At 42.9% G+C, this 57,671-nt stretch carries 46 protein-coding genes and 3 pseudogenes (1 of these 49 running past the window's edge); 13 read left to right on the top strand and 36 right to left on the bottom strand.

Annotation, left to right across the window (positions count from 1 at the left end; all coding sequences use genetic code 11):
• Positions 1 to 109: the 5' end (the start) of an isochorismate synthase MenF gene (gene menF / locus CKY02_RS02130; RefSeq protein WP_112894221.1), read on the bottom strand. It extends 1,211 nt beyond the left edge of the window; 109 of the gene's 1,320 nt are visible here — the first part of the coding sequence; the start codon lies at positions 107 to 109; the stop codon falls past the left edge of the window.
• Positions 110 to 1,125: 1,016 nt separating this feature from the next.
• Between menF and CKY02_RS02125 the strand changes: the two genes are divergently transcribed.
• On the top strand, positions 1,126 to 2,352 hold the full coding sequence (locus CKY02_RS02125; RefSeq protein ID WP_112894052.1) for an alpha-xenorhabdolysin family binary toxin subunit A: 1,227 nt from the start codon (positions 1,126 to 1,128) through the stop codon (positions 2,350 to 2,352).
• 45 nt (positions 2,353 to 2,397) lie between these two features.
• Positions 2,398 to 3,459 (top strand): alpha-xenorhabdolysin family binary toxin subunit B, encoded by a 1,062-nt coding sequence (locus CKY02_RS02120; RefSeq protein WP_112894051.1) that lies wholly within the window; start codon positions 2,398 to 2,400, stop codon positions 3,457 to 3,459.
• A 182-nt stretch (positions 3,460 to 3,641) separates the two neighbouring features.
• Here the strand turns inward: CKY02_RS02120 and nuoN are convergent, their stop codons facing one another.
• The 14 genes from nuoN to hexA form a co-directional block, all read right to left on the bottom strand.
• Complete coding sequence (gene nuoN, locus CKY02_RS02115) at positions 3,642 to 5,099, bottom strand: NADH-quinone oxidoreductase subunit NuoN (RefSeq protein ID WP_112894050.1); 1,458 nt, start codon at positions 5,097 to 5,099, stop codon at positions 3,642 to 3,644.
• Positions 5,100 to 5,105: 6 nt separating this feature from the next.
• Positions 5,106 to 6,626 (bottom strand): NADH-quinone oxidoreductase subunit M, encoded by a 1,521-nt coding sequence (nuoM, locus tag CKY02_RS02110; protein ID WP_112894049.1) that lies wholly within the window; start codon positions 6,624 to 6,626, stop codon positions 5,106 to 5,108.
• Positions 6,627 to 6,646: 20 nt separating this feature from the next.
• Entirely contained in the window at positions 6,647 to 8,494 is a 1,848-nt protein-coding gene (nuoL, locus tag CKY02_RS02105) for an NADH-quinone oxidoreductase subunit L (protein WP_112894048.1), read from the bottom strand.
• Positions 8,491 to 8,793, bottom strand: a complete 303-nt coding sequence (nuoK, locus tag CKY02_RS02100) for an NADH-quinone oxidoreductase subunit NuoK (RefSeq protein WP_011147297.1) — start codon at positions 8,791 to 8,793, stop codon at positions 8,491 to 8,493. The genes nuoL and nuoK overlap by 4 nt, the downstream gene beginning before the upstream one ends.
• On the bottom strand, positions 8,790 to 9,335 hold the full coding sequence (gene nuoJ, locus CKY02_RS02095) for an NADH-quinone oxidoreductase subunit J (RefSeq protein ID WP_112894047.1): 546 nt from the start codon (positions 9,333 to 9,335) through the stop codon (positions 8,790 to 8,792). Before nuoJ ends, nuoK begins: the two co-directional genes overlap by 4 nt.
• Positions 9,336 to 9,347: 12 nt before the next feature.
• Positions 9,348 to 9,890, bottom strand: coding sequence for an NADH-quinone oxidoreductase subunit NuoI (gene nuoI / locus CKY02_RS02090; protein WP_112894046.1), 543 nt, complete (start codon positions 9,888 to 9,890; stop codon positions 9,348 to 9,350).
• Between the two features lie 14 nt (positions 9,891 to 9,904).
• Positions 9,905 to 10,882 (bottom strand): NADH-quinone oxidoreductase subunit NuoH, encoded by a 978-nt coding sequence (gene nuoH / locus CKY02_RS02085; protein ID WP_011147300.1) that lies wholly within the window; start codon positions 10,880 to 10,882, stop codon positions 9,905 to 9,907.
• Entirely contained in the window at positions 10,879 to 13,605 is a 2,727-nt protein-coding gene (nuoG, locus tag CKY02_RS02080) for an NADH-quinone oxidoreductase subunit NuoG (RefSeq protein ID WP_112894045.1), read from the bottom strand. Before nuoG ends, nuoH begins: the two co-directional genes overlap by 4 nt.
• A 75-nt stretch (positions 13,606 to 13,680) precedes the next feature.
• Positions 13,681 to 15,045: an NADH-quinone oxidoreductase subunit NuoF gene (gene nuoF, locus CKY02_RS02075; protein ID WP_112877598.1), complete on the bottom strand. Its 1,365-nt coding sequence runs from the start codon at positions 15,043 to 15,045 to the stop codon at positions 13,681 to 13,683.
• The gene (gene nuoE / locus CKY02_RS02070) at positions 15,042 to 15,590 is read right to left on the bottom strand and encodes an NADH-quinone oxidoreductase subunit NuoE (protein ID WP_112877600.1); all 549 of its coding nucleotides are present in this window, start codon (positions 15,588 to 15,590) and stop codon (positions 15,042 to 15,044) included. Before nuoE ends, nuoF begins: the two co-directional genes overlap by 4 nt.
• A gap of 2 nt (positions 15,591 to 15,592) precedes the next feature.
• Entirely contained in the window at positions 15,593 to 17,392 is a 1,800-nt protein-coding gene (gene nuoC / locus CKY02_RS02065) for an NADH-quinone oxidoreductase subunit C/D (RefSeq protein ID WP_112894044.1), read from the bottom strand.
• A 117-nt stretch (positions 17,393 to 17,509) separates the two neighbouring features.
• Positions 17,510 to 18,184, bottom strand: coding sequence for a NuoB/complex I 20 kDa subunit family protein (locus CKY02_RS02060; protein ID WP_011147305.1), 675 nt, complete (start codon positions 18,182 to 18,184; stop codon positions 17,510 to 17,512).
• A 17-nt stretch (positions 18,185 to 18,201) separates the two neighbouring features.
• A complete protein-coding gene (locus tag CKY02_RS02055) occupies positions 18,202 to 18,651 on the bottom strand; it encodes an NADH-quinone oxidoreductase subunit A (RefSeq protein ID WP_011147306.1) in 450 nt (149 codons plus the stop codon).
• Positions 18,652 to 19,356: 705 nt separating this feature from the next.
• Positions 19,357 to 20,286, bottom strand: coding sequence for a transcriptional regulator HexA (gene hexA, locus CKY02_RS02050; RefSeq protein WP_112877606.1), 930 nt, complete (start codon positions 20,284 to 20,286; stop codon positions 19,357 to 19,359).
• A gap of 811 nt (positions 20,287 to 21,097) precedes the next feature.
• Between hexA and CKY02_RS02045 the strand changes: the two genes are divergently transcribed.
• The gene (locus tag CKY02_RS02045; RefSeq protein ID WP_011147308.1) at positions 21,098 to 22,312 is read left to right on the top strand and encodes a pyridoxal phosphate-dependent aminotransferase; all 1,215 of its coding nucleotides are present in this window, start codon (positions 21,098 to 21,100) and stop codon (positions 22,310 to 22,312) included.
• Positions 22,313 to 23,114: 802 nt separating this feature from the next.
• A complete protein-coding gene (gene yfbR / locus CKY02_RS02040) occupies positions 23,115 to 23,708 on the top strand; it encodes a 5'-deoxynucleotidase (RefSeq protein ID WP_112894043.1) in 594 nt (197 codons plus the stop codon).
• Here yfbR and CKY02_RS02035 read toward each other — a convergent pair.
• Positions 23,705 to 25,537: an SLC13 family permease gene (locus CKY02_RS02035; RefSeq protein ID WP_112894042.1), complete on the bottom strand. Its 1,833-nt coding sequence runs from the start codon at positions 25,535 to 25,537 to the stop codon at positions 23,705 to 23,707. The two genes, yfbR and CKY02_RS02035, sit on opposite strands and share 4 nt — an antisense overlap.
• A 177-nt stretch (positions 25,538 to 25,714) precedes the next feature.
• On the bottom strand, positions 25,715 to 26,170 hold the full coding sequence (gene yfbV, locus CKY02_RS02030; protein ID WP_112877610.1) for a terminus macrodomain insulation protein YfbV: 456 nt from the start codon (positions 26,168 to 26,170) through the stop codon (positions 25,715 to 25,717).
• Between the two features lie 391 nt (positions 26,171 to 26,561).
• Between yfbV and ackA the strand changes: the two genes are divergently transcribed.
• Both ackA and pta read left to right on the top strand, forming a co-directional pair.
• A complete protein-coding gene (gene ackA / locus CKY02_RS02025; protein ID WP_112894041.1) occupies positions 26,562 to 27,764 on the top strand; it encodes an acetate kinase in 1,203 nt (400 codons plus the stop codon).
• A gap of 71 nt (positions 27,765 to 27,835) precedes the next feature.
• Positions 27,836 to 29,977 carry a phosphate acetyltransferase gene (gene pta, locus CKY02_RS02020; protein ID WP_112894040.1) on the top strand — a complete coding sequence of 714 codons (2,142 nt, stop codon included), beginning with the start codon at positions 27,836 to 27,838 and terminating at the stop codon, positions 29,975 to 29,977.
• A gap of 290 nt (positions 29,978 to 30,267) precedes the next feature.
• On the opposite strand, the gene CKY02_RS02015 is transcribed toward pta, so the two are convergent.
• Complete coding sequence (locus CKY02_RS02015) at positions 30,268 to 31,050, bottom strand: TSUP family transporter (protein WP_112894039.1); 783 nt, start codon at positions 31,048 to 31,050, stop codon at positions 30,268 to 30,270.
• A gap of 259 nt (positions 31,051 to 31,309) precedes the next feature.
• Positions 31,310 to 32,233, bottom strand: a complete 924-nt coding sequence (locus tag CKY02_RS02010; protein ID WP_202924581.1) for a Fe(II)-2OG oxygenase family protein — start codon at positions 32,231 to 32,233, stop codon at positions 31,310 to 31,312.
• Between the two features lie 477 nt (positions 32,234 to 32,710).
• Between CKY02_RS02010 and CKY02_RS02005 the strand changes: the two are divergent.
• A pseudogene (locus tag CKY02_RS02005) lies at positions 32,711 to 32,827 on the top strand (phosphate acyltransferase); the annotation flags it as partial.
• Positions 32,828 to 32,957: 130 nt separating this feature from the next.
• Here CKY02_RS02005 and CKY02_RS02000 read toward each other — a convergent pair.
• The 3 genes from CKY02_RS02000 to CKY02_RS01990 all read right to left on the bottom strand — a co-directional run bounded on the left by CKY02_RS02000 (position 32,958) and on the right by CKY02_RS01990 (position 36,056).
• Positions 32,958 to 33,605, bottom strand: coding sequence for a hypothetical protein (locus CKY02_RS02000; RefSeq protein ID WP_112894037.1), 648 nt, complete (start codon positions 33,603 to 33,605; stop codon positions 32,958 to 32,960).
• Positions 33,606 to 34,215: 610 nt separating this feature from the next.
• Positions 34,216 to 34,866 carry a hypothetical protein gene (locus CKY02_RS01995; RefSeq protein WP_112894036.1) on the bottom strand — a complete coding sequence of 217 codons (651 nt, stop codon included), beginning with the start codon at positions 34,864 to 34,866 and terminating at the stop codon, positions 34,216 to 34,218.
• A 494-nt stretch (positions 34,867 to 35,360) separates the two neighbouring features.
• Positions 35,361 to 36,056 carry a hypothetical protein gene (locus CKY02_RS01990; protein WP_112894035.1) on the bottom strand — a complete coding sequence of 232 codons (696 nt, stop codon included), beginning with the start codon at positions 36,054 to 36,056 and terminating at the stop codon, positions 35,361 to 35,363.
• Positions 36,057 to 36,414: 358 nt separating this feature from the next.
• Between CKY02_RS01990 and CKY02_RS26130 the strand changes: the two genes are divergently transcribed.
• Positions 36,415 to 36,546, top strand: a complete 132-nt coding sequence (locus CKY02_RS26130; RefSeq protein WP_275658193.1) for a hypothetical protein — start codon at positions 36,415 to 36,417, stop codon at positions 36,544 to 36,546.
• A 261-nt stretch (positions 36,547 to 36,807) separates the two neighbouring features.
• Here the strand turns inward: CKY02_RS26130 and CKY02_RS01985 are convergent, their stop codons facing one another.
• The 9 genes from CKY02_RS01985 to astC all read right to left on the bottom strand — a co-directional run bounded on the left by CKY02_RS01985 (position 36,808) and on the right by astC (position 48,275).
• Entirely contained in the window at positions 36,808 to 37,632 is an 825-nt protein-coding gene (locus tag CKY02_RS01985; RefSeq protein ID WP_112894034.1) for a class I SAM-dependent methyltransferase, read from the bottom strand.
• Positions 37,633 to 37,643: 11 nt separating this feature from the next.
• Entirely contained in the window at positions 37,644 to 38,798 is a 1,155-nt protein-coding gene (locus tag CKY02_RS01980; RefSeq protein ID WP_112894033.1) for a cysteine desulfurase family protein, read from the bottom strand.
• Positions 38,799 to 38,810: 12 nt separating this feature from the next.
• Complete coding sequence (locus CKY02_RS01975; RefSeq protein ID WP_112894032.1) at positions 38,811 to 39,695, bottom strand: LPD16 domain-containing protein; 885 nt, start codon at positions 39,693 to 39,695, stop codon at positions 38,811 to 38,813.
• 895 nt (positions 39,696 to 40,590) lie between these two features.
• Positions 40,591 to 42,045 (bottom strand): amino acid permease, encoded by a 1,455-nt coding sequence (locus CKY02_RS01965; RefSeq protein ID WP_112894030.1) that lies wholly within the window; start codon positions 42,043 to 42,045, stop codon positions 40,591 to 40,593.
• A gap of 98 nt (positions 42,046 to 42,143) precedes the next feature.
• Positions 42,144 to 43,130, bottom strand: a complete 987-nt coding sequence (astE, locus tag CKY02_RS01960) for a succinylglutamate desuccinylase (protein WP_112894029.1) — start codon at positions 43,128 to 43,130, stop codon at positions 42,144 to 42,146.
• Positions 43,131 to 43,142: 12 nt separating this feature from the next.
• Complete coding sequence (gene astB, locus CKY02_RS01955) at positions 43,143 to 44,486, bottom strand: N-succinylarginine dihydrolase (protein ID WP_112894028.1); 1,344 nt, start codon at positions 44,484 to 44,486, stop codon at positions 43,143 to 43,145.
• A gap of 49 nt (positions 44,487 to 44,535) precedes the next feature.
• A complete protein-coding gene (astD, locus tag CKY02_RS01950; RefSeq protein ID WP_112894027.1) occupies positions 44,536 to 46,011 on the bottom strand; it encodes a succinylglutamate-semialdehyde dehydrogenase in 1,476 nt (491 codons plus the stop codon).
• 2 nt (positions 46,012 to 46,013) lie between these two features.
• A complete protein-coding gene (gene astA, locus CKY02_RS01945) occupies positions 46,014 to 47,045 on the bottom strand; it encodes an arginine N-succinyltransferase (RefSeq protein ID WP_112894026.1) in 1,032 nt (343 codons plus the stop codon).
• A gap of 21 nt (positions 47,046 to 47,066) precedes the next feature.
• A complete protein-coding gene (gene astC / locus CKY02_RS01940) occupies positions 47,067 to 48,275 on the bottom strand; it encodes an aspartate aminotransferase family protein (RefSeq protein WP_112894025.1) in 1,209 nt (402 codons plus the stop codon).
• A 1,510-nt stretch (positions 48,276 to 49,785) separates the two neighbouring features.
• Here astC and CKY02_RS01935 point away from each other — a divergent pair.
• Positions 49,786 to 50,523, top strand: a complete 738-nt coding sequence (locus CKY02_RS01935) for an SDR family NAD(P)-dependent oxidoreductase (protein ID WP_112894024.1) — start codon at positions 49,786 to 49,788, stop codon at positions 50,521 to 50,523.
• A gap of 147 nt (positions 50,524 to 50,670) precedes the next feature.
• Here the strand turns inward: CKY02_RS01935 and CKY02_RS01930 are convergent, their stop codons facing one another.
• A complete protein-coding gene (locus tag CKY02_RS01930; RefSeq protein ID WP_112894220.1) occupies positions 50,671 to 51,690 on the bottom strand; it encodes an alpha/beta hydrolase in 1,020 nt (339 codons plus the stop codon).
• Between the two features lie 64 nt (positions 51,691 to 51,754).
• On the bottom strand, positions 51,755 to 52,966 hold the full coding sequence (locus CKY02_RS01925; protein ID WP_112894023.1) for an MFS transporter: 1,212 nt from the start codon (positions 52,964 to 52,966) through the stop codon (positions 51,755 to 51,757).
• Positions 52,967 to 53,135: 169 nt separating this feature from the next.
• Here CKY02_RS01925 and CKY02_RS01920 point away from each other — a divergent pair, with 169 nt between their 5' ends.
• Entirely contained in the window at positions 53,136 to 54,014 is an 879-nt protein-coding gene (locus CKY02_RS01920; RefSeq protein ID WP_112894022.1) for a LysR family transcriptional regulator, read from the top strand.
• Between the two features lie 72 nt (positions 54,015 to 54,086).
• Here CKY02_RS01920 and CKY02_RS01915 read toward each other — a convergent pair.
• Positions 54,087 to 54,401: pseudogene (locus tag CKY02_RS01915) on the bottom strand (transposase domain-containing protein); the annotation flags it as partial.
• 219 nt (positions 54,402 to 54,620) lie between these two features.
• Positions 54,621 to 55,001, bottom strand: a complete 381-nt coding sequence (locus tag CKY02_RS01905) for a hypothetical protein (RefSeq protein WP_112894021.1) — start codon at positions 54,999 to 55,001, stop codon at positions 54,621 to 54,623.
• Between the two features lie 622 nt (positions 55,002 to 55,623).
• On the opposite strand from CKY02_RS01905, the gene CKY02_RS23440 reads away from it, so the two are divergent.
• From CKY02_RS23440 to CKY02_RS01895, 3 genes and pseudogenes are all read left to right on the top strand, one after another.
• Positions 55,624 to 55,854, top strand: a complete 231-nt coding sequence (locus CKY02_RS23440) for a hypothetical protein (RefSeq protein WP_146747379.1) — start codon at positions 55,624 to 55,626, stop codon at positions 55,852 to 55,854.
• 50 nt (positions 55,855 to 55,904) lie between these two features.
• Positions 55,905 to 56,471, top strand: coding sequence for a reverse transcriptase domain-containing protein (locus CKY02_RS01900; protein ID WP_240001974.1), 567 nt, complete (start codon positions 55,905 to 55,907; stop codon positions 56,469 to 56,471).
• Between the two features lie 247 nt (positions 56,472 to 56,718).
• A pseudogene (locus CKY02_RS01895) lies at positions 56,719 to 56,853 on the top strand (IS982 family transposase); the annotation flags it as partial.
• A 266-nt stretch (positions 56,854 to 57,119) separates the two neighbouring features.
• Here the strand turns inward: CKY02_RS01895 and CKY02_RS01890 are convergent.
• Positions 57,120 to 57,413, bottom strand: a complete 294-nt coding sequence (locus CKY02_RS01890) for a type II toxin-antitoxin system RelE/ParE family toxin (RefSeq protein ID WP_275658197.1) — start codon at positions 57,411 to 57,413, stop codon at positions 57,120 to 57,122.
• Positions 57,414 to 57,671 lie beyond the last annotated feature (258 nt).

Genomic DNA, 57,671 nt, shown 5'->3' with positions numbered 1-57,671 from the left:
TGCAACCTGCTGGCAGAGGAAATGAAATCTGTTGGATACCAACTTCGCTAACTTGTTCATTATTCAGTGTTTTACATACATCAGCGACAACATTAGCAATTTGATTCACCACTTCTGCCCCAAAAGACATGATAAAAAGTAGGATTATACGGGGCATTAATAATAATTAAAGCCCTGATTATTTATGTCGTTATGCTTGTTCGATTCCGTTAGCAACATGCTCTTATCCCAACACTGAAACAGGCTAAATCAGAGACTCAGCCATTCCGATAACAAATATTAAGTTCATTAGCATAATCAATTTTCACGATGCAATTTATAAAAAAACGACTCTTTTACTTACTACGGAAAATTTACTAAATAAATACCGTCATTATAAACAACGGAATAAATATTTATTCTTCTAAAAAATCGCCCTATAAAAAACAAATGTTACTTCCATAATAACTAAATATAATTATAAAAAAATCCTTCTTATTTGTTAATTTAAACCATCATATAAACAATTAAGACTTTAATTAAAATATAGATATAAAAATAACAAAAAATTTATTCAATGACATAAGGAGAATAGGATGCTATTCCATCTATTTTTTAAACATACCATAAATAACAAAACAAAAAACATCCAACTTATTCTTGATAAAAAAATCACATTACCTATCCTTTAAATTAACAATATAGAAATTATATAATCCTCACATCATGCAACCAACATAACTGATTGTTTTAAAATATATTTTATAAAAATAACATTAAAATACTTTATATTTATCATCTTAACATAAATTAAAAAATGAAATTTCAAACTATATGAACAAGAAAGACAAAAGATTTATTTTACATTTAATTATTAAAATAATAAAAATTCATACTATTTAATTTCATATATTAGATATACAAAAATCATAAATAATTTCATTTAAGACTGATAAAAATGTAGACAATTATTTAATAAAACTCATGAATTAAACTATTTTCACAACAATCAATCATGCAAATATATGTATTTTTAATTCAGATTATTCAATAAAAAACACAACGTTAATTTAACAACATGAGTATTATAACGTTCGGTTATGCCTTGATGTATTTAATGATTTTTCAATAAAGCAAGAACCATTAATGGAGAAATATATGTTATTAGCTCAACTTCCAGCGGAAAAAACACTGAACGAAACAGATATTCCCTCGGCTACCTTGCAATTACTGACTGGTAAACAAGAAGGTGTTGCACGCCCCGGAGGAATATTTACCAAAGAAGACCTGATTAATATCAAACTGTATGTTAAAAAAGGTCTATCACTCCCTTTTAATCTTGAGGAAATAAAGAGCTATCTCGGCTACCAAAGAGTCAATATCGCTGGACTGGAACCAGAAGATATTCATATCTTGTTTGAAGAAATCCGCACTCACTCGTTTAGCTGGAGCGATGTGGAAAACGATATTCTGCAACAGAGCATAGACCTAGAAATTATTGGCAAACAAATCACCGAAACAGGTGAAAATATCATTAGCATTATTAATGAAATGCCAATTATCACACGCATAAAAAGGAGACTAGGAGAAATATCGGAGAGACAACTCGCCCAGATCACCTACACCCATGAAGACAGAGAAGTATCATCTGCTCTAGAGGAAATCCTTGACACCATGAAAAATGATATTAAAAAACAGCGTGATAAAACTGAAAAGGTCAAAACCGAAGTATCCGATTTCAAGCTAAAGCTGATTGGCGGTAGATTGTCAAACGGCAGCATTGCTCTAGGTTTACAACCACAAGTCGAAAATAAGCGAAAGATGATGAAAGACAATAAGATGTCAGTCAGCATCGGAGATCTGGACGATAAGATCATTGAGAAAAAAGAGGAAATTGTCCAACTCAAGAAAGACTACGATAGATTCGTAGGCTTGGCTTTCTCCGGTATCGCAGGGGGACTGATCGGCCTCGCTATTACTGGCGGCATTTTTGGTTCCAAGGCAGAAGAAGTACGAAAACGTAAAAACATGCTGATCGAAGAAGTACGCAGCCTAGAAGAGAGCATCAAAGGTAAACGCGCATTACAAAAATCTATTACTAGTTTATCCCTTGATTTTAGCGACATTGATACCCGCTTATTGGATGCAGAAGTGGCTCTGAACCATTTAGATTACATGTGGCAATCCATGCTGACCCAGATCAATGCTTCTAAAGATAAATTCACCCAAATTAACGATGCACTGAACCTGACCTCTTTTATAACTAAATTCCAGCAAGTCATAAACCCTTGGAAAGAGGTGGAAGGTTCCGCTAAACAATTAGTCAAGGTTTTCGATGAAGCATTGAAAGAATACAAACATCGCTATAACTAATCGTTCCCTGTATTACATAGGATTATAGAAAAAAGGAGTCTTAAAATGACTGAAGTCATTACTTTCCCTCAGGAAACTATCACTTATCCAGAAATTAGTGTAAAAACTTTGAGTCAGGCGGTGAAAAATATCTGGCGTTTAACGCACCAACAAAAATCAGGCATTGAAATCATCCAGGACAAAACTCTGCGCATAAGCTTATACAGTCGTGATATCGACGAAGCCGCTCGCGCCTCTGTACCACAACTACAAACTGTCCTGAGACAACTCCCGCCTCAAGACTATTTCCAGACCATCATCGAAATTGATACTGCTCTGGAAAATTCAGAATTGGATGACGAGACACGAAATACCCTGTTGGATGCACGTTCAGAACAAGTACGCAATTTGAACAAAGATGTTAAAAACGTCATTTCCAGCTTACACGAAGAAGCTAACATAATGACCAGCAAAATTGCTGATGTTCGGAATGTCGTTATTTTAGAACGTCTGGAAGAGCGCCTGAAAGAAGAGCAGGAAAGAAAAGAAGAACTGCAAGCTGATATCACGCAGAAAGAGCAAGATAAGGCCAAATTAATCCCAGATCGCGATAAGCTCATCGAAAGTCAAAACATTATCCGTCAATATAATCTGGCCGATATGTTTAAGGACTATATTCCCAATGTCAGTGAACTGGACAAACTGAATCTGGATAGCCCTAAAAAAGAACTTATCAAACAGGCAATCAAACAAGGAATTGAAATCACCAAAAAGATTCTGAGCAATATCTCCACTGGACTAAAATATGTTGAGCTAGCTGATGCCAGGATCAAATTGGATCAACAAATCGCTCAATTAACCAAAGATGGCGACGACTTAAATACCCAGTTAAAAGGCGTAGAACAACGGATTGCCGGTATAGCTGATGTGCATCAAATCGACAAAGAACGCACTACCCTATTACTCCAGGCAACTAAACTGGAGCAAGTATGGAGCATCTTTGCCAATCAATTACAGGAGACCATAGATGATCAAACCCGCCAGCAAAACCTGACTAAACTCATACACGATCAGCTAAACTACCTTGACAATCTGGAATCGCAATACAGAGGGATTCTGCTGAAATAAATACGGCTTGCTCCCAGCTCTTCATCAAGCAATACAAGATATTTAGTACCATAAGCGAATAAAACAGGTATGAAGTACAGTTCAGAGAAAAGAAATCGTTATCAATAACTTGCAATAACCCGGTAAGGATAATCTTACCGGGTTTTTATATTCCAAATAATGGGTAACAACCAACTGGCTATTTAGAGAATAATTTTCGCTTGCTGTATCACATCAATCAACGGTTGAGGCCAGATACCTAGCGCTAATACCAATAATGCGGAAATCAGAACAACCATCCCGCCGGCAGTCGATGCCCAGTTCCTTGGTGTGTCGCGGTTAAGGGCCTTTGGCGCAGGCAGGTACAAACTGACCATCACCCGCAGGTAGTAATACAGGCCGATAGCACTACCTACCACCACAGCCCCCGTCAGCCACCACAGTTCCGCTTTCACACCCAACACAATGACGTAGAACTTACCAATAAAACCGAACGTCATTGGGATCCCCGCCAATGACAACATCATCACCGTCATCACCGCGGACAGAATAGGTTTATGCCAAAACAGGCCACGGTATGAGTAGAGGGAATCCGCATCCGGCCCTTTATATGGGCTGGACATGAGGCTAACAACGCCAAATGCACCGATACTGCTAAACAGATAACCTGCCAGATAGATACCGACCGTTTCTTCTGAAAGCTGGTGGTTCTGTACCGCCACCAGTGCCACCAGCAGATAACCCAGGTGAGCAATAGAAGAGTAACCAAGCAGCCGTTTGATATTTGTCTGGGTCAGCGCCATCAAGTTACCGAACAGCATAGAAGCAATTGCAATAACGGTTAATACCGTACGCAGTGCTTCACTATCCGCCATTGGTGCTTCAACAAACAAACGCACTACTACTGCGAAAATCGCTATCTTACTGGCTGTTGCCAGAAAGGTGGAGACCGGAGCAGGCGCTCCCTGATAAACATCCGGTGTCCAGAGATGGAAAGGTACCAGTGATAATTTAAAGCCAAGGCCAACAACCAGCATACCCAAGCCTGACAGTATCAAAGGTTGATAGATATAGCTGTCAGACAAACGATGCCCCAGTGCGGCAAAAGAGAGATCGCCTGATTCCGCATATAACAACGCTATACCAAACAGCATGAAAGAAGAGGCTGCCGCAGACAGCAGCATATACTTGATAGCCGCTTCCAGAGAGCGTTTCTGACGATATGCATAACCAATCAAACCAAACAGCGGTAAAGTTAATAACTCAATACCGATAAACAATGATGCCAAGTGGTTTGCACACGCCAGAAGAATCCCGCCCACTGTCGCTATCAGCACCAGTAAATAGAACTCTTCTTTGTTATCTGGATAATTTTCTAGCCAGGAATAGGCGAAAGTCGTCGTTGCCAGGCTTGCAACCAGTACAAGACCGATATAGAGCATAGCATAGCTATCCACATGAACCAGTGGAGTGACATCCATCGCTTCTTGCTGTCCGACAAAATAGAGAGACAGCAGAGCCAGATTCAAACCTATCACGGTCAGAGTGGTATTAATAAAGTGATCGCGTCGCCACGCAATGGACAGCATCACAACGACTACCGTCAATCCGACGATCAACAGCGGTAACAGCGCGATCAGTTGTTGAGGAGTTATTGTCATGGCGAATTACGGCCTTGTAGTTGAAATTGAAGCTGAATACCAGGTCTGGATGTTATCCATCGCTGCCGCTGAAGTATCAAGGATAGGTTGTGGGTAGAAACCCATCACCACCAGTAATATCAACAGCACCATTACAATGGATACTTCTCGCATATCCATTCGTCTTAGTGGTTCATCTGATTTTGATTCACCGTAGTAAGCACGCTGCATCATATACAGGGCATAGACAGAGGCGAAGACCAGACCAAACACAGAAATCGTTATAATTAACGGAAATTCACTAAAACTACCAAACAGGATCATAAATTCACCGACGAAGTTACCGGTCCCCGGCATCCCTAGTGTCGCCACAGCAAAAGAGAGCGATAACGCAGGCAAGAACTGCACGCGTTTCCACAAACCACCCATAAGATTCATATCACGGGTATGTAAGCGCTCATAAAGCTGCCCACAGAGAATAAACAGACCTGCGGCTGACAGACCATGAGCAATCATCTGAATAATTGCCCCTTGGTAAGCAAGCTGGCTGCCAGAATAGATCGCGATTAACACAAACCCCATATGAGAGATACTGGTATAAGCAATCAAGCGTTTGATATCTGTCTGGCTGAATGCCATCCATGCGCCATAGAAGATCCCAAGCACACCGAACCACATCGCAATGGGAGTAAACTCATGAGAAGCTTCCGGGAACAGTGGCAAACCGAAACGCAACAGACCATAACCCGCGGTTTTCAGCAAGATACCCGCCAAGTCAACAGAACCCGCTGTTGGTGCCTGACTGTGCGCATCAGGTAACCACCCATGTAAAGGCACTACTGGCATTTTTACAGCAAAAGCAATGAAGAAACCGAGCATCAGCAAGTATTGAACGGTGTGTGACATTGGTGTATTCAGCAGCTTTCCATAGCTGAATGTCCACTCACCTGTCCCGTTATAATGAACCAGTACCAGCGCCATAATCGCAATTAACATCACCAAGCCACTGGCTTGGGTGTAAATAAAAAATTTGGTCGCCGCGGTGATACGGGTTTTACCGCCTGAGCCTCGGTGCCCCCACAGTGCAATCAAGAAGTACATCGGCACCAACATCATTTCCCAGAAGAAGAAGAACAGGAACATGTCGATAGCGAGGAACACCCCCATCACACCACCCAGGATCCACAACAGGTTCAAGTGGAAAAAGCCCTGATATGGCTGATTTTCCGTCCATGAACAGAGAATAGCCATCAGCCCCAGTAGTGCGGTCAACACCACCATCAGCAGCGATAAGCCATCCAGAGCAAGGTGAATACTGATACCAAAACGTGGGATCCACGGCATAAGAAATTCCTCTTGCCATTGAGGGATCCCTTGCGGATTCGCCAAGGTATAGCCCCCCTGCAACCACAGTTGCAGAGAGAGCACCAGAGTCAACCCCATCGAAATTAACGCGATCCAACGCGGTACACGGGTACCGAAGCGTTCGGCCTGCCAACTTAACAGGCCACCGATGAAGGGCATAAGAATTAGCCAAGGTAATAGCATGGCGCAATGTATCCCTTAAATTAAACCAGTAGCAGCAGAGCTAAAACCAGCACTGCACCCAACCCCATAGAGGCAACGTACCAACGGACCTGTCCATTTTCACTCAGACTAAGACCTTTGTTACTCCAGCGTGATAACACCGCAGGAATATTCATCAGTGAATTTAGCGGATCGTTTCGCAATACATGTGTAATGTTCTTGAACGGCTTAACAAATACCCAATCATAGAGAACATCAAAACCCCAAGCATTAAACCACCATACGGAGAAGAAACGCCCCGGAGCACTTTGTGCCACACCATTCACTAACTGACGTTTACCCAAATACAGTGCCATTGCCAGCAAAATACCCGCGACAGCGATCACACCAGAAACCACTTCCAAGGTCATTTTTCCTGTGTGATCCGTTGCATGGCTTCCCGGCAACACACCCGCCAATGGTGGCGCAATTAGTGCGCCCACAAAGGTGGAAAGCACCAGCAATACCAGTAACGGCAGGTGATGGGTAATACCTTTAACAGGATGAGCTTTTGTTTTCGCCTCACCGTGGAATACAATGAAAATCATACGGAAGGTATACAAAGAGGTCATAAATGCACCCGCCAGACCAGCTAGCATAAGGTTAATATGACCATGTGACATTGCTCCCCACAGAATTTCATCTTTACTGTAGAAACCCGCGGTGACAATTGGCAACGCTGATAACGCCGCGCCACCTACCAGGAAGCAGGCATAAACCAACGGAATGGATTTACGCAATCCTCCCATTTTGAAAATATTCTGCTCATGGTGACAGGCCAAGATAACGGAACCCGATGCCAGGAACAACAGCGCCTTAAAGAAAGCGTGAGTCATCAGGTGGAAGATTGCTGCATCCCACGCCTGAACCCCCAACGCCAGGAACATGTAACCAATCTGGCTCATGGTTGAGTAAGCCAATACACGCTTAATATCGGTTTGTACTAACGCGGCAAAACCTGCCAACACCAGCGTGATAGCACCGACAGTGCCAACCAGTTGCAGGATTTCTGGCGCCATCAAGAATAGGCCGTGACTACGTGCAACTAAGTAGACCCCGGCGGTTACCATCGTTGCAGCATGAATCAACGCAGAAACTGGCGTTGGACCGGCCATCGCATCGGCCAACCAAGTTTGTAACGGCAACTGGGCTGATTTACCTACTGCTCCCCCCAATAACATCAGAGTCGCCCAGGTAATCACCGAAGAACCGGCTTCCAGATGCTGTGGAGCTAAAATCGCCAACTCGCGGAAGTTCAACGTTCCCAAATTGTCATACAAAATGAACATGCCGATAGCCAGGAAGACGTCACCCACACGGGTAACGACAAAGGCTTTCATTGCTGCTGCACCATTCGCCGGATTGGTATAGTAGAAGCCAATCAGCAAATAACTGCACAGCCCTACCCCTTCCCAACCGAGATACATCAGCATCATGTTATCTGCCAGAACCAGTATCACCATGCTGGCAATAAACAGGTTGGTATAAGCGAAGAAACGGGAATAGCCCTCTTCACCACGCATATACCACGAGGCATACATATGGATCAGAAAACCAACACCCGTTACCACACTCAACATGGTAAGCGATAAACCATCAAGAACCAGAGTGAACGGAATACTGAAATTCCCAACTTCCATCCAGTTCCACAGGTTCTGACTGTAAACCAGATCACCCGCACCATTCTGACTGTTGAAATCGATAGCTACCCATAAGGTAACCAACGCAGCCAAACCAACAGAACTAATCCCGATGGTAGCTGATGTATTTTCAGACCAGCGGCCACGGGAAAATGCCAACAGCAAAAATCCCAGCAGTGGCAGCAGAATTGTTAAATAGAGTAAGTTCATCCGCGCATCTCACTGACTGTATCAATATTCAGATTCTGGCGACGACGATAGAGCTGCAATAACAGCGCCAAGCCAATACTCGCCTCTGCCGCCGCCAAGCTGATAGCCAAAATAAACATCACTTGACCATCTGGCTGGCCCCAATAGCTGCCTACCACAACAAAAGCCAGAGCCGCAGCATTAATCATCACTTCGAGCCCAATTAACATAAACAACAGATTACGGCGGATGATGAGCCCGGTCAGGCCCAACACAAATAGAATTGCCGCCAAAATCAGTCCATGTTGAAGAGGTATCATGGTTGTTCCTCCGCATTTCGGTTGCTGAGCACTTCACCCTGTTTGTGTTCACGGCCAATGTGATACGCCACCACCATACCGGCAAGCAACAGCAAAGAAGCCAGTTCAACGGCCAATACATACGGACCAAACAAACTGATACCCACTTCTTTGGCACTGACAACTTCACCCGTGATATTGTCGGCAATATCGCCATGAGAAACATTGATAATGGTATACACCAGCACAACAAGCAGCACTGTTGACAGCATTCCCGGACCAATCCACGTCCGCGGTTTCAACCAAACACGCTCCTGTTCAACAACAGATTTGCCAAGGTTAAGCATCATCACCACGAAAACGAACAACACCATAATAGCCCCGGCGTAAACGATGATCTCTAGCGCACCGGCAAAATAAGCGCCCAGAGAGAAAAACACCGCTGAAAGCGCCAGCAGAGAAACGATCAGATACAAAAGCGCATGTATCGGATTGGTATGGGTAATTACCCTGATAGTTGCCAATATGGCAATCAGCCCAGCGGTATAAAACGTAAATTCCATGAATATCGCTCCTTACGGCAACAGGCTTTTAACGTCGATAGGTTTCGCTTCATTGTCGGCTTCACCTTTTGATTTGCCGTCAATTGCCATACCTGTCTTACGGTAAAAGTTATAATCAGGATATTTACCCGGACCTGAAATCGTCAGGTCCTCTTTTTCATATACCAAATCCTGACGCTTAAATTCCCCCATTTCGAAATCAGGCGTTAATTGGATCGCAGTAGTCGGGCAAGCTTCTTCACATAAGCCACAGAAAATACAACGTGAGAAGTTAATGCGGAAAAATTCTGGATACCAACGACCATCTTCATGTTCAGCCTTTTGCAGTGAAATACATCCCACCGGGCAAACAGCCGCACACAGGTTACAGGCAACACAACGCTCTTCACCGTCCGGATCGCGCGTCAACACAATACGGCCACGGTAACGGGGTGGCAGATAAACCGGTTCCTCTGGATACATTTGGGTTTCGCGCTTATGAAAGGCATGCAAGCCAATCATCCAAATACTGCGTACCTGGGTGGCAAAACCAACCACTAACTCTTTCAATGTCATGGTTCATTCCCCCCTTATTGAGCGTTGTACAAAATCACTGCCGCAGTCGCCAGCAGGTTAAGTAAGGTCAGCGGTAGACAGATTTTCCAGCCAAACGCCATCACCTGGTCATAACGCGGACGCGGTAAAGAGGCACGTATCAGGATGAACATCACCATGAAGAATGCCGTTTTCAACGCAAACCAGACAAACGGCGGCAGGAACGGACCATGCCAACCACCAAAGAACATTGTCACAATCAGGGCAGAAACCGTGACAATACCGATATATTCACCAACGAAGAACAGACCGAATTTCATACCGGAATATTCAATATGATAGCCATCAGCCAGTTCCTGTTCTGCTTCCGGCTGGTCAAATGGATGACGGTGACACACCGCCACACCCGCGATAGCAAAAGTCAAGAAGCCAAAGAACTGAGGAATGACATTCCACATATGCTCTTGTGCATTGACGATATCCACCATATTGAAGGAGTCCGCCTGCGCAACAACGCCCATAAAAGAGAGACCAATAAACACTTCGTAACTCAGTGTCTGCGCAGAAGCACGCATTGCCCCCAGTAACGAGTATTTGTTGTTACTTGACCATCCAGCAAACAGCACCGCATAGACAGCCAGACCCGCCATCATCATGAAGAACAAAATGCCGATGTTCAGATCAGCGGCCATCCAAGTCGGCGTGATCGGCACAATGGCAAATGCCAGCAACAGAGAAACGAAACCAATCACCGGTGCCAAGGTAAAGATCATTCTGTCCGCAAAACGGGGTACCCAGTCCTCTTTGAAGAACATTTTGATCATGTCAGCGACGATCTGTAACGATCCGCCCCAACCTACGCGGTTAGGCCCATAACGGTTTTGAAACAGCCCTAGCAAACGACGTTCACCAAAGCTCATCAATGCCCCACAGACAACAACCACTACCAGGATCACCACTGCTTTCAGAACAGCGATCAGCACATCAATAATTTCGGGGGTTAACCAACTCATTGTGCAACCTCCCGCAGATTATTCACGGAAACACCTGCCAATACCGGAGGAATACCCGGCATTCCCATTGGCAAACCGATCTGCCCTTGAGCAAGATTTTCACTCAGACGAACTGCCAGACGCAGTTGCTGACCAAAACAATCAAACTCCAGAACAGAACCCGTTTTCACACCTAATTGATCCGCATCTTTGCTATTGAGCATCACATAAGGTTCCGGCATGCGTTCCTGAATCACATCGGAACGTTGAGTTAGCTCTTCACTACCAAACAAATGATGGTAAGGAGCCACTGTCCATTGGTTATTTTGTGCAGTAAATGCTGTCGGAATCTGATCAAAATAGTTCAAACCGCCATCAGTGGTTTCAATCAGACGCACACCAGGATCGCCAAAGCGCAGATGACCACCTACCTCCGCCTGGAATTTGTTCCAAGCCTGTGGTGAGTTCCAGCCCGGCGCCCATGCAAATGGCACCTGCTGACGATGGGCATTAGGACTGTTGTTACCTTCCATTGAGAAAGCAAATGGCGAATCGACATCCTGCGGCTGACGTTGCTCATGTACGCTGAGATTCGCCAACATAGCAGTACGACCACTGTAACGGTGCGGTGAACGAGCCAGTCTCTGACCACGGATGCGGAACGTAGAATCAGGCGCTGCATCAACAATGCCTTTAAGCTGTGGCATTGCTTCAACGCAGGCATCAATCACATGGTCAAGCTGCGTCCAATCCAAATGACGTTCAGCATACGTTGTATGCAAGGAGTGCAACCAACGCCAACTCTCCAGCATCACCACCGATTTGTCATAGAAAGAGGGTTCGAAAACTTGGAAATAACGCTGGGCCCGACCCTCCTGATTCACCAACGTGCCGTCACTTTCTGCAAAGCTGGAAGCTGGCAGAATCAAATGGGCTTTATCCATGATAGCAGTGCGTTGATGGTCAACCACAACCAGGTTTTTCAGATTGTTCAGTGCATCGTCTACCTTATCTGCTGCGGCATGCCGATAGAGATCATTTTCCATCACAATAGCCGTATCAGATTTACCACTACTTAGACGTTGCAGAGCAATATCCAGTGGCTGAGCCTCCATCATTGCCAATCCAATACTATTCGCATAGATTGCAACAAACGACAAACCGACATCTGAACCTCGGTCTTTCAGTGCCCAGGCAATATTAGCGGCTGCTTGAATAATCGCATCACTGCCGACGTTACTGCCGCTGATAATTAACGGTTTCTTCGCGCCAATCAATGCTTGCGCAACCATATCCACTTTGGCTCTCAATTCGTCAGGCAAATTCTCGACTGCCGGCGCCGTGTTATCCAATGCATGAGCGACTGCAAAACCAAAACGAGCCTGATCATCAACCGGCGCACGATAATTCCACGCTGCGATATCATCCAGATGCGTATCATCCACGTTGGTTACAAACAGAGGATATTTGGCACGCTGACCAATATTCATCACAGCGGCAATCTGCCAATCAGCAACTTTCTGAGCAGCAGCCATTTCGCGAGCTTTACCTTTCACAGCCTGACGAACCGCCAGTGCCATCCGGGCACCGGTTTGCGTTAAATCTTCGCCTAAAATCAATACCGCATCATAGCTTTCAATTTCACGCAGCGACGGTGTATAAACACCACCCTGTTGCAGAATTTCCAGCATCATATCAAGGCGTTGTTGTTCAGCCGCAGCAATCCCACTATAGAAGTTTTCCGCGCCCACCAGTTCACGTAGTGCAAAGTTGCTTTCCAAACTGGCGCGTGGAGAACCGATACCGATGGCATTTTTGGCCTGACGCAAAATATCCGCCCCACCCTGCATGGCCTGTTCAGCGTTAAGCGAGATCCAATGATCACCACGCAATTGCCGTGGCTGGCGAGGGCGATCTTTGCGGTTGACATAACCGTAACCGAAACGACCACGGTCACACATAAAATAGTGGTTTACCGTCCCGTTATAACGGTTCTCGATACGGCGTAATTCACCATAACGCTCCCCCGGGCTGGTATTACAGCCAATGCTGCACTGTTGACAGATACTTGGCGCAAACTGCATATCCCATTTACGGTTATAACGTTCAGAATGGGTTTTATCAGTAAATACCCCGGTTGGACAGATTTCTACCAGGTTACCGGAGAACTCGCTTTCCAACGTGCCACTTTCAGGGCGACCAAAATAGATGTTATCGTGAGCGCCATAAACACCAAAATCAGTGCCGTCGGCATAATCTTTGTAGTAACGTACGCAACGATAACAGGCAATACAGCGGTTCATTTCATGAGAAATAAACGGCCCCAATTCCTGATTGTTATGAGTACGCTTAGTAAAACGGTATTTACGGAATGTATGACCAGTCATCACGGTCATATCCTGTAAGTGACAGTTGCCCCCTTCTTCACATACCGGGCAATCGTGCGGATGGTTAGTCATCAACCACTCAACCACACTCTCACGGAACTGTTTAGCCTCTTCATCATCAATAGAGATAAAAGTGCCATCCGTTGCCGGAGTCATACAGGACATGATCAAACGACCGCGCGTATCATCCGCATTTTGATATTGCTTCACCGCACACTGGCGGCAAGCGCCAACGCTTCCAAGCGCTGGATGCCAGCAAAAATAAGGAATATCCAACCCCAAAGAGAGGCAAGCTTGTAACAGGTTATCAGCCCCGTCTACATCATATTTTTTGCCGTCTACATGTATCGTAGCCATAGTCAGCATGCTTCCAAATGACCTGCTTTTCAGCAAGTGTTAATCAAAAATTCTGCTAATTTCGTGAAGAACCCATTACCAACGCTGCTTTAACAGGTTTGACTGGATACCCGCAATGAAATGGGTGTTCCCATAGTCTTTAGTCACAATTCCAGCTTCGAATTCATCACGGAAATATTTGATGGCACTCTGTAGTGGTTCCACGGCCCCTGGTGCGTGAGCACAGAACGTATTACCTGGCCCAAGGAAACGACAGAGCTGCTCCAACGTTTCAATATCCCCGGGTTGCCCTTCCCCACGCTCTATTGCACGCAGGATTTTTACGCTCCACGGCAACCCGTCACGACATGGAGTACACCAGCCGCAAGATTCACGGGCAAAGAATTCTTCGAGATTACGCGTCAACGAAACCATATTAATTTCATGGTCAACTGCCATTGCCAAGGCCGTACCCAAGCGGCTGCCCGCTTTAGCAATATTTTCGAAATCCATTGGCAGATCCAGATGTTCAGCAGTCAGGAAGTCAGTTCCTGCACCACCGGGCTGCCATGCTTTGAATTTCAAACCGTCACGCATACCGCCAGCATAATCTTCAAGAATTTCACGAGCAGTCGTACCAAATGGCAGTTCCCACAAGCCCGGATTTTTCACCCGACCAGAGAAACCCATCAGTTTGGTACCGGCATCTTTACTCTTGCCTGCACTTAAACCGATATACCACTCTTTACCGTATTCGAGAATTGAAGGAACGTTGCACAAGGTTTCAACGTTGTTGACGCAAGTAGGTTTACCCCATGCGCCGGAAGTGGCTGGAAATGGCGGTTTTGAACGAGGATTCGCTCGGCGACCTTCCAATGAGTTAATCAGTGCGGTCTCTTCACCACAGATATAACGCCCCGCGCCGGTATGAACAAACAACTCAAAATCAAAGCCGCTGCCCATAATGTCTTTACCCAACAAACCCGCTGCCTTAGCTTCTTCGATGGCTTTACGCAGATGTACAGCCGCTTCCACATATTCACCACGCAGGAAGATATAACCACGATAAGCTTTCAGGGCAAATGCACTGATCAACATCCCTTCCACCAGTAAATGAGGAAGTTGTTCCATCAGCAAGCGATCTTTGTAGGTACCCGGCTCCATTTCATCTGCGTTACATAGCAGATAACGGATATTCATGCTTTCATCTTTTGGCATCAGGCTCCATTTCAGACCAGTAGAGAAACCAGCTCCTCCACGGCCTTTCAGCCCGGCGTCTTTTACCAGAGAAACCACTTCATTTGGGGACATGCTTTTTAGTGCTTTCTCAGCACCTCGATAACCATTTTTGCTACGGTATTCATCCAACCATACCGGTTGTTTGTCATCACGCAATCGCCAAGTAAGAGGATGGTTTTCCTCAGTACGAATAATTTCTTTTATTCCTGAATATGCTGTCATGGATACTGCTCCAGTAACTTCTCAATCTCTTCAGGTCTGACAGAACTGTGCGTATCGTCATCGATCATCATAGTCGGGCCTTTGTCACAGTTACCCAGACAACAGGTTGGCAACAACGTAAAACGCCCATCTTTCGTCGTCTGCCCCGGACAGATATTTAGATGTTTTTCAATTGCAGCCTGGACATCTTGATAACCGGTAATATGACAAACCACGCTGTCACAATAACGAATAATATGGCGGCCCACAGGTTGACGGTAAATCTGGCTGTAGAATGTTGCCACACCTTCCACATCACTAGCGGGAATACCAAGCACATCAGCAATCGCGTAAATGGCACCATCCGGTACCCAACCACGATGCTTCTGTACGATTTTCAATGCTTCTATCGAAGCGGCACGCGGATCTTCGTAGTGGTGTTTTTCATGCTCAATAGCATCGTGCTCTTCGGTGCTCAGCACAAAATCTGCTTTTGCCTGAGACTCTGCTACGTTAACCACATCAAGGCGCGCTTGTTGAGCACTCGCGTTAATTTCACTTTGCATAGTTAGCGATCCACATCAGACATAACAAAATCGATACTGCCCAGATACACGATCAGGTCAGAAACTAAGCTACCGCGGATTACCGATGGGATCTGCTGCAAATGCGGATAACTCGGTGTACGGACGCGGGTACGGTAACTCACAGTACTGCCGTCGCTGGTGAGATAATAGCTGTTGATGCCCTTAGTGGCCTCAATCATTTGGAAAGATTCATTTGCTGGCATTACCGGTCCCCATGACACTTGCAAAAAGTGGTTAATCATGGTCTCAATATGCTGCAAAGTACGCTCTTTCGGTGGTGGTGTCGTCAGTGGATGATCTGCTTTGAATGGACCTTCAGGCATATTGTCCAGACACTGTTTCAAGATTCGCAAGCTCTGACGCACTTCTTCCACTTTCAACATCACGCGGTCATAACAGTCGCCGTTATTACCAATCGGCACGTCGAAATCGAAATTTTCATAGCCGGAGTATGGCCGCCATTTACGCACATCAAACGCGATACCCGTTGCCCGCAAACCCGCTCCAGTGGTGCCCCATTCAAGAGCTTGTTTGGAATTATAAGCAGCAACCCCAATAGAACGGCCTTTCAGGATGCTGTTTTTCAGCGCCGCTTTCACGTAGGAATCAAGACGTTTGGGCATCCAGTTGAGGAAATCGCGCAATAATCTATCCCAACCACGCGGCAAATCATGAGCAACGCCGCCAATGCGGAACCACGCTGGGTGCATACGGAAACCGGTAATCGCCTCCACCAGATCATACACTTTCTGACGGTCAGTAAAGGCGAAGAATACCGGTGTCATCCCGCCAACGTCCTGAATGAAGGTCGAGATGTAGAGTAGGTGGCTGTTAATGCGAAACAATTCCGACAACATAACGCGAATGGTTTTTACCCGGTCAGGCACGTCAATTCCCGCCAGTTTCTCCACCGCCAGCACATAAGGCATTTCGTTAACACAACCGCCTAAGTATTCAATACGGTCTGTATAGGGAATATAACTGTGCCAAGATTGGCGCTCTCCCATCTTCTCCGCGCCACGATGGTGATAACCAATATCCGGGACACAATCAACAATCTCTTCACCATCCAGTTGCAGAATGATACGAAATGCCCCATGAGAAGAGGGATGGTTAGGACCAAGGTTAAGGAACATAAAGTCCTCATTCTCGGTACCCCGCTTCATTCCCCACTCTTCTGGTTTGAAAGTCAGTGCTTCCATTTCCAGATCTTCTTTCTGTCTGGTCAATTCGAAAGGATCAAATTCTGTCGCACGAGCAGGATAATCCTTCCGCAACGGATGCCCTTCCCAAGTCGGTGGCAACATAATGCGGCGCAAGTTTGGATGGCCGTTAAAGACAATACCAAACATTTCCCATGTTTCACGCTCATACCAGTTGGCATTTGGGAACAGAGGAGTTGCAGTCGGGAGATTCAGGTCTTTTTCACTGAGGGCAACCTTCAACATGATATCGCGGTTACGCTCAATAGAAAGCAGGTGATAAAACACAGAAAAGTCTGCCGCTGGCAGACCCTGCCGGTGAGTACGCTGGCGTTCATCCATGCCATGCAAATCGAATAGCATGACATAAGGTTTAGGCAGCTTCTTCAGGAAAGTCATTACTTCCAGTAATTGTTCACGCTTCACCCAGACAACGGGTATACCAGTACGGGTTGGCTGAACAGTAAAGGCATCCGGGCCAAAGTGGTTACGCAACTCACTCACGACCGGATCATCAAGATGATCATGAGTTTGCCACGCAGGCCGGGCGCTTTCTTGCGCTATCTGATCTATCATCATTTTTCACCACAACGCTTTGATCAGTGTTCGTTTTGATCAGGATTAGTATCGCAACACATTGCTCTGGTTACATTCATTAGGCTACTTTAGTAACGCCTACTGTCTAAAGACAGATTCTTAAACTTCGTCTGGCGTACGCAGATTTTTCACTGCGATACGTTCCCCGTGCTTACGTTCTCTTTCTGACTGCATATTGGCACGGTAAACCCCTTGATCTCCCACTACCCAAGACAACGGACGACGCTCTTTGCCGATTGACTCTTGTAACAACAACAGAGCTTGCATATAAGCTTCAGGACGGGGAGGACAGCCAGGAATATAAACATCAACAGGGATAAACTTATCGACACCTTGAACGACAGAGTAAATATCGTACATACCACCAGAGTTGGCGCAGGCTCCCATAGAGATAACCCACTTCGGCTCAAGCATCTGGTCATACAGGCGCTGAATAACCGGTGCCATTTTGGTAAAACAGGTTCCAGCGACCACCATAAAATCCGCCTGGCGGGGTGATGCACGTAAAACTTCAGCGCCAAAACGAGCGACATCATGAACAGCGGTAAATGATGTGGCCATTTCCACATAACAACAGGAAAGACCAAAGTTGTAGGGCCACAGGGAGTTTTTACGTCCCCAATTCACCATATCATGCAGAGCATGCTCCAGTTTGCCCATGTAAACACTACGGTGAACATGCTGCTCAAGTGGGTCTGCGACAATTTCCTGTTTTTGCAGGGGATAACGGTCATTCTCACCGTTCGGATCTATGCGGGTGAGCGTATAATCCATCTTTAAATGCCTCGCTATTACTGCGGATGACTATTGTTAATGTTAATCACAACACTTGGTTTACTTACCTGGCGGCTTGAACGAGATGGCGTCCAATTCAGCGCCCCAATACGCACCAGATAAAACAAGCCTGCGAGTAACACCAAAATGAAAATGCTTGCTTCGATAAAGCCTAACCAGCCACTCTCTTTGATAGAGACTGACCATGCATATAAAAACAGAGCTTCAACATCGAAGATGACAAAGAACATAGCGACCAAATAGAACTTGGCCGACATACGGAGACGAGCACTACCGACAGAATCAATACCAGATTCATAAGGGACATGTTTTGCCCGGGCTTTCGCTCTCCCGCCCAAGAAAAATGCCCCTAACAGCATCAAAGCACACAGACCGAAAGCACCTAAAAGAAATACCGCGAATGCCCAGTGATGGGCAAAGAGTTCAGTGGATGTTGACATACTCATTGCTTACTCATCAAAAGTGGTGTCAAAAGTGTCTGCTCTTTTGTCTGGCAGTGTTGCACCACATCGATTCAAGGGAAGGGGTAACAACCAAATCTGAAACACTGTTAATCAATGATTGATGGAGTGAATCTTCTTGGTTTTTACTCCTCTCAACAATATTTTGTCTGTTATGACAAAATTAATCTAACATTTATTTACAAACAACAAACTTAGTCTTAACGGATCGTGCTACCGCACTGCTAAAACGTGTCAGTCAACTGGCATGCGAACAGTGGCGGCAACTAGTTTAACCGATAATTCGCTTTTACCACATCATTATCTCAGGAAAAACCTGCCTTTCCACTGCTACATAGGGAGTATTTCTTTGATCAAGTACACAATTTGACAGAAAAAAATTTTACTACTGATGATAATTCATTCAAATCTGAAGAAATTATATTTTTTATCCATTCGCGACGAGAAAAGTTCCCGTTCACTACAGAAATACTTATTTCATCAATTCAGCAAATTATTACCTTGTTAACAATATAACAATTTGTTAACCAAATCAGGGGGTGTTAAGAAAAATGCTACCGTATATTTAATGATTACGATAACAACAGAATAAGGTGAATTTAGTTGATGATTACTTATAAATATATTCGAGGAGCTAATACCTCCTTCCATCCATAATGGAGGTATTAGCAAAGGGAAGTGTTTCAGATATTACTCATCAATAATATCGTCATCATCAGGAAGTTCTTCAGAAACACTCGTTACCACGTATGGCGTTTTCTTATTCTCTATTGCACTAAAAACCGTAAGAACAGATTCATTTTGTTCATTACTATGTCTATACAGAGAGAACTGGGTTTCAGGTAAACGAGGAAGCCCTTCACTCTCCCCTAAAATACGCAGATCAGCATTTTGCATTTCCAAAGGACGAGCAGTAATACCGACTTCCGCATTCACTGCCGTGCGAACCGCCGACAGAGAAGCGGCTTCATAAGCAATCCGCCACGATACTCCCACCTCATCCAGCGTATCCAACGCCAACTGACGGAATGGGTTGGTTTCATCCATCACAACCAGTGGCACGGGTTCATTTGACTGTAGCTGGAAATCAGGAGCACAATGCCATAATACTGGTGTTGAACGCAGAACAGTCCTTGGATGATGACTGATTTTTGCGGTTGTGAGTGCCAAATCGATCTCATGGCTATCCAGCATACTTTCAATAAACTGAGTACGCTTTATCCGGACGTCTATTGCCATCCGTGGATAAACGGAAGCGATGCGATTTAACAAAAAAGGGAGCAGTGTATCCACCGTATCATCGGATGCACCGATTCTTAGTTCACCTTCTGCATCGCTATAGGTTAATGATGCGCTGGCATCATCGTTAGCGCGCAGAATTTGTCTTGCATAACCAAGAAGTTGAAGACCATGCTCTGTAAGAAGCTTATTACGGCCATGACGGGCAAACAACTCTCTGCCCACCAACTGCTCCAAACGTTGCATTTGCTGACTTACAGCCGATTGCGTTCTGCATACTGCTGCTGCTGCTGCTGCAAAAGTATTTAAATCAGCAACAGCAACAAAAGTTCTTAGCAGATCGAGATCGAGATTCATTATCGGACGATTTGCATTTATCATTGTTTATTCATCACTTTTTTTTGATTTTAATTACTAACTAACCTGGTGTTTTTACGTAAGCACTATCAAATTAAATTAACATCGCTTAGACAGTACTCTACTCTATTAAATAGGGCAAAGATTTACTGCTGTTTTTTTACCTATTGAACCCATTGCGGGTTTTATTTTCTCCTCTTCTTAGCAAAAGTTACTCGGATTCCTAAATAAAATTGAGGACAATCCCTATTTACAACACCCTATATGTGATTTCTAGTTTGGTTATTTTGTTTTCTGACTCACGTCAAAGAATAACATAAGTTATATCAGAAAAACTAAATATAAAGTAAAAATCTACAATATCACTAATGTTTAATAATCCTATTCAGATAAATTTACAACTAGTTTCCAGAAATGATCAAAAATATTGTTTGATCTTTCTAAAATATATAGTTCCAAATTGCCAATTCAAGCCAAATCTTATACATAAGAATAAATTATACAAACACAACAATTTTTATTGGCAAATTGCGCTATGCTCACTTTCTCTCCACAATGGCCCGGCCATGCCGTTATCACGCTAAAAACACCCCCATTTCCACACTAAAAAACAACAACAATCCAGATTATAAATTTGATATCATCAGTAAATTCAGGATTTAACGCTAACATAATTTACATAAAAAGATACTCAAATAACAACTTCCCTACTAAAACAACCATTTTAACCAAATATATCAATGCATCTTCAAAACATTCAGAGGGAGGAGTACATTAAATGTTACACGCTATATGCCAAGCGACTTTTTTTTACCAAGATAAGGTAAGACTCTCTATGCTAGCAGTTAAAAAATCCAGCAAATTGGATAATGTTTGTTATGATATCCGCGGCCCCGTACTCAAGGAAGCTAAACGCCTTGAAGAAGAAGGCAATAAAGTCCTCAAATTAAATATTGGTAATCCAGCCCCCTTTGGTTTTGAAGCACCAGATGAAATCTTGGTAGATGTTATCCGTAACTTACCAACAGCACAGGGTTATTCAGATTCGAAAGGTCTGTATTCTGCACGCAAAGCTATCATGCAACATTATCAAGCCCGGAATATGATGGACGTGACCGTTGAAGATATTTATATCGGCAATGGTGTTTCTGAATTAATCGTTCAAGCAATGCAAGCATTACTGAATACCGGTGATGAAATGCTTGTTCCCGCACCTGATTATCCTCTCTGGACTGCGGCAGTTTCACTTTCCAGTGGCAAAGCCGTACATTATATGTGTGATGAAGGGTCAGATTGGTTTCCTGACTTAAATGATATCCGCAACAAAATTACGCCCCGCACACGTGGGATTGTGATTATTAACCCTAATAATCCAACGGGTGCTGTATATAGTAAAGAATTACTATTGGAAGTTGTTGAAATAGCCCGGCAACACAATTTGATTATTTTTGCTGATGAAATTTACGACAAAATCTTATATGACGATGCAGAACATCATTCAATTGCTGCCCTCGCGCCTGATCTGTTAACGGTAACATTTAATGGATTATCCAAAACATATCGGGTTGCAGGTTTTCGTCAAGGCTGGATGGTATTAAATGGCCCGAAGAAACACGCTAAGAGCTACATTGAAGGCTTGGAGATGCTGGCATCAATGCGTTTATGTGCCAATGTGCCAATGCAACACGCTATTCAAACTGCTTTAGGCGGTTACCAAAGTATCAGTGAATTCATTTTACCTGGTGGCCGTTTGTATGAGCAGCGTAACCGAGCATGGGAATTAATTAATCAAATCCCCGGCGTTTCCTGCGTGAAACCTAAAGGCGCTTTATATATGTTTCCAAAAATTGATGCGAAACGTTTTAATGTTCACGATGACCAGAAGATGGTGCTTGACCTTTTATTACAAGAGAAGGTCTTGTTAGTGCAGGGAACCGCATTTAACTGGCCGGAACCTGACCATCTCCGCATCGTGACCCTACCAAGGCTTGATGAACTGGAGATGGCAATTCAGAAATTCGCCCGATTTATTGGCAAATATCATCAGTAAAAATAAGAACCGTTTATATACCCCATGGATTTCAAGATGCATCACGACGGCATAGGGAGTGAAGCCCCGGGAGCATAGGTAACTATGTGACCGGAGTGAGCGTGACCGGGGTAAGCGAGTGCAGCCAACTAAAGAGGCAACTTGAAGGATAACGGGTATAGAAAAATATCGCTGATAACGGACATTATTCATACCATGCGTTCTATCGGAATAGGCGAAAACTTATTTCTTCTATTCCGATAAGTCTCGCCTACCCACTTTTTCTTCACTGGTGAAAACCTCACCTGTCAGATAGAAATCCTTGATAACCACGTCCATAACTCTCTTTATTGATACCCAATAACCACTCTCTGCAAAATAAGGTCAATAAATTTTCATTTTTTACCGGTAACACAGACTAATTTTTTTATTTTTATGGACGATTTTTGCAGCGATTATATAAGGCATTAGCAAGATATAAAAGAATTAAACATTGCATTTATTAAACTTAATAAAAGAGAACGCCTGGATGAATAACAAACTATTGTAAATTATATGAAATTTTTGTATATAAACTGTATGCAAAATGGAGTAAAAACATAAATTTCCTTTAAAAAAGATATCTATTACGATTATAACATTGCCAGTTAATAATAAATGTAAATTAATCATATCAACCTTGCTATACAGTCTGGATACCCGTTTAGATAAATAGCAGATTTCCCTATGAAAATAAGGGATAAAAATAAGAAACGATTTTAAGGTTTACTTTACCCCTATCCACCGCTCACAATAAAAACAATATTTACTGTAAGAGATGATTATGAGCCACTTTTTTGCCCACCTTTCCCGTTTGAAACTGATTAACCGTTGGCCTCTGATGCGTAATGTACGTACAGAAAATGTATCGGAACATAGCTTACAAGTGGCCTTTGTCGCACACGCCTTGGCCATTATCAAAAACCGCAAATTTGGTGGCAATGTGAATGCTGAACGCATTGCGTTGCTGGCTATGTATCACGATGCCAGCGAAGTTATTACCGGAGATTTACCCACTCCGATCAAATATCACAATCCACATATTGCACGGGAATACAAAAAAATAGAAAAAATCGCGCAGAAAAAATTACTGGAAATGCTGCCAGCAGAGCTGCAAGAGGATTTCCGTCCAATCCTAGATGACAGCCAGCATACAACAGAAGAAACTTTTATCATTAAACAGGCCGATTCCCTGTGTGCTTACCTCAAATGTCTGGAAGAGTTATCGGCAGGTAACCATGAATTCAATCTGGCGATAGCCCGACTTGAAAAAACCCTGGCTGATCGTCACAGCCAGGAGATGGATTACTTTATGAAAGTTTTTGTACCAGGATTCAGCCTGTCATTGGACGAAATTAGCCTTGATATTCCACATTAAAATGGAAACAACCAAGGGATGACCAGCACACTTATCACCATCACCAGCATGGTAAATGGCACGCCCAAACGGACAAAATCGGAAAACTTATAACCACCGGGGCCAAGAACCAGCGTATTCACTGGGGACGAAACCGGGGTCATAAATGCGGCGGAAGCTGCCACACCAATAATCATGGCAAATGGCATGGGCGATACTGCCATTTCACGTGCAGCAGCAATAGCTATCGGTGCCATTAATACCGCCGTTGCCGTATTAGAAATAAACAAGCCGATTACGGCACAAAGTATAAACAGACATACCAGCATCACCCTCGGCCCCATATCACCCGCAATATCCATCAAGCCACGGACAATCAGCTCAATCCCGCCCGTTTTCTGTAATGCCAGAGCAAACGGCATCATCCCGACAATCAGGATAATACTGGGCCAATGAATAGAGCGGTACGCACTTTCCATATCAATACAACGGAATTTTCCCATCAACAGGCAAGCTATCAATGCGGCAATCACATTGGGTACTTCATCGGTAAGCATCATGGCTACCATCAGTGCCAAGCTAAAAAGCGCATGTGGCGCTTGAGACGTTGCCGGAGCCACCTCTTCGATCTCAACCGGCAGATTAAGGACAATAAAATCGCGCATTTTGGTTTGCAGGATACGTATCAGTTTCCAGTCACCAATAACCAGCAAAATATCGCCAAGTTGCAGTGGCGCATCAACCAGTTTACCCGACAACGATTCACCATCACGTCGAATACCAACAACATTCAAACCATAGCAGGTACGAAAACCTATTTCCCGCAGTGATTTACCCAATAAATCCGACTCCGGGATCAGAGAGACTTCAGCCATACCTACGTTACGAGATTGTTCAGAGAAATACTCCCCGCGCAGCACCATCGGTTCTAATAATTGCTCACTGCAAAATTGACGCAGATCCACCTCACTGTCTGACATATCAACCAGCAACACATCCCGTTCTCTCAATTCCGTATTGCCCATCGCACTGACCATAACGCGCCGGAAACGCCGCCAACGCTCGATACCAACGACATTAGCCCCGTAGCGAGCACGCAAATTTGACTCATCAAGAGAGAGACCTATCAGTGGGGAGCCTGGGCGGATCGCCAGGCGACGCGCGCGACCTGATAATTTATAGTCGCGGATAAGGTCACGGAAAGTACGACGATGCCATTTATCATGGCTTTTATCCGATTGATTATTGCCCAACCAATGGCGAGCGATCAGCATATAACCAATACCGGCAAACAGAATCAAAATACCAATAGGTGTAATAGAGAAGAATTTGAAACCGGGAAGCCCTTCCCGTATCAACTCACTGTTAACCACCATATTGGGTGGTGTCGCTACCAATGTCATCATGCCACTGATAAGCCCGGCAAAACTCAAGGGCATCATCAACCGACCCGGCGAAATTTTCATTCTTACCGCGACACTAAGCACCACCGGAATGAAAATCGCGACCACCCCCGTAGAGCTCATAAAAGCACCAAGCCCTGCAACAGTCATCATCAGTAATGCCAACATTTTGGTTTCGCTGTTTCCGGCGGCTCTTACCAGCCAATCCCCCATTTGATAAGCAACGCCAGTTCTTACCAGTCCTTCACCAATAACAAACAAGGCAGCTATCAGCAACACATTGGGATCACTAAAACCGCTGGTCGCTTCACCGAGCGTCAACGTTCCACTCATGACAAACGCGATAATCACCAATAATGCAACAATATCCATGCGCAGTTTATTGGTAGTAAAAAGAACAATAGCTATCAGTAGCAGGGTCAATACCCACAAGAGCTCGCTATTCAAAATGGCCTCTATCAACAAAAAAGAAGATATTAGTGTCAAAAGCTTGGCTAGTAGACCATTTTATTAAGAGAAAATCTCCGGTTGCGATCAACAATGTGTCCACTTTTCGTCATGAACCATCATCTCTGATTTTCCAGTACATTGACTGCAATAATCTAGCAACAGGTTTCTCCTGGTTCAAATATCATCAAGAAACGAACGATCGAGTTGTTTAAATGCGCGTTTCAGCAGTTCTGCGAGAGATTGATAAGTTGGCGTTTGCTGCAAAGGTGCCATTGCGATACCCGCTGCGGCAAATTTATCACGGATTTCATGAAACCATTTCAGCAATGCCGCGGGTAACGGGGTTGATGCCCGTTTCCCCAACCACCATAACCCTTGCATCGGTAAACTACACGCGAACAGCGCCGTCGCCACCGCTGGACCAAGCTGACCACCCAGTGCGATTTGCCACGTCAGAGTAAAAATAGCCAACGGCGGCATAAACCGGATACCAAAGCGGGTTGCCTTAATAATCCGATTTTCAGGAAACATGGGTGCCAACTGTTTCTCAATCGGCCAAGTTTTCATGTATTGCTGTCCCAGTTGCATCTTTCTCAGCCATCCATTACTGGTGGGAGGTATTGCGCTCATCATGACCTCAATCAATTAAAAACACATTTTTTAAAAAAACATTGTAACTGATAAAATATTTTTTGTAGGATTAAGTATATTTTGTCTTTGCTGCTAGCTATCGGTATCCTACATTCACTTTTATGTTATACACAGCAGCAAAGCGGCATATTTTACCTTTTTTACTGCACTTAGGCTCATTTTGTTAACAAATCACGCTATCCCTTAACATCAGAGCAGGCAAAAAAGGGGTTTTGAAAATTTAAACCTTATCATCATGCTCTTTGCACTTAGCATGATGTTAATCATTTAATGTCATCACTATATGCTCTACGCTGATGAGTAATTGACGTTTTATTAATCACATGTCTTATCTGTAAGACTCAATGACAAACACGATATAGGTACTTCCATGTCAAGTAAGCTGGTACTGGTCCTCAATTGCGGTAGCTCTTCTCTGAAATTTGCTATCATCGATCCTGCTAACGGTGAAGAATATCTTTCTGGTCTAGCTGAATGTTTTAACCTGCCTGAAGCCCGCATTAAGTGGAAAATGGATGGCGCAAAACATGAAGCCGCTTTAGGTGCTGGTGCAGCCCACAGTGAAGCATTGAACTTTATTGTTAATACGATTCTGGCCGAAAAACCAGAACTTTCTGATCAAATCGCCGCAATCGGCCACCGCATTGTTCACGGCGGTGAAAAATTCACGGCATCCGTTACCATCAATGATGAAGTCATTCAAGGGATTAAAGATGCGGTTCCATTCGCACCATTGCATAACCCTGCTCACCTGATTGGCATTGAAGAAGCGAAAAAAGGGTTCCCACACCTGGCTGACAAAAACGTTGCTGTATTCGATACCGCTTTCCATCAAACCATGCCAGAAGAGGCTTACCTCTATGCCCTGCCATACAACCTGTATAAAGAGCACGGCATTCGTCGCTATGGTGCCCACGGAACCAGCCACTTCTTCGTTTCCCGTGAAGCCGCAAAAACGCTCAACAAACCGGTTGAAGAGCTGAATGTTATCGTCTGCCACTTGGGTAATGGTGGCTCTATCTCGGCTATCGTTAATGGTCAGTGTGTTGACACCTCTATGGGATTGACACCATTGGAAGGTCTGGTAATGGGTACCCGCAGTGGTGACATCGACCCAGCGATCATTTTCCATCTGCATGATTCACTGGGCATGAGCGTTGAACAAATCAACAAACTGTTGACCAAAGAATCTGGCTTGCTAGGTCTGACCGAAGTCACCAGTGATTGCCGTTATATAGAAGATAACTATGAAATCAAAGCCGATGCTAAACGCGCTATGGATGTCTACTGCCACCGTCTGGCTAAATACGTTGGTGCTTATTCCGCACTGATGGAAGGCCGCTTGGATGCCATTATCTTTACCGGTGGTATTGGTGAAAACTCCGCACTGGTTCGTGAACAGGTGATGAAAAAACTGGCCCTGTTAGGTTTCGAATACGATCACGACCGTAACCTGGCGGCCCGCTTCGGTAAATCCGGTGCAATCACTACCGACAACAGCCGTCCTGCTTTAGTGATCCCAACCAATGAAGAATTAGTGATCGCTCAAGATGCAGCGCGCCTGACCGCGTAATAACTTTACCAACCGCCAGCCACTGCTGGCGGTACTATTTTTGACCAACGAGCAACCGTAAAGAGGTTTCCGTGTCCCGTACAATTATGTTAATCCCTACTAGCACCAGCGTCGGCTTGACCAGTGTTAGTTTAGGTGTAATCCGCTCAATGGAGCAAAAAGGCGTCAGCCTGAGTGTTTTCAAACCTATCGCCCAACCCCGTTGCTGTGGCACCCAAGATCAAACCACCACCATCATCCGCTCTCATTCCAGCATAAAGACCGCTGAACCACTGGACATGGCGCATGTGGAATCTTTGCTGACAACCAATCAGAAAGATGTGCTGATGGAAAAGATCGTGGCTCTTTACCACGAAAACACCAAAAACGCAGAAGTCATTCTGATTGAAGGTCTGGTTCCAACCCGCAAACATTCATTCGCCCAGTCTCTCAACTATGAAATTGCCAAGACCCTGAACGCTGAAATCGTATTCGTATTGGCGCTAGGTAACGATTCCCCTAAGCAGTTGAAAGAACGTGTTGAACTGGCTCGTGCTGAATTTGGCGGCAGCAAAAATCAGAACATTACCGGTGTTATTATTAACAAACTGAATGCGCCGGTTGATGATCAAGGCCGTACCCGTCCGGATCTGTCAGAAATCTTTGACGAATCCTCAAAAGCCATCGTATCCAACATTGATCCGAACACGCTGTTCAAAAATAGCCCATTGCCAATCCTGGGTTGCATTCCGTGGAGTTTTGACCTGATTGCAACCCGAGCAATTGATATGGCAAAACACCTGAACGCCCGTATTATCAACGAAGGCGCAATCAAAACCCGCCGTGTGAAATCCGTGACTTTCTGTGCACGCAGCATTCCACACATGTTAGAGCACTTCCGTCCCGGTTCTCTACTGGTCACTTCGGCTGATCGTCCAGACGTTCTGGTTTCAGCCTGTCTGGCGGCTATGAATGGGGTTGAAATCGGTGCAATTCTGCTGACCGGTGGCTATGCCATCGACGAGCCGATTAAGCAATTGTGTGAACGTGCCTTCAGCACTGGCCTACCCGTCTTTATGGTTGATACCAACACTTGGCAGACTTCCCTGAGCCTGCAAAGTTTCAGCTTGGAAGTCCCGGCAGATGACCGTGAACGCATCGAAAAACTGCAAAACTACGTCGCACACCATATCAACAAAGAGTGGATCGACTCCCTGACAGCAAACTCTGAGCGCCCACACCGCCTCTCTCCACCCGCATTCCGTTATCAATTAACCGAACTGGCGCGCAAAGCGGGCAAACGCGTCGTTCTGCCGGAAGGTGACGAACCTCGTACTGTGAAAGCAGCATCTATCTGTGCTGATCGCGGTATCGCGCAATGCGTTCTATTGGGTGCTCCAGAAGAGATCCGTCGTGTTGCCGCGGCTCAAGGCGTAGAACTGGGTGCAGGTATTGAAATTGTTGATCCCGTTGCTGTACGTGAGCGTTATGTCTCACGTCTGGTTGAATTGCGTAAAAACAAAGGCATGACCGAAGTCGTTGCGCGTGAACAACTGGAAGACAACGTTGTTCTGGGTACGTTGATGCTGGAACAGGGCGAAGTTGATGGTTTGGTTTCCGGTGCGGTACACACCACGGCAAACACAATCCGTCCACCATTGCAGTTAATCAAAACTGCACCGGGTAGCTCGCTGGTATCATCCGTATTCTTTATGCTATTGCCAGAACAAGTTCTGGTTTACGGAGACTGTGCAATCAACCCAGATCCGACTGCTGAACAACTGTCTGAAATCGCCATTCAATCGGCGGATTCAGCTAAAGCATTCGGTATTGAACCGCGTGTTGCCATGATCTCCTACTCTACCGGCAACTCCGGTGCAGGCAGTGATGTTGAGAAAGTTCGCGAAGCGACCCGTTTGGCGCAGGAAAAACGTCCAGATCTAATCATTGATGGCCCGTTGCAATATGACGCCGCAATCATGGCAGACGTAGCGAAATCCAAAGCACCAAACTCACCGGTTGCCGGTCAAGCTACCGTGTTCATCTTCCCTGATCTGAATACCGGTAACACCACCTACAAAGCGGTACAACGTTCTGCGGATCTGGTTTCCATCGGGCCAATGCTGCAAGGTATGCGTAAGCCGGTGAACGATTTGTCCCGTGGCGCTTTGGTAGACGATATCGTTTACACCGTTGCACTGACTGCGATTCAATCAGCACAGGGGGAAGCGTAACCGTTTCTTGCACGCGCCCCACTTAAATTAATCAAGGTCTGACCTCCTTAATAAGGTTCAGACCTTTAAATTTATTCTTCTGCACTATATACCCGTCATCTTTCAAGCTGCCTCTTTGTTGGATGCACTCACTCACCCCAGTCACATAGTTATCTATACTCCCGGGGATTCGCTCCCTTGCCGTCGCGATCCATCTTGAAATCCATAGGGTATAAATGCTACACCAATCTTAATTGATGAAATTGGACACAATTCAGTCCGCCTGGTGATTTGTTTTAATTCAGTACAATTTATAGAAGATTAAGGATCATAATCCGTAGCGGGTTATTTTCAGTACTAATAAGTTTAATCGCTAACACACAACATACCAATATCAGCATCGGCCTTATTAAACGAGGGCCTATTTTAACAGCACAACGAGCTCCTAACTGTGCTCCAGCAAAGGACGCGATAGCCATTGCTAAGGCTAACGGCCATATAATGACGCCTTTAGTGATAAAAATAAACAATGCACCAATATTGCATGAAGCATTTGCTAATTTAGTAAAACTCATTGCCCGCATCATCTCAAGGCCACAGAAGAACATAAAACTCATCATGAGAAAAGAACCCGTTCCTGGGCCAAAAATGCCATCGTAAAAACCAAGTATCGGGGCGACTAAAAATGAAAATAACAATACAGATATTCTTTTCCTATTACTTATCCCACTAAGTTTCGGAGCGAAGATAAAATAAATTGCGACGACAATTAATAATATTGGCACACAAGCTTCTAATATTCTCTTACTCACCACAGTGACAAATAATGCACCACTAATTCCTCCTAATACACTAAAAATTATTAAAAATACTGACTTTCTCCACTCAATTAACCCTTTACGCGCAAAAGTTACAGTAGCTGATATACTAGCTGAAGTTGCTTGAAATTTATTAGTAGCCATAGCACTGATAGGTTCTATTCCTGCTAGAAATAGCGCGGGCAATGTTATTAATCCTCCTCCACCAGCTATTGCATCAAAAAAACCTGCCAAAAAAGCAATAGTCGCTAGTATGCCTATTAGGTCCCATTCCATAATGATTCCACATATTATTAAACGTTTTAAAATAGCTTAAATTATTAATAATGCAAGCTATTCAATAGAATTTCATGATTGTACTTCACACTCAGTCAACCCTTTTTGCAAAAGAATGTGACATACTTACAAATCCGATCAAAAAAACCAAAAAGTATTAGTGCAGAACTTTAAAAGTGCCATTTAATATAGCATTACAAAAAATTAAATATAACTATACTTTATTAAATTTCATTGTAATAATACAACGAGTAATTATTTAGCCTTTAAGCAATAAAGGATCATCTGAGATAACAACTCCTTCCGCATATTTTGCAAGACCAAACAACCGAACTAACAATCGACGATTATCCTTTACTATATCCCGACAATGTAATGCTCGATAATTATTAATAGCAATTGCAGATTCCTGTGTTAATACATATCGATACGGTATAGCATCGTTAACTGCCTGACAAAATATTTCATATGCTTTCTTGACAACATCTGAGGCTTTTTCATCAACAGAAAAACGGTAGGAGTTATATCGGATAGAGAAAGAGAATTTTTCATTAAAATCTATTATAGATACCCCCTTACCATCTTCTCCCTTTTCGTCGGCATAAGAGTCACTATATGTAAAATTAAAGTTGTATGACGACAGTGCCAAAACATTAGTTGCACCTACCCTTTCTAATACTTCAGGCATTGGAATAACAAATGTAGGTTCCATTAGAGGATTCCACATTGATGATAAAATCAAAGAAGACGGTGAAGGAGAGTGACTATTTTTAACTTTCACTGCGCTCCAATATGGTCCTTCGGTGTGAGGGCCAAGGGATAAGCCTGAATGAGAACTTAATTCTACTCTATTATTTTCAGAATCAATATCCTGCAAACCTCCCTCTTTAAAATGAGCAACCAGACGCACTATTTTACCATAATTTTCAATATCATATGCAAAAGCTCTATGTTCAACAAGTTCCAGTAAGATTTGATTACGAGCCGCCAAATAAAGGATAGCATATTGATTATCTAGTGAAGAAAACGAGGGTAATTTATCAGGGAGTATATCATTGGTAACTTTTTTCATCCCTTCAAAAACTAGAGCGGACATTAAACCATCAGAATATACTCTAATCACTTCTTGTTGGATTTCTGAAAATATTTTTTTTAATTCAATACCAGCTTGTACCACAATCATTCTAATTCCGCTAACCTGTGGACCACCACGTTTAGCAATATCTTCGGAAAAATAGTGAAGCAGGTTAGCTTGATGTTCATTAAATATAAATAAGTTAATTTCCTTATTTTTTTGTACAGTATCCGATGAAATTATCTTTTTATTTTTTTTCTACCGCTAGATTACATTCCATTTTTATACCTTTAGTTATTTTAATTTAATTATGTGTTTTAAACTATATTATCAGTTATTAAAGTAATTACCAGAACAAAAACACACTTTAAGATTCTATATTATTATATTTTGTGACTTTAATGAAATTATAAATCAAAGTTGTATTTTTATTTTTTATAACTTCTTACGCTTATTAATTGTTATTTATTAAAAACACAGTATAACCGATATACAATAATCACTAAATAATACAAAATTTTATTTACTAATTTTCTAAAGAAGTTATTTCATAATTATACTCTTCTTCCAACCAGCCCTTGCTGGCCAATACTGCAAGGTATACGCAAGCCGGTGAACGATTTGTCCCGCGGCGCTTTGGTAGACGATATCATTTACACTGTTGTACTGACTGCGATTCAATCGGTACAAGGAGAAGCGTAACCGTTTCTTATCCGTAGCAGATTAATGACTGATAAAGGCTGAATCCTGTACTTCACTGGATTCAGCCTTTTTATTTATCTGAAAAAATTTAAGGTTAATAATTACAGGGTAACAGAATAGATGTTAAGTCCTATTTTTTGAGCTTTTTCGATAATAATACATAAGCAACCTGAGCTTGTATTTCATTCGTTGATAACCATTTATTAAATTCAACTCCTGTATTATATTGAGGAGGAGCCTTGCACTTCGATCCTTTTTTACCTAACCCATACGATAATGTTCCAGCTTCCCCTTTATATTCACACTTATGTTCAGTTGTGAATTCATTAAATAGCCACCCGTCCTTTTCTGTTTTGAATTCAATCACAACACCTGGTTTATCATTGGATAGATAACTTTTTGAGTAAGTGAATTTAGGCGCAATTCCACAGAAAGAGTTGTCTTGAACACAAGGAATTTTTTCATTCCTATTCCTATCAAATCCTTGATATTCATTTATATACATTCCTCGATACCAGTACATCGATTTTCCTATCTCATTATCACTATTTACAGTTTTATTACTCTCTAGTGTAAATTTATAATCTGTGTTGACTTCAATTCGAAGAACACAATTTTCATATAAAGACATGACTTTAGTCTTTGCCAATCCATTTGCAGTTATTGCATTTTTTACCTGATTCCTAATTTCCGCCGTATCTTGCATACAAGCCATACTGAAACTACTCATAGCTAATAAAAACGGAGAAATAAAGAAAACCTTTTTATTAAAATTCATATTTCTTTCCTTACTTGATTTATGGTTTTAGCACGAAATGGAACAAAAATAAATTTCGTTATTATTAAGTTAATATTTAATTTACGGCATAAATAATAATTCAAATTACAATTCAGTCGTAAATAATAAATTAATAACAATAGAACATTATAATATAACTCATTGAATTAAATTGGTTATTATTTACTTTCTTAACTAAGAGTAGATTACTAAATCAAAAAACACAAATTACAGAATCATTAAACTAAAGAATATCTTATTTAAACACATAATAACAAATATATAAAAATTTCAATAACATATAAAATAAGCAATTTATCAACATTCACTGTTCTATATATAACATAATAACTAATGATTTTTTATATCATAACAATCCAAATAACCTTCACAAGATTGCAATTATGCTTGATTATAAAATACATAAAAATCAAATAATTATTTATCACTATTGTAAAATATTTTTCAATGAAAGTTTTTCTGCTATCTAACTGAACACAATTAAATACAAAAAACAATTTAATCATGCCGCATATATGCGGCACCTCACCTTTATAGTTATCTGCGTATATTCAAGATTGATAATTGCATAGTTTCAGCACAGAGAAGCCTATTTTTTCTTTTTCTGTAATAATACATACGCGACCTGGGCTTGTACTTTATTCTTTGATAACCACCCATTAAATATATTTCCTATTCCGCGTTGCTTATATGCAGAATCACAACTTGCCGATGTTCCTGTTACACCAAGCCCGTATGTTCCTCCACCTTCAGCTTTAGTCTTACATCCATTTTTAGTTGTAAAGTCATTATATAACCAACCAGCCTTTTCCGTCTTAAATTCAATAACAACACCTGGTTTTTTATTCGTTAGATAACTTTGTGAGTAAGTGAATTGAGGCGCAATTCCACAGAAACTGTTTTCTTGAACGCAAGAAATTTTCTCGTTCCTATTCTTATCAAATGTTTGATATTCCTTTATCTCCATTCCTCGATACCAGTACATCGATTTTTCTGCCTCATTATCACTATTTGCGGTTTTACTACTCTTTAGCGTAAGTTTATTTGGTGTGTTGTCTTTAACTCTAAGAACACAATTTGTGTATAAAGACATTACTTTGGTTTTTGCCAATCCATTTGCAGTTATTGCATCTTTTACCTGATTTCTAATGTTCTCCGGATCTTTCATACATGCCATACTAACACTGCTGATAGCTAACAAAAGCGGGGAAATAAGGAAAACCTTTTTATTCAAACTCATATTTCTATCCTTGCTTTATTTGTTTTTTTAATATCTAATTAAATGAAAATAGATTTCATCATTATATGTTGATTTAAAAACACTATTACAGACAATATATAACAAACTAATCAATATATTTGTCGCAAATAAGGTAGATTATTTAACTGTAAAAAACAAAAACAAATTCCAATATAATTAAATTAAAAAATATTTAATTAGAATATATGAAAAAAATACAGTAATGAAATAAGATAAAAAACAAATAGTTACATGACAATATGCCTTTTGAAAAACATTTCACAATGAAAATTTTCTTTTCCACCTAATAGAGTTCCTCCTGTAATCAAGAAAAAGCACCAAAGCCAGCCAGGCATTCGGTGCTAAAAAGAGAGTTTAAAGCCGATAATGACATGATTATATAACAGATATTAAGGACGAGTTCGGTATATACCCGTTATCTTTCAAGTTGCCTCTTTGTTGGCTGCACTCACTCACCCCGGTCACATAGTTATCTATGCTCCCGGGGATTCGCTCCCTTGCCGTCGCGATGCATCTTGAAATCCATAAGGTATAGGTAATTGCACATAAGAAATTGTAGCCTCTATTTTAGCTGGCTTTTCTGATAGCCACTTATTAAACTCATCCCCTATCTTATAACCTTTAGGCTGACAATTTGACTTATCTTTTTTCAACGCGCCTATTCCACCCAACCCATATGATTCTCCTCTTGATTCAACATCAATTTTGCAGTTATGTTTAATCGTAAATTCATTATATAGCCAGCCAGGTTCTACTGTACTAAATTCTATAACGAATTTTTTATCTTCTCTCATCGGATAACTCTTGGCATAAGTATACTCAGGAGAAATTCCGCAAAAACGATTCGGAATGTTAGCACAGGGAACTCTTTTAAAGTTATTACTATCAAATAATTTATATTCCTCCATTCCCATTCCTCTATACCAGTATATCGCTATCTCTGCACGTTCATCCCTATTTTGGGATTTATTATTAATTAATATAATTCTATTTCCGGCATTCACCACATCCAATTCACAATTTTTATACATAGACATCAATTTAGTTTCTTGTAGCCCATAGCTTTTTATTATATTTCCCACCATTGGATCAATATTACATGCCATACTAACGTGACTCATAGCGAATAAAAAAGGGGAAATAAAGAAAGCTTTTTTATTTAAACTCATATTTTTCTCCTTGCTTAAATTATGATTTCGGTATCCAATGAAACGAGAATAAACCTCATTATTATCATTAATATACCCACATAGTCTTTAACGTAAATAATAACTTAATTCACAATCCTGCTATAAATAAAAACTTAGCAACAAAATAATATTACAATATAAATCATTTGATCTGATGAGTTTATATTATTATTTTCCAACTTAAATAAAAGTAGATTACTAAACCAAAAAAAACAAACTCAGACACAATTAATAAAACTTTAATTTAAACATCAGAATAAGATAGCAAAGAGACAAAAATAAAATAATTTCAATCACCTATATAATTGACAACCTGAGAATTATTACCATATTACACATGCAATTAAATAATCATTATATACCCGTCATCTTTCAAGTTGCCTCTTTGTTGGCTGCGCTCACTCACCCCGGTCACATAGTTTGCTATGCTCCCGGGGATTCACTCCCTTGCCGCCGCGATCCATCTTGAAATCAATAGGGTATATTTTTATTCCATAATAATCTAAAGAATATTATTTCATCATTGCAATAATATCTCAATAATTCATAAAAGCTCTATTGACAATAAAGACCAATAATTATTTATTTAAGGAAATCTGGAGAATAGCAGACATGATGTGTTGTCTAACCAGAAACAGTGAAGTTGAGAACTGACCGAAGGTTAACACCATTATTCAGATAAAATGCGTAAGATACCTCCTTGCCCAATAAGGCAAAGAGGTAAGAGATATTACGGGCGATAACCAATAAAGGCCACGCGCGACAGCCTTCTTTCGATTGAGACTAACTGTGTGGTGGACAAGAAATTCTGCATCCGCTCGAACGCTTCTTCACCCTCTATTGCAATAAATTGCTCCCTGCGCTTCTCACGCCCGGCACGCCAGCGCTCACTAAGTTCAACAACGCTTTGGGTAAGATCCACCTGCCTTTCGAGGCAAAGACCCGCCTCGCTGATTAAACGCTCGTTCAATCCGATCGGAGTGTAGAGAAAATAACCTGGCATGCCACGTATCACGATTTCATCTTTACTCAGCATGCCCGTTACCAAAGTAGGATCGGTATACAAAAACCGTCCGCCTGGTTTCAGTAGCCGACACCATTCACGCAGCAAGGTCAATCGATCCGGAATATGAATTACAGAGTCGATGCACCACAATGCGTCAAAAGTGCCGTCAGGAAATGGCAGAGGCTGGCGAACGTCACTGTCGACGAAATTGCTTCGATCTTCCAGCCCGAAATCTGCCGCAAGTTGCCTAGCAGTAAGAAGGCCATGAGGATGAATGTCAACCCCCGTCACCCTACAGCCACTGCTCCTTGCCAAAAACAGAGCCGGTCCCCCGGATCCACTGCATACATCCAGCACATGAGAGCGGTCAGATAATTGAAGCCATTGGGAGAACTTTCTAAACTCATCAGCAGAGGACCAGTTGTTCTGCCCTAGGTCTTCGCCATAGGTCTCTTTGCGTACCTCGGATACCGCTTCCGCAGAGAAACTACCGAAAGCCCGTTCGTAAAAACCAGTGCCAGGGCTTGAGGAGGAAGTTTGCATAGTCATAGATAATGCTCCTAGCGAATAGAATTTAATCGGAAGACAAGGTGTTCAATTGCGGTGTCCAGTATCGCATTATCGAGATCCGGATCAAAACAGAACCGAACCGACGCATTAGCCTGAGCCGAGCTCAAGCCAATGCCAGTGAGCACGTGCGAAGGCTGTAGTTCCGCGGAGTTGCAGGCTGAACCTGACGATATAGCCACCTGATGCAACCCGGATATTAGCGCCTCCGAAGCGATACCTTCGAACTGAACGTTCACGATGTATGGGGAACTGCAAGAGATATCGGTATTCAACACGGCATTCGGCACCCTTTGATGAAGGCGAGTAATAAAATAGTCTCTCAATGCAGTGACTTTTGCTTGACGTTGCATAAGGGTTGACTGAACCATCTGGCACGCAAGACCAAACCCGACAATCAACGGCGTTGGCAAGGTGCCGCTGCGCAAATGATTCTGGCCGCCGCCATGGATAAAGGGCCTCAAATGCCCCGCAACACGCGCATCGACGAAGAGTGCCCCAACTCCTTTCGGTCCCCGCATTTTGTGGGCGGAAAACGAAAGCATATCAATTCCCGTTTCTTTGACGTTCATGGGAATTTTGCCGACAGACTGGACGGCATCCACATGTAGCCAAGCGCCTGACCGACGCGTGAGTGCAGCGATTTCATCCACCGGCTGAACTGTGCCTAGCTCGGAATTCACATGAGCAACGCTGACGATACGGGTGTCGGCGGTCAGTTTAGTCATGACATCTTCCAGTTGTACCCGGCCATTGGCGGCAACTGACATGTACTCGACAGCAAGCCCCCGACGACTCAACTCTTTACCGACGAGTAACACAGATTTATGGTCGATAGGGCAAAGTAGCGCTCCCAAAGGAGCGCATTCACTGTGAGCAAAACTTGAAAAAAGCGCAATATTGTTGGCTTCTGTGGCCCCCGATGTAAAGGCGATCTCCTCTGGGCGAGCACCGATGAGAGACGCAACTTGTTGGGCGGCGTTCTCTATCGCATGCCGGGCGCGACGCCCCATCACATGGGCGGAGGAAGAATTACCAAATTCATGCTCCATATAGAATCGCATGATGTCGACGACCTCAGGAAAGCATGGTGTCGTAGCACAATGATCCAGATAGATTACGCCAGTCGGGTTTTCATTGACATTCATAGCGACTCCCCATCAGGAAGTGAAGACGGCAACGTTAACAAGCTTCGAGTAGATCTCTTGTGTCTGCATCTCTCCGCTTCCACCGGGATCCGCAACAATCACCTTCATGCCCGAAAGCCCATACAGAGAGAGCGCTGTGCTTACCCCTGTTTTAACTGGTTGGAAGCATTCGCCAGGGGCGAAGATCACCAGAAGGCGATGTTGCGCCTTGTAGACCTCGGAGATCATCTCGGTGATCTCTCCCGCACATCCGGTAACGCCGCAGGTAATGAGAGGTCGGTAATCGCCGTTTTCGTCCACAAGAGAAATTTCAGTTCCGGCATCAGGGCCATTGTCGAGAACGCGGCGATTTAACAGCCCTGCTTTGACCAACTTATCGGCGCTTTTCTGGAATCGGTATTTCAGCCAAGTCTCCGGATAGGCAATAGGATGTTTCCGGCTTGCGAGCATGTTTTGCTCAGAAAATTGCCCACTGCGCTCTAAGATAGATCTGTACGAGGCCGGAAGCGCGGAGAATTGCTCATAGAAGGCACGTCTTAGTTCAGATGCTGGCCCGCTGTCGCGCGAAACATATTGCCAATCGTTGATGAGCAGCAGGAATTTTATCGCTTCGAATTGATGTTTAAGCTGCTCTGCGATTCGAACACCAAGTTCCCAAGTGTATCCAGGAAAGATTCCTACGCGTCGCTCAATTTTTTCTCGCATAGGAGCCGTATTTTCTTCGATCACTCCAGGAACAAGGCATCCTCGTTCTTCATCAAGGAAGAGCATGAAATGCCCTGCCATAATAACGAGATCCGGATGTGGAGCATTAGTCACTTCGGTGAGAATAAGGTCGAGTAGCTCAGCCTCGGATTGAACCAGACGGTGGCTGTTTGAGATGTTAACTTGTTGCATATACGCCTATATTAATATTATTGATTTTATTAGCAATTTAAAGGCTGTGTTATAGCTCTGAAAACTGTATGACCCATTTCGATTTTCCTAGTGGATCGCTAAATTTCACTCACTATGAACATCCTCCTCCACAACAGTTATCAATTATCAGTAGACAATTGATAATAGATTATATATTTACATATAATCTATTATCAAACAATTAGTAATATTAATATTTAATCTATATCCTGTACTATTTGAGATACATTAATAGCAAAGATTGATGTTGTATATCCTCGCTGTAGAGAAACCAAAAGCGTTGACTAAAATGGTTATTAAACGTCCTAACATTAATGTTACCGATATCATGATTCCCGCCAAGTCGATTCCAAACGACAAGACTACACATCCTATAAACACCAATATTAACGGGCTTTCTCATCCCCATAATCACATTTCATAAACATATTATTGCGCACATATTCAAGTCACGTAATGCCGTTGCCTCACGCTAATTATTGATATTACTTAGCCAATTTGGCGTGACGTTTTTTATGACAGACGTCCAGCCTGTCCATTGAACATTGTCAGTGAGCAACTCATAATTAATTAAAAAATTTGACTAAAAACAAAATAAATCATCAATAAATTTAATTTAAATATTTAATAAAAGCGCCGAGGTCATGAAGCTTAACAAATTCTCAATTGGAAATAGGTCAAAAGAAATAACGTAACTTTGACTAAAATATCAGCAAAGGCAAGCCCCTGCTCGCAAACGATTTGATTATCACCTGAGTTAATTGTTTGGTATCCGTTGAATATCATGCAATCAAGTGAGCCGTTTCGGCTAATATGAGATCACCATTAAAGCCATTTTTCTATCTGTTTCAATTCGTTATTTCTTCATTCCTGTCTATGAACGAAAACTCTCTTTTGATATCTGATAACGTTGTTCTTCCTGTGCCTCATTTCTCTTTTTCACGCGCCATAAAATACTTAACATAATAAACCATAAAGGCGTGCCACAGAGCGCGACCAGGGTATCCGGGTCAAAAACCATTACCACTATGGTAAAGATGAAAAAAATCAGGGTCAGCCAAGTCATTAACATCCCCAAAGGCATCTTAAATATTGAACGTTTATGCACATCAGGGCAATTCTTACGATAAACCAAATAGGCAACCAAAATCACACACCAGCTATAAATCACCATAATCGAAGCAACGGTTGATACAATAGTAAATAACTGCATGACATTCGGTACAATAAATAAAAGTGACGTACCAACCACCATACAGAAACAAGAAAATATCAGACTATGTACAGGAATCGCCGTATTGCGGGAAAGAATTTTAAATTTCTGGTGTGCGTTTTTTTCCGTTGATAAGCCATAAAGCATACGTGTACAAGCATATAATCCACTATTAGCAGAGGACATTGCTGACGTTAATGCAACAAAATTAACCACTGCGGCAGCGGCAGGCAGACCCGCCAAGGCAAATAGTGTCACAAAAGGGCTGGTTTCAGCTGAGATCCGTCCCCAAGAAGTGACGGCAATGATGCTCAACATGGAGAAAATATAGAAAATCATAATTCTCATCGGGATATAATTAATTGCTTTCGGCAATATCTTTTCCGGATCTTTTGTTTCTGCCGTCATCGTGCCAACTAACTCAACACCGGTAAAAGAAAAAATCGCTATTTGAAAACCAGCAAAAAAACCAAAAATACCATTTGGCAAAAATACCGATGGATCAGTCAAATTATTCACAGAGGCGATCATACCATCCGGTGATTGCCAGCCTACCATCACCATACCAACGCCAATAATAATTAGCGCTAAAATCGCAATGACCTTAATCATGGCGAACCAGAATTCAGTTTCACCAAATAAGCGGACAGAAAGAAGATTACATGTACCCAGTAAACCTAGCGTTATAAATGCGGGCACCCAAAGAGAAACACCGGGAAACCAATATTGAATGTAGCCGCCACATACAACAACATCAGCAATACAAGAGACAATCCAACTCATCCAATAAGTCCAGCCGAGAAAAAAACTGGCTTTGGTCCCTAAATAATCCGATACAAAATCAGCAAAAGAGCGATAATTCAGTTTAGTCAGCAGCAATTCTCCCATTGCCCGCATCACCATATAGACAAAAAAACCAACAATCGCATAGGTAATAATGATCGATGTACCCGATACGGCAATGGTTTTTCCTGACCCCATAAATAAACCTGTGCCAATAGCACCACCAATGGAAATCAATTGAATATGACGTGCACTCAGCCCTCTATGAAGCGTTTGTGTATCAGCAAATTTCTCTGCCGAAAGGTTTTGTTGAGTTTTATTATTTTTAGTCATGATAATACCCGTCCGTCATTAAAGAAGCAGTTGACTGCTAAATCTTTCTGAAGAAGAAGTTTTTACGGCTTCAGGAAGAAAATGGAATAATGTCTTATTTATTTAATTATTTTTTCATTTAAAGCAAGTAACAATCCTGCCCGTAATCCATTAGCAACCTCAGCATTAGGAAATAAAATAAACTTCGCCGGAAATTTAATTTTCCAATGGCGATCATGTTGGCTGGCGATTTCAAATCCTTCTGGCAATTCAGTAAAGTTCAAGGTATCCGCGGGGATATGAAGTTGAAAACTGTCGTGACTCTTAATAATGGAATTAATTACCTGGTAATGTTTCAGCTCAGATTTAATACGTGCTGCTATTTGCGATAAAGAAATTAAACCATAAAGCGCATCCGTAATTTTTTGAAATCTGGTTAAATCATTTTCCCCAAAAGGCATTGCTTTACCCATCTCCATTGTACAACTATCCGCCCCAAACTTTTCACTCAGAAAATGGCTGAAAGTCCCAGCTTTCTCACGATGATAAACCAGCGCATCAATATCGCTGTCATGCAACCATTGCATAAATTCAGCAGAAAAGGGGCGATTCTGAGCAGGTAACAAGGCAAATTGCTCATGGTGAGAAGCGCGTATAGCGGTATGCAGATCAATATGCCAGCGAATATTTGCCGACGACACCGAAGGTTCAGCAAAAAAGCGACTCACAACGTCTTCAAGTTCAGCCGCACGTGATCGCTCATTTCCTAGCGGAAAATTCAGGTAACGGCCACCAAACATGCGATTCAAATCATGATGTAAATAACGTCGATTCGCACGCATCGCAGGCAAATTACCGAAGATGATCAACAAGTTATTTTTTAGTGTTAACGTGCCATCCGCCAACTGTGCAAGTAACTGAATCAATATTTCAATAGGCGCGGTTTCATTACCGTGAATACCGGCAGAAATCACCAAAGACCGATTTTCTCCCTCATGGGGAATCAGTTGCAGTACCCCTTCTGCCAGCCAATGCGCATTTATTGTTTCCGGAAATATCAGATGGTCGGCAAGTTTTTTTTCAAGCAATAACGTTAACAGATCCATATCTGCTCCAATTTAGCGCTGAAATTCATAGATCGATCCTAAATTCAGGATCTGCGTAAGCTCATCCAGCGCGGTATAAACTTCACGAAGTAATTGGGGATCGGCCAGATCACTAGCGCATAATTCATCACGATAATGGTGCGCTATCCATTTGGTCAGGCGCTGGTGAAGTTGCGTATTCATCAATGTTGCGGGATTAACAGCACGAAATTCAGCATCGTTGAGTACCACCCTCAGACGCAAACAGGCCGGGCCGCCGCCATTGCGCATACTTTCCCGCAAATCAAAAACACGGACTTCATTAATAGGCGAAGAGGTTTGTGCACTCAGCGACTGCAAATAATCCCAGACAGCGGAATGTTGGCGGCACTCTTCAGGAACAACGATCACCATTTTCCCATCAGTTTTACTCAGTAACTGACTATTAAAGAGATAAGAATCAACCGCATCTTTGATGCTGATCTGCTCAGCAGGCACCTCAATCGTGACAAAATTCTGTCCCAATATCGCCATTTTCTCTTTAATTTCGGTCAGAACCTGAGACTGATTAAGATAAGCATATTGATGGTGAAAAAGGACATTCCGGTTGCTGACCGCAATCACATCGTTATGGAAAACCCCACTGTCAATGGCGACCGGGTTTTGCTGTACAAAAACGGTTTGTGCCGGATTAAGCTGATGCAACCGCGCAATCGCTTCACTGGCTTCCAATGTTTGCCGCGCAGGATAACATTTGGGCATTGGGCCGCCGCGAAATGCGCTACGGCCATAGACAAACACCTGTACGCCAGGCGTATCATAATCACCGCCAAGGCGATTATGGTTTGCCGCCCCTTCATCACCAAAATCTTCATGTTGTGGAAGAGCCTGGTGATGGACAAAATAGTTTTGATCAGCAAAAGTGGCTTTTAACGCAGCGGCCGTCGTTTCTATTTCCAGCGAACGGTGCAATTTATTGTTTAAATTAGCTACCGTGAAATGAACTCGCTGATCAGCGCTATCCGCCGAAGGCGACACGGTTGCCGCATTTGCGGTCCACATTGATGAAGCAGAACTCAGTTTTGATAATAACACCGGAGAATATTTGGCTGCTTTATGCAGTATCTGCTCATCACTGCCCACAAAACCTAAATTACGCAAGGCTGGAATATTAGGGCGTTGTTGAGGAGGAAGCACTCCTTGAATAAACCCCTCATCAGCCAGCGCTTTCATTTTCATCAACCCTTGCAGCGCGGCTTTACGCGGGTTAGATACGCTGTCTTTATTATTAATCGAAGCCTTATTACCCACAGAAAGCCCCGCATAGTGATGGGTCAGGCCGACCAACCCATCAAAATTTGCTTCAAAACCAGCCATAAATCCCTCTGGAAAAATTGTATAAATTGAAACCTATCCCGTTAAACGGTTATTCAGGGAAATGAAGCCCCGGCGCAAGCGTTTCAGGTAAAGTGAGTTCGTCGGCAACCAGAGATGACATCGGCCAGGCACAGTAATCAGCAGCATAATAAGCACTAGGTCGGTAATTTCCTGACGCACCAATGCCACCGAAAGGCGCTTTACTGGAAGCCCCAGTCAACGGCTTATTCCAGTTCACAATGCCCGCTCTGGCATCTTCCGACAGACGTTGGAACAGAGCAGCATCCGGCGAAATTAAACCGGTAGCCAATCCGAATCGGGTGTTATTGGCAATTGCCAGCGCCTCATCAAATGTGTCATAACGCATAAGCATGAGCAGCGGCCCGAAATACTCCTCATCAGGAGCATCAGCGACTTGGCTAACATCAATAATCCCTGGGGTCAACAACGTTGATTGCGGCTGGCATTGCTCCAGCGAAACCAAAGAAATACCACCCAGTTTTTGTAGCCGATCTTGAGCTTCCAATAGATTCTGCACAGCCTGTAGAGAAATGACTCCACCAATGAACGGTTGAGGTTGGGCATCCCAATGGGATGGTATGATCCGCTCTGTCACCTCCACCAGACGCTTAATCACCGCATCTCCGTGCGCACCATTTTTGACCAACAATCTGCGGGCACAGGTGCAACGTTGACCAGCGGAGATAAACGCTGACTGCACAATGGTGTAAACAGCGGCATCAATATCGTCGCAAGCATCGACGATCAATGCATTGTTTCCCCCCATTTCAAGTGCCAACATCTTCTCTGGCTGACCGCCAAGCACTCGGTGAAAGTGAAAGCCAGTATTGGCACTTCCCGTAAACAGCACGCCATCAATCTGCTTATCCTCCAGCAATGCTGTCCCGGTATTGCGCGCTCCCTGAACCAGATTGAGCACACCTGCGGGCAAACCGGCTTTTTCCCATAGTTTCACCGTCTCTTCCGCGGTCATCGGTGTCAATTCACTCGGTTTAAACACCAGTGTATTACCCGCAATAAGCGCGGGAATAATATGACCATTAGGCAAATGTCCGGGAAAGTTATACGGACCAAAAACCGCCATCACGCCGTGAGGACGGTGACGCAGTAAGGCACGGCCGTCTGGCATAATCGTTTCTGACTCACCGGTACGCTGTTCCCACGCTTCGATAGAAATAGCCGCTTTACCTATCATGGATTGTATTTCAGTCCGAGTTTCCCATAACGGTTTACTGGTTTCCTGACTGATAACACGAGCAAGCGTCTCTTTCTCCTCATTCAGCAAAGCCGCAAACGTCTGAATGACCTTAATCCGCTCACTGGCAGGCAAATGTGACCAGGCATAAAACGCCTCACGAGCAGCATGACAAGCGGCTCTGACTTGCGAAGCATCGGCGCTGTTAGCTTGCCACAGAATCTGTTGATCTATTGGGGAAAATTTAGTTATCGACTCACCCTGTCCCTCAATCCATCTTCCCCCAATGTAATGTGCTTTATAATTCATGCTTAATTTTCCTTTGGAAAGAGACTAACCCGTCGCACCTGCTCCCCATCGCTTACTTGAAGTGCATCCATCTCTGCGGTTGTTAAAAAAAGTTCATTACTGTCACACGCCACATTCAATAAAAGCGCTCGAAATTCACTAAACTGCTGATTGGCAACGATACAAGGAACACCATCATCTCTGGTCACTGATTCAGCTTTACTGACAGAAACGAGACGACTCTCTTTTACCGCACGTATCCGGTCAATCTCAGCCTGTAATAAAGCGCCGCCATCAAAAATATCTATATGATCTTGATAAATAAGACCTTCTTTTTCAAGAATTGCCCGCGCGGGTACTGTTTTCTCATGGACCTGCCCAATCACCTTCTGCGCCTCAGCAGATAATAAGGAGATATAAATAGGATGAAGGGGCATGAGTTCGGCAATAAAGGTTTTCGACCCAATACCGGTTAAGTAATCTGCCTGGGAAAAAGGAATGCCAAAAAAATGTTGTCCCAGTGAATTCCAGAAAGGGGAATTTCCTTGCTCATCTGCAACCCCTCGCATTTCAGCGAATATAATTTTAGAAAAAATATCCCTAAATGCGGCGATAAAAAGAAAACGTGCTTTGGAGAGAAATACCCCATTTCTTCCCTTCTGATATTCCGGATCAAGGAACAAAGTACACAATTCACTGTTACCGGTCTGATCTTGTTCCAAAGTCAACGCTTCAATAGATTTATAAATTCCCAATTCACGTGATGAACGAATGGTTTTTTGTACCCGAAAGTTATAAAACGGCTCCTCCAGCCCAACCGCCACTTCGATAGCACTGACACCCGCCACACGATTCACGCTGATATCTTCCAGCACAAAAAGGAATCCCTGCTGAGCCCTGGTCAGTTTTCCCTCAAAAGTATCAACGCTACGTGCAATACGTGAGCGTAATTGCTCCAGGTTATTGGGAAAAGATGTCAAACCTATACCCGCGCGTTGAGATAAAGACTGAACCCCATTTAAGTCACTATGCCGGACAGCTCGGAAAAGCATCATAACATCACCTTCAATTTACTATTAACCTACAAACCGCATGATGGTGCTTTCAAGACGAACCAGACCTTCATCAATATCAGCAAATTCGATATTTAATGCTGGCGCAAAGCGCAACACATCTGGACCCGCGATCAAAGCAATTAATCCCTCCTCTGCTGCCAAGTTAGTTAATTGCTTCGCCTTACCTTGCCAAGCCTTATCCAATTCAGCACCTAAAAGCAGCCCTTTACCTCGCAAGCAACTGAATATTTGGTAACGCTGATTCAGTTTCGATAATTTATCCATGAAGTAATCATGACGTTGCAAAACGCCGGTGAGCAGCTCCGCCTGATTAACAATAGAAAGCACCTTATTGGCAACCGCCGCCGCCAGAGGATTACCGCCAAACGTGGTACCGTGCGTTCCAGGTTGAAAAACCGCTGCAATATGTTGTTTTGTCAACATAGCTCCGATAGGAAAACCGCCACCGAGACCTTTAGCACTGGTAAGAATATCAGGCTCAATACCATATTCCTGATAAGCATAAAGGTATCCTGTACGGCCCACCCCAGTTTGAATTTCATCAAAAATAAGCAGCGCTTGAAAACGATCACATAAGGTACGTAATTCCTGCAAGAATGCAGGATCTGCGGGAATAACACCGCCCTCACCGATAATAGGTTCGACAATAACCGCACAGGTATTTTCAGAAATGTGTTCTCTGATCGCCGCTAAATTATTATAAGGAAGATGCGTAATTTCTTGCGGGAGAGGGGCATAATCTTGTGAATATTTTGGCTGCCCTCCTACTGTAACGGTAAATAATGTTCTACCATGAAAAGAATCTTTAAATGAAATAATCTCATTCTTATTTTTTCCATATTTATCAGCGGCATATTTTCTGGCTAACTTTAATGCTGCTTCGTTAGCCTCTGCCCCTGAATTACAGAAAAACGCTTTATCAGCAAAAGTATTTTCCACGAGTCTTTTTGCTAATTTTAGGACAGGTTCATTGGTGTAACCATTACCTATATGCCATATTTTATCAATCTGAGAAATTAACGCATCCTTTAATTCAGGATGTGCATGCCCTAATGAATTAACGGCAATTCCACCGGCAAAATCGATATATTCCTTGCCATCTTGATCCCATACTTTCGAACCTTTGGCCCGAACAGGTATGAACTTAGCAGGAGAGAAACAGGGCACCATATAGTGTTCAAACCAACTTCTCTGAATATTTTCTAACATAGATAATTTCCCCTTAAAATAGAGAGTACACGGATGAGAGAAAGTAATATGCCCCGCATCATTTTTCGTCTCACACTTACACAACTTATTTAATGTATGCCGAGTAAAAGGTTTACCAAATTGAAACCTAAAAAGCCTTAAAAATAATAAGATTACAGGATCTATTTAATATTATTCTTATTAATCCCATGACTATTTCCTAAAACATAGTTGCTCAGCCATTAGACAGATACTGTTGCCCCTACTTAACAAAGTCAACACAAGTTGTACACAAAAAAAATACTTTTTGATCTTGTTCAAAATTCCAAAAAGTATTTTTATGCATGGTTTATGCACATTTAATGAATAAATAGGGAGTAAATAGGGAATAAATTAAATCTACTACATATAGATGAAATGAATAAATAAATAATTATTCATTAATAACGCATGAAATTTATCTATTCAAATGTAAAATAAAATTTGACCGAATTTAACTTTCAAAAACCAGAGTAAACCGATAACCAAAACAACAAAAGGAGTGAACAATCTGATGATAACTTAATATAAAATTAACTATCCAGTTAAGAAAATTGACTATATCTAAATGCTCTTAAATTTCAGACAACAATACCCCTGCCTATTGAGATTATTTGTAACAAATTGACTGTATTGTTCCCTACCTCAATGATTTACTTAGATTAGAGAAACAAGTAAAGTCTTTTCAAGTGAAAACGATTCAATAGCGATTATCACTTTCCTCAATCTTGCTTTTAGATAGGAAAAACCCGATAACCAATTCATACCGAATGATCACCTCATCGCTAAACAGTTAATCATTTCTTAATATATTAGTATTATAAAACATCCCTATCGTAACCGATTACCAACGCCTTATTCAGAAGCTTAAACCAACGACTACTTTACGACAGAAATAATAGATATTATCTTTGCCGTCAATTTATCATTCCAAATAATAAATTTCATTTTTTCCTATTTATTTAATAATTTCATTTAATTTTCTGCAATTTTCATTGGCAAACGCTTAGCTTCATTGTTAAAAGTGAAATCGTTATTTGTATTTATTATGTGTAAATGTTAAATCACTCCATATTTTATTTTCTTTATATTAATGTCAAATTGAGATTATTAAAAAACATTAAGTATTTTTAAATATAAGCTAAATGCTTGTATATTTAATTATAAAAAATTTTATTTTGGCAAATGTCATAAAAATTAGCTATCTATTCTAGATAATGGATATGATATTAATACAAAATGCGACCTATTCAATATTTACAAAATCATTCAATGCGCCAAATTATACAAAATATAAGATTAAGTTGAAAAACAATTTATTAGGAATTATTTTAATAGAATTAAGATAATATCGTTAACGTAAATAGAAAAAAGATCAGTACAAGTTAGAACTAATTTGATCACTTATTAAAAATACTGAGTTGCCTGAATCAATTAGGATATGTCAAGGATAGTATGAACTTATTCCGCATCATTTACAGGAGCAGAACATATGACTTTAGATTTTAACAATAAGGTGGCAATCGTTACCGGTGGTGCCATGGGTATTGGTGCTGCAATATGCCGCCGACTAGCGGCAAACGGCGCAAAAGTTGTCGTGGCCGATCTTAACGGCAACGCTGCTCAAACCCTTGCCAATGAGCTTGATAATGCTATCGCCATTCAGCTTGACGTCTCCCAAGCATCCGCGGTGGAGCGCTTAGTGGCCCAAACGGTAGAAACCTTTGGGGCACTACACCTGGCGGTCAACAACGCAGGGATAGCCGGCTCGTTCCATCGGACCGTGGACTATCCGTTGGATGACTGGCATCAAGTCATCAACGTCAACATGCACGGTGTCCTGTACTCAATGAAGTATGAAATTCCAGCGATGTTGGCTTCTGGCGGTGGTGCAATTGTTAACATGGCCTCGGCCGCAAGTAGTGTTGGTCTCGCCAACTCGATTGCATACGTAGCAGCCAAGCATGCGGTGCTAGGCATGACAAAGACCGCCGCGCTGGAGTATGCAAAACAAGGGCTCCGAATTAACGCCGTCGGGCCTGGTTACATCGACACGCCGTTGATGTCTAGGCTCGACACCAATGTAGTCCAAGAAGCAATCAAGCTTCATCCTATCGGCCGTCTCGGAACACCAGATGAAGTCGCTGCACTAGCTTGCTTCCTGCTATCTCAGGATGCATCTTTCATTACCGGTAGTTACCATCTCGTTGATGGTGGATATATCGCGTAGTAATTTCCTTAATATCTAGGTGTTAACAAAACCTGTGGAATTCTCCCTCCTGAATGCTAATTGTGAGTAAAACGAGCGTTTAGCATTGGGGGGAAAAGGAGAGCAAACAACTAAAAGCGCTAAATGCGCCTTTAGTTTGTTATTATCTTATTTTAAATTATTAGTGAAAAATGATGTAATCTTGTCAAATGGAATGAATTTCGTCCGATCATATAAGTCCACATGCAATGCGCCGGAAACAATGTAAAGCTCCTTAGGCTCAGCGGCCAATTTGTAAGCATCCTCACTGAAATAACGGGAATTAGCTTTTTTACCCGCAATGAACAGAATCGGACGGGGCGAGATTGCCTCTATTTGAGAGAACGGAAAGAAATTCATTAATGCCGGGTTACTGGTCAGAGACATTGCTGTTGTTGAGCGAGGATGGTACCCCCTCGGCGTCCGGTAGTAATCATAGAACTCGCGAGCGACAGCCGGTGACTCGGCGGTAATTTCTTCCGGAGTCCCTATAACATAGCGTTTCTGTCCACCTTCAAATTCGACGTAACGCTGCTGGGCAATGTCTTCAAGTACTTTGACCCTATCCTCTTTGGTCATTGTGTCCCCCAATCCCTGACGGCGATCCCGACCCATATCATACATACTGACAGTAACTATAGCCTTCATACGAGGATCGACAGCCGCAGCACTGAGTGCAAACCCTCCGCTCCCGCAGATACCAATGACACCAATGCGATTTCTGTCAACAAATGAGCGGGTGCCAATAAAGTCAACAGCTGCACTGAAGTCTTCCACAAAAGCTTCTGGAGAGGCAATCGAACGAGGTTCTCCGCCACTCTCGCCGTTATATGATGCATCCCAAGCCAAAGTGACAAAACCACGCTCTGCCATTGCCTGGGCGTATAAACCCGAACTCTGCTCTTTGACGCCCCCAAAAGGATGACCAACAATAATAGCCGGGAGCTTTTTCGACATATCCAGATTTTTTGGAATATACATATCGGCAACCAAATTGATTCCCAGACGGTTATAGAACGACACCTTCTGGTGAATCACCTTATCGCTTTGCGCAAATGTCTTATCCCAAGCCAGTGTATCCGCGGCAGATGCTACTGCCGATGTTGATAACAGCGTACCCAGAGCTATTGCTGAAACTATCTTTTTCATGTTCATATATTTGCCTTTAATGAAATATAAAAGTCAGTACGTTTTTCTCTGCTATTGCCCATGTTTACCCATGAGCAATAACGCCAGGATGAGCTGAACGCTGTGTAGCCCAGGTAAAAATGGCAGATAACGACAGTAATACCGCGCCAAAGACGAAGGGACTTTTCCAGCCCATGACATCGAACATTACTCCACCGGAACTGGTTCCCAGCGTAATAGCCAACTGAATAGTCGCGACCATTAGGCCACCACCAGCTTCGGCATCATCCGGCAGTACGCGGCTCAACCAGAGTCCCCAAGCAACTGGTGCTGGCGTGGCGACTAATCCCCAAGTTGCCAGTAACGCCGCAACCGCCATGCCAGAACTGCCGAAAATGGTAAGGACTACCGCAACCACTGCCATCGCGAGAGGGATAGCAATCAGGTAAGCAAACAACCGTTTTTTTAACAACAATCCGATGAGGTATGTTCCAACCAGACCGCTAGCACCCAACAGAAGGAGTATGAGGGATAATTCAGTAACACTGATGCCAGTAATCGTTTCCAGAAACGGCCGCAAATAGGTAAAAACAGCGAACTGACCCATGAATAACCACATAATGCCAGCCATACCCAAGGCAACCTGCGTTTTTTTCAGCAACCTGAATGGATTGACTGCTTCGCTTTTTTTACTGGCTTCCATCGCAGGAATCCCCCGCCATTGCCAGGCAAATGCCAGTATGGCAAGTGGGATAACCATAAAAAAGGCACCTCGCCAGCCAATATACTGTCCCAGAAAGCTACCCAGCGGAGCTGCAATGGTCGCCGCCAGCGCATTGCCACCGTTTATCAGAGCCAACCCTTTCGCAACAGAATCAGGTGGAAGCAGCCTCATCACGGTCGCCGTCGCCATTGACCAGAAACCACCAATGGCGATGCCCAATAAAGCCCGTCCGACCATGAACTCCACGTTACTAGCGGCCAGTGTCACAATCACCCCGGATGTTGTCAGAAGTAGCGTGAAACTCAGCAGCACTTTTTTCCGGTCGAATTTACCTGTCAGGGGAGTATTCAGCAGGCTGGTCAGCACAGCAAAAAAACCTGAAACTGAAATAGCCTGACCTACCTGCCCCTGGCTCATCTGCAAGTCCTGTGCGATTGGACTCAGCAAGCTGACGGGCATAAATTCTGACGCAATCAGTACAACAACACAGAGAGCCATGGAAAAGACCGCTCCCCATGCAGGAGGCTGGGTTGAATGCGTGTATGATCTTACATCAGTATTAACCGTTTTCATTTTTCTCCAGCATTCATCTGATAGCAGAACGGAATGACGTGTTTTATGCATCCCAAACAGCCATGGCGATAATCAAACTCATGTAGATCTTAATTGCATAATGTTTCTTTGATTAGACGTTATAATTAGCATGCTTTTGTGAGAAAAATTCAACAATTGAGGTTTCAAGATGGACGATCTTCAAGCATTTTTGTTAGTGGCAGGGGAGCAAAGCTTTACAAAGGCCGCGGCAAGAATGGGCGTTACGCCATCGGCACTCAGCCACACCATTAAAGCTCTGGAAGAAAGACTCGGGGTACGTTTATTAACCCGTACAACACGTAATGTCGCACCGACAGAAGCAGGGGAAAGATTATTACATTCTATTGGTCCTCTTTTTGAGCAGATTAACGCTGAAATTGAAAGATTAGGTGAGCTTCGGGATAAGCCTGCGGGTACGATTCGTATCACTTGCTCAGACGATGCGGTACAGATGATCCTGAGGCCCATGCTTGCCAGATTTCTTGCCAGATATCCTGATATTAACGTGGAGGTCAGTATCGATTACGGTTTCACGAATATTGTCAGTGAGCGGTTTGATGCCGGAATCCGGCTTGGCGAAGCTATCAGTAAGGATATGATAGCAGTACGTCTTGGTCCGAACTGGCGCCTCTCCGTAGTTGGGACACCCGCCTATTTTGAGCAGCATCCAATTCCGCAATCTCCTCATGATCTGACAAACCACCGTTGCATTAATGTCCGTCATTCAGTTGCTGGTGGCGTTTACGCATGGGAATTTGAAAAAGATGGCAGAAAGCTGAATATTCGGGTCAATGGTCAATTTACCTCAAATAGTACTATTCATATTCTAAATAGCGCACTGGATGGCATAGGACTGGCTTATGTCCCTGAATATTTAGCTAAACCCTACATTGCCGACGGGACACTAAAGGAAGTCTTAGCGGACTGGTGCCCATATTTTCAGGGATTTCATCTTTATTATCCCAACCGGCGACAGGCTTCGCCGGCTTTTATGGCTTTTGTGGAAGCCGTCAGGTATCACATCTAGAGTGATGAACATAATACTCTTCTGGACGGAGACAGGAAAAGTATCAACGGTTCCCTGATAATAAAAGTAAGGCTCTATCTCCAGCGCCAGCCGGATATCTTCACAGGGTAAAGTCGCCGGCAAAGGCTGACGTTTAGGCTGGGCCGGGGGCGCGTTTTCCTTGATATGCAGGCGTGACAGCTGGGTTTCCAGCACGGCGATATCGGTATCGGCATCTTCCTCGAACTGACTCCGTTTGGTGCCCACTGGCAGGGTTTCGCTGTGCGTGCCGAAACGCCAGCGTTGCGCCTGTTTCAGGGCCTCTTCCAGCTGGTGAATGTAGTCGCGTTGTTGTTGAAGCAGCGCCAGTGCCCGCAGGCGGAACTGGTTGGAGTCATTCAGCGCCATTAAGTCATGAATACTCGCATCACGTCAGGTAACAGCGTCAATGGACAGGCGACGACATACTCGTCTGGGGTATGCAGGGTGACGGTGTGCGTGTCGTCAGGCTGGAGTGAAACCGGCAAGATCACGGGGATCTTTCCGGCTTTTTCATTAAATTAATGCAATTATTTCAGATTAAATCACCAGGACTTTAATGCGGTCAGAAATAATTTAGTATCAATATCAAAATATATTTTCATTAGTTTTTAAAACTAATTGATTATTCTCGTATATTTCATCATATCCTACATCAATTTCCTTTAAATATATCTTAAATTCATCTAAAGTTGTTTCATCAGTTATTTTGTGAATATTTATGTATAACTGTTTAACTCTAAATAAGCTTTCATAATAGTGATACACCCATTTTTTCATTCCAGGTTGTTGTTGTAATGAAAACGCCTTCAAGTTCGCAATTTCATTAATCTGTTGAGCATAATCCGATCGATTACTGAAAAATACATATTTATCATTATTAGCACTGTTTAATATGGCATTTGGTAAAGACTGAGTGCCTAAAGATATGTACAACAAATCATCTTCTTTTCTCAGTGCATTGAGCATAAAAAATCCTTATAATATGAAGTTACGAAACCTTCTGTTGTATTCCGTGTAAGTTGTTATTTTCTGGAATTATCTGCGATTGATAATTAATCCATAGAATAACCAGTACTGGTGAAAACCCGTAATAATGTCTGAGTACCAGCCTGTTTCGGTGAATAAGCACGATTATTTTCAGTAAAAAATAAAATTGAGGGAATTTATATCCAGTATGGGCAATCTGAATCGAGATAATATGATTTTGTTTGACAAAATATTTTACTTCCTGTAATTGAGTCCCTACATATTCGTATATGAGCCGAACTCTATTATTATTACCACATGAAAGAATCTACAATGAACATTATCATTAGTTTATATTCCATTCAAGAAATAAATAACTAAATCATAAGATATATTGATATTAATCAATATACAACCTGCCGTTATTGGAAAATATCCTGGGATGCTATTTACCACGGGAAAAGAGATTATACCGCCAAAAGAGAAAAATTATTAATTAATAGAGAACCGTATCCGAAAAACCCGATTTTTCGTACCGCACTATCATTGAATATATACCTTATGGATTTCAAGATGCATCGCGGCGGCAAGGGAGCGAATCCCCGGGAGCATAGATAACTATGTGACCGGGGTGAGTGAGTGCAGCCAACAAAGAGGCAACTTGAAAGATGACGGGTATATACCAGTCCGGCGTCAGTCTGGTATATATCCGCGATATTTTGGGGCATATGGACATATCGACCATAGATATCTACGCAAGGCTCTGGAAAACGCGTATCCGGATATTACACCAAAGGTACTACCAGACTGGAATCATGATGAAAATTTACTTGGATTCTTAAATAACCTGTAGTAATCCCTCAATTTATTATGCTTACTCTTTGTGGTGTATGGCCTGATCCCATGCACCCAATCGGGCATTACTGCGCATTAGGAGGAGTTATCAGCCCGGTGCTGGCAAATCTGTTCCTGCGCTATGTTTTTGATAAGTGGATGCAAAAGCATCATCCCCAGCAGAAGTGGGGGCGTTATGCCGATGATGGTCTGGTTCACTGTCAGAATGAAGCACAGGCCAGAGAAATACAGAAAACACTGGCGCGACGTTTCAGTGAGTGTGGACTGGAACTGCACCCGGACAAAACCCGGATTGCCTACTGCAAGGATGGGGACCAAAAGAGCAGGTATGAACACATCAGTTTCGATTTCCTTGGATACACATTCAGGCCGAGATGGGTGAAGAACCACAAAAGGAACAGCCTGTTTGTGAGTTTTACGCCGGCAGTCAGCAAAACGGCGCAAAAGGCCATGAGATTCAAAATTCGCAAGTTGAAGATCCGGATGCGGACAGAACTGAACTTAACACAGATGGCAAACTGGCTAAATCCCATGATAAGTGGATGGTTGAGCTATTATGGTAATTTTGTCGTTCGGAACTGTATAAGGTATTCAGACAACTCAACAAAGCATTAGTGCGCTGGGCCAGACGAAAGCTCAAGGCCCTGAGCAGGCATAAAACCCAAGCCTCAAAACTGCTTCAAAGGATTGCAAAGCACATCAGGGGTTGTTTGCCCATTGGCGGGCAGGAATGACAGGCACGTTTGCTTGATGGGAGCAGTATGAGTCGAGAGGCTCACGTACCGTTCTGCCAGAGACTGCGGGGGAAGTTCCTGCGATCTACTCAACCAATTAATGGACAATGAAAAACCATTTCTCAAATGAGCATTCGCGCCACCGAAGTATAAAAGGATTTATATTGACCGTTTTAGGCGGTTTGATTGCTTATTGCCTTAAATGGAAGAAGCCATCACTGAAAATTTTCTATTCGAAAGACGATTTTTCAGTGACAGCTTAAACAGAATTCGGGTTAATTATGTAAAAACTTTTCAATAGATGAAACGCAATTACCGCTTCATTTATTGCACGAATGGGAAATTTATCGTGCGCGGCATCACATAGTACTGTTCATTCTAATAGCAAAATACTGGCATTATTCATAGGTACTAAGCTCAGGACGAGCATAAAGTTTTTCGATTTCCGAGTAGAATGACAGGTGAATACATTTAATCTTTTCTATCACAAATCTCAATTCAAGACAATCAGCTATCTTCAAACCGCTTCTCACCCAGCCAAGTGGTTCAACGGCACTATATGTTTGTGCAGCACACCGAACACAACTAATTGCTGCTCATGCACTACGTAATAAATGACATGGCTGACATAGGGAAAACTCAAAATATCCAGTCCAATATCAGTCCTAGACTTGCCCAAGGAAGGAGTATCAGCGAGCAGACGAGTGATTCTCCGTAGTTCCAACAAATATTTTTGTGATTGAGCTGTCCTCCACTGTTTCATGGTAAATCGGCGTATTTCGATCAGATCTCTTTGGGCATCCGGTGTTAAACGACAGAGGATCGGTATTAGTCGTATTTACCTGTCTCTAGTTTATCAAAAAACGATTCACCATCAACCAGGGTAATCGAATCGAACAACAATCACCACGATCATTACCTAAAAACACCGCATATTATTCAGCTAACTTCTCTAAACACGCCTAAAAACGGGTGGTAACGCCATGCTTCTCCGCCATCTTTTTTCCTAAGACGAATCTCACCAAAATGTTGGCTTACATTTTTTAACTCCATATCATTGGTATCAGATAAATTCTGGTAA

Source organism: Photorhabdus bodei (assembly GCF_003287735.1).
Lineage (GTDB): Bacteria > Pseudomonadota > Gammaproteobacteria > Enterobacterales > Enterobacteriaceae > Photorhabdus > Photorhabdus kayaii.
Note: the sequence above shows the minus strand (reverse complement) of the source record. Positions and strands in the feature narration are given on the sequence as shown.

Bases quoted from the DNA above. Each gene is read 5' to 3' on its own strand.
- CKY02_RS02045 (WP_011147308.1), top strand. From the start codon at position 21,098: ATGCTAGCAGTTAAAAAATCCAGCAAATTGGATAATGTTTGTTATGAT.
- CKY02_RS01985 (WP_112894034.1), bottom strand. From the start codon at position 37,632: ATGACTATGCAAACTTCCTCCTCAAGCCCTGGCACTGGTTTTTACGAA.
- nuoH (WP_011147300.1), bottom strand. From the start codon at position 10,882: ATGAGTTGGTTAACCCCCGAAATTATTGATGTGCTGATCGCTGTTCTG.
- astA (WP_112894026.1), bottom strand. From the start codon at position 47,045: ATGATGCTTTTCCGAGCTGTCCGGCATAGTGACTTAAATGGGGTTCAG.
- CKY02_RS02000 (WP_112894037.1), bottom strand. From the start codon at position 33,605: ATGAATTTTAATAAAAAGGTTTTCTTTATTTCTCCGTTTTTATTAGCT.
- CKY02_RS01965 (WP_112894030.1), bottom strand. From the start codon at position 42,045: ATGACTAAAAATAATAAAACTCAACAAAACCTTTCGGCAGAGAAATTT.
- CKY02_RS02125 (WP_112894052.1), top strand. From the start codon at position 1,126: ATGGAGAAATATATGTTATTAGCTCAACTTCCAGCGGAAAAAACACTG.
- CKY02_RS02120 (WP_112894051.1), top strand. From the start codon at position 2,398: ATGACTGAAGTCATTACTTTCCCTCAGGAAACTATCACTTATCCAGAA.
- CKY02_RS01990 (WP_112894035.1), bottom strand. From the start codon at position 36,056: ATGAGTTTAAATAAAAAAGCTTTCTTTATTTCCCCTTTTTTATTCGCT.
- astC (WP_112894025.1), bottom strand. From the start codon at position 48,275: ATGTTAGAAAATATTCAGAGAAGTTGGTTTGAACACTATATGGTGCCC.
- astD (WP_112894027.1), bottom strand. From the start codon at position 46,011: ATGAATTATAAAGCACATTACATTGGGGGAAGATGGATTGAGGGACAG.
- CKY02_RS01925 (WP_112894023.1), bottom strand. From the start codon at position 52,966: ATGAAAACGGTTAATACTGATGTAAGATCATACACGCATTCAACCCAG.
- CKY02_RS01905 (WP_112894021.1), bottom strand. From the start codon at position 55,001: ATGCTCAATGCACTGAGAAAAGAAGATGATTTGTTGTACATATCTTTA.
- nuoJ (WP_112894047.1), bottom strand. From the start codon at position 9,335: ATGGAATTTACGTTTTATACCGCTGGGCTGATTGCCATATTGGCAACT.
- nuoE (WP_112877600.1), bottom strand. From the start codon at position 15,590: ATGCAAAGTGAAATTAACGCGAGTGCTCAACAAGCGCGCCTTGATGTG.
- nuoK (WP_011147297.1), bottom strand. From the start codon at position 8,793: ATGATACCTCTTCAACATGGACTGATTTTGGCGGCAATTCTATTTGTG.
- CKY02_RS02060 (WP_011147305.1), bottom strand. From the start codon at position 18,184: ATGGATTATACGCTCACCCGCATAGATCCGAACGGTGAGAATGACCGT.
- astE (WP_112894029.1), bottom strand. From the start codon at position 43,130: ATGGATCTGTTAACGTTATTGCTTGAAAAAAAACTTGCCGACCATCTG.
- nuoF (WP_112877598.1), bottom strand. From the start codon at position 15,045: ATGACAGCATATTCAGGAATAAAAGAAATTATTCGTACTGAGGAAAAC.
- CKY02_RS01930 (WP_112894220.1), bottom strand. From the start codon at position 51,690: ATGAAAAAGATAGTTTCAGCAATAGCTCTGGGTACGCTGTTATCAACA.
- CKY02_RS02015 (WP_112894039.1), bottom strand. From the start codon at position 31,050: ATGGAATGGGACCTAATAGGCATACTAGCGACTATTGCTTTTTTGGCA.
- nuoG (WP_112894045.1), bottom strand. From the start codon at position 13,605: ATGGCTACGATACATGTAGACGGCAAAAAATATGATGTAGACGGGGCT.
- CKY02_RS01995 (WP_112894036.1), bottom strand. From the start codon at position 34,866: ATGAGTTTGAATAAAAAGGTTTTCCTTATTTCCCCGCTTTTGTTAGCT.
- CKY02_RS02010 (WP_202924581.1), bottom strand. From the start codon at position 32,233: ATGATTGTGGTACAAGCTGGTATTGAATTAAAAAAAATATTTTCAGAA.
- nuoM (WP_112894049.1), bottom strand. From the start codon at position 6,626: ATGCTATTACCTTGGCTAATTCTTATGCCCTTCATCGGTGGCCTGTTA.
- astB (WP_112894028.1), bottom strand. From the start codon at position 44,486: ATGGCTGGTTTTGAAGCAAATTTTGATGGGTTGGTCGGCCTGACCCAT.
- nuoI (WP_112894046.1), bottom strand. From the start codon at position 9,890: ATGACATTGAAAGAGTTAGTGGTTGGTTTTGCCACCCAGGTACGCAGT.
- nuoC (WP_112894044.1), bottom strand. From the start codon at position 17,392: ATGATGATAGATCAGATAGCGCAAGAAAGCGCCCGGCCTGCGTGGCAA.
- yfbV (WP_112877610.1), bottom strand. From the start codon at position 26,170: ATGAGCGCAATACCTCCCACCAGTAATGGATGGCTGAGAAAGATGCAA.
- CKY02_RS01975 (WP_112894032.1), bottom strand. From the start codon at position 39,695: ATGCAACAAGTTAACATCTCAAACAGCCACCGTCTGGTTCAATCCGAG.
- nuoL (WP_112894048.1), bottom strand. From the start codon at position 8,494: ATGAACTTACTCTATTTAACAATTCTGCTGCCACTGCTGGGATTTTTG.
- CKY02_RS01920 (WP_112894022.1), top strand. From the start codon at position 53,136: ATGGACGATCTTCAAGCATTTTTGTTAGTGGCAGGGGAGCAAAGCTTT.
- CKY02_RS01980 (WP_112894033.1), bottom strand. From the start codon at position 38,798: ATGAATGTCAATGAAAACCCGACTGGCGTAATCTATCTGGATCATTGT.
- CKY02_RS02055 (WP_011147306.1), bottom strand. From the start codon at position 18,651: ATGAGTATGTCAACATCCACTGAACTCTTTGCCCATCACTGGGCATTC.
- hexA (WP_112877606.1), bottom strand. From the start codon at position 20,286: ATGATAAATGCAAATCGTCCGATAATGAATCTCGATCTCGATCTGCTA.
- ackA (WP_112894041.1), top strand. From the start codon at position 26,562: ATGTCAAGTAAGCTGGTACTGGTCCTCAATTGCGGTAGCTCTTCTCTG.
- CKY02_RS26130 (WP_275658193.1), top strand. From the start codon at position 36,415: ATGCAATTAAATAATCATTATATACCCGTCATCTTTCAAGTTGCCTCT.
- yfbR (WP_112894043.1), top strand. From the start codon at position 23,115: ATGAGCCACTTTTTTGCCCACCTTTCCCGTTTGAAACTGATTAACCGT.
- CKY02_RS01935 (WP_112894024.1), top strand. From the start codon at position 49,786: ATGACTTTAGATTTTAACAATAAGGTGGCAATCGTTACCGGTGGTGCC.
- nuoN (WP_112894050.1), bottom strand. From the start codon at position 5,099: ATGACAATAACTCCTCAACAACTGATCGCGCTGTTACCGCTGTTGATC.
- CKY02_RS01900 (WP_240001974.1), top strand. From the start codon at position 55,905: ATGCACCCAATCGGGCATTACTGCGCATTAGGAGGAGTTATCAGCCCG.